This window comes from Qipengyuania sp. MTN3-11 (genome assembly GCF_042851825.1).
Taxonomy (GTDB): Bacteria; Pseudomonadota; Alphaproteobacteria; order Sphingomonadales; family Sphingomonadaceae; genus Qipengyuania.
The window spans coordinates 653,477-710,665 of record NZ_BTGM01000002.1 but is presented as its reverse complement, the minus strand read 5'-3'; the positions used below and the strand labels follow the sequence as shown (position 1 = coordinate 710,665).

52 protein-coding genes (2 of these 52 only partly in view) are annotated in these 57,189 nt (G+C 62.3%); 26 read left to right on the top strand and 26 right to left on the bottom strand.

The window, feature by feature from the left end; genetic code table 11:
• The 3 genes in view from ACGHN1_RS10745 to ACGHN1_RS10735 are tightly spaced (at most 59 nt apart) and all read left to right on the top strand, a layout consistent with a single transcriptional unit that may run on beyond the window.
• A protein-coding gene (locus ACGHN1_RS10745) for a cob(I)yrinic acid a,c-diamide adenosyltransferase (RefSeq protein WP_390550866.1) crosses the window boundary here: on the top strand, positions 1-186 show its final stretch. Its footprint begins 393 nt before the window's first position; only the last 186 of its 579 coding nucleotides appear in the window; its start codon lies beyond the left edge, outside the window; it ends in the stop codon at positions 184-186.
• A 59-nt stretch (positions 187-245) separates the two neighbouring features.
• Complete coding sequence (locus tag ACGHN1_RS10740) at positions 246-1,118, top strand: 3-hydroxyacyl-CoA dehydrogenase NAD-binding domain-containing protein (RefSeq protein WP_390550865.1); 873 nt, start codon at positions 246-248, stop codon at positions 1,116-1,118.
• Between the two features lie 46 nt (positions 1,119-1,164).
• On the top strand, positions 1,165-1,518 hold the full coding sequence (locus ACGHN1_RS10735) for a hypothetical protein (RefSeq protein WP_390550864.1): 354 nt from the start codon (positions 1,165-1,167) through the stop codon (positions 1,516-1,518).
• On the opposite strand, the gene ACGHN1_RS10730 is transcribed toward ACGHN1_RS10735, so the two are convergent.
• Positions 1,519-1,929, bottom strand: a complete 411-nt coding sequence (locus ACGHN1_RS10730) for a YidH family protein (RefSeq protein WP_390550863.1) — start codon at positions 1,927-1,929, stop codon at positions 1,519-1,521.
• Between the two features lie 47 nt (positions 1,930-1,976).
• Positions 1,977-4,583: a DNA mismatch repair protein MutS gene (mutS, locus tag ACGHN1_RS10725; protein ID WP_390550925.1), complete on the bottom strand. Its 2,607-nt coding sequence runs from the start codon at positions 4,581-4,583 to the stop codon at positions 1,977-1,979.
• Positions 4,584-4,787: 204 nt separating this feature from the next.
• On the opposite strand from mutS, the gene ACGHN1_RS10720 reads away from it, so the two are divergent.
• Positions 4,788-7,049, top strand: coding sequence for an NADP-dependent malic enzyme (locus ACGHN1_RS10720; protein WP_390550862.1), 2,262 nt, complete (start codon positions 4,788-4,790; stop codon positions 7,047-7,049).
• Between the two features lie 9 nt (positions 7,050-7,058).
• Here the strand turns inward: ACGHN1_RS10720 and ACGHN1_RS10715 are convergent, their stop codons facing one another.
• The 5 genes from ACGHN1_RS10715 to ACGHN1_RS10695 form a co-directional block, all read right to left on the bottom strand.
• Positions 7,059-7,535, bottom strand: coding sequence for a hypothetical protein (locus ACGHN1_RS10715; protein WP_390550861.1), 477 nt, complete (start codon positions 7,533-7,535; stop codon positions 7,059-7,061).
• Positions 7,536-7,540: 5 nt separating this feature from the next.
• Positions 7,541-7,927, bottom strand: a complete 387-nt coding sequence (locus ACGHN1_RS10710) for a DUF6152 family protein (RefSeq protein WP_390550860.1) — start codon at positions 7,925-7,927, stop codon at positions 7,541-7,543.
• 61 nt (positions 7,928-7,988) lie between these two features.
• On the bottom strand, positions 7,989-8,663 hold the full coding sequence (locus ACGHN1_RS10705; RefSeq protein ID WP_390550859.1) for an SDR family NAD(P)-dependent oxidoreductase: 675 nt from the start codon (positions 8,661-8,663) through the stop codon (positions 7,989-7,991).
• A 227-nt stretch (positions 8,664-8,890) separates the two neighbouring features.
• A complete protein-coding gene (locus ACGHN1_RS10700; protein WP_390550858.1) occupies positions 8,891-10,072 on the bottom strand; it encodes a type II toxin-antitoxin system HipA family toxin in 1,182 nt (393 codons plus the stop codon).
• A gap of 75 nt (positions 10,073-10,147) precedes the next feature.
• Positions 10,148-10,372, bottom strand: a complete 225-nt coding sequence (locus tag ACGHN1_RS10695; RefSeq protein ID WP_008601437.1) for an XRE family transcriptional regulator — start codon at positions 10,370-10,372, stop codon at positions 10,148-10,150.
• A gap of 936 nt (positions 10,373-11,308) precedes the next feature.
• Here ACGHN1_RS10695 and ACGHN1_RS10690 point away from each other — a divergent pair.
• The 4 genes from ACGHN1_RS10690 to ACGHN1_RS10675 all read left to right on the top strand — a co-directional run bounded on the left by ACGHN1_RS10690 (position 11,309) and on the right by ACGHN1_RS10675 (position 16,440).
• Complete coding sequence (locus ACGHN1_RS10690; protein WP_390550857.1) at positions 11,309-12,244, top strand: toprim domain-containing protein; 936 nt, start codon at positions 11,309-11,311, stop codon at positions 12,242-12,244.
• Positions 12,245-12,319: 75 nt separating this feature from the next.
• Entirely contained in the window at positions 12,320-15,793 is a 3,474-nt protein-coding gene (locus ACGHN1_RS10685; RefSeq protein WP_390550856.1) for a strawberry notch-like NTP hydrolase domain-containing protein, read from the top strand.
• Positions 15,794-15,852: 59 nt separating this feature from the next.
• Positions 15,853-16,122, top strand: coding sequence for a type II toxin-antitoxin system Phd/YefM family antitoxin (locus tag ACGHN1_RS10680; protein WP_010240558.1), 270 nt, complete (start codon positions 15,853-15,855; stop codon positions 16,120-16,122).
• On the top strand, positions 16,123-16,440 hold the full coding sequence (locus tag ACGHN1_RS10675; protein ID WP_390550855.1) for a type II toxin-antitoxin system RelE/ParE family toxin: 318 nt from the start codon (positions 16,123-16,125) through the stop codon (positions 16,438-16,440).
• Here ACGHN1_RS10675 and ACGHN1_RS10670 read toward each other — a convergent pair.
• From ACGHN1_RS10670 to ACGHN1_RS10645, 6 genes are all read right to left on the bottom strand, one after another.
• On the bottom strand, positions 16,437-17,039 hold the full coding sequence (locus ACGHN1_RS10670) for a transmembrane anchor protein (protein WP_119511789.1): 603 nt from the start codon (positions 17,037-17,039) through the stop codon (positions 16,437-16,439). The genes ACGHN1_RS10675 and ACGHN1_RS10670 overlap by 4 nt on opposite strands.
• A 25-nt stretch (positions 17,040-17,064) precedes the next feature.
• Positions 17,065-17,778: a HupE/UreJ family protein gene (locus ACGHN1_RS10665; RefSeq protein ID WP_228766213.1), complete on the bottom strand. Its 714-nt coding sequence runs from the start codon at positions 17,776-17,778 to the stop codon at positions 17,065-17,067.
• Between the two features lie 74 nt (positions 17,779-17,852).
• A complete protein-coding gene (locus ACGHN1_RS10660) occupies positions 17,853-21,014 on the bottom strand; it encodes an efflux RND transporter permease subunit (protein WP_119511787.1) in 3,162 nt (1,053 codons plus the stop codon).
• A gap of 13 nt (positions 21,015-21,027) precedes the next feature.
• Positions 21,028-22,269 (bottom strand): efflux RND transporter periplasmic adaptor subunit, encoded by a 1,242-nt coding sequence (locus tag ACGHN1_RS10655; RefSeq protein ID WP_251104438.1) that lies wholly within the window; start codon positions 22,267-22,269, stop codon positions 21,028-21,030.
• A gap of 2 nt (positions 22,270-22,271) precedes the next feature.
• On the bottom strand, positions 22,272-23,495 hold the full coding sequence (locus ACGHN1_RS10650; protein WP_119511785.1) for a TolC family protein: 1,224 nt from the start codon (positions 23,493-23,495) through the stop codon (positions 22,272-22,274).
• Between the two features lie 62 nt (positions 23,496-23,557).
• The gene (locus ACGHN1_RS10645) at positions 23,558-23,911 is read right to left on the bottom strand and encodes a hypothetical protein (protein ID WP_119511784.1); all 354 of its coding nucleotides are present in this window, start codon (positions 23,909-23,911) and stop codon (positions 23,558-23,560) included.
• 194 nt (positions 23,912-24,105) lie between these two features.
• On the opposite strand from ACGHN1_RS10645, the gene ACGHN1_RS10640 reads away from it, so the two are divergent.
• The 13 genes from ACGHN1_RS10640 (at position 24,106) to ACGHN1_RS10580 (ending at position 38,654) form a co-directional block, all read left to right on the top strand.
• A complete protein-coding gene (locus ACGHN1_RS10640) occupies positions 24,106-25,035 on the top strand; it encodes an ArdC family protein (RefSeq protein WP_390550854.1) in 930 nt (309 codons plus the stop codon).
• An 11-nt stretch (positions 25,036-25,046) separates the two neighbouring features.
• Positions 25,047-25,487: a hypothetical protein gene (locus tag ACGHN1_RS10635; RefSeq protein WP_230782974.1), complete on the top strand. Its 441-nt coding sequence runs from the start codon at positions 25,047-25,049 to the stop codon at positions 25,485-25,487.
• A 220-nt stretch (positions 25,488-25,707) separates the two neighbouring features.
• Positions 25,708-26,646 (top strand): DUF2493 domain-containing protein, encoded by a 939-nt coding sequence (locus ACGHN1_RS10630; RefSeq protein ID WP_221597118.1) that lies wholly within the window; start codon positions 25,708-25,710, stop codon positions 26,644-26,646.
• 131 nt (positions 26,647-26,777) lie between these two features.
• Positions 26,778-27,731, top strand: a complete 954-nt coding sequence (dmeF, locus tag ACGHN1_RS10625; RefSeq protein WP_066558657.1) for a CDF family Co(II)/Ni(II) efflux transporter DmeF — start codon at positions 26,778-26,780, stop codon at positions 27,729-27,731.
• Between the two features lie 123 nt (positions 27,732-27,854).
• Positions 27,855-28,229, top strand: coding sequence for a hypothetical protein (locus ACGHN1_RS10620; RefSeq protein WP_123880465.1), 375 nt, complete (start codon positions 27,855-27,857; stop codon positions 28,227-28,229).
• Positions 28,230-28,292: 63 nt separating this feature from the next.
• Entirely contained in the window at positions 28,293-29,546 is a 1,254-nt protein-coding gene (locus ACGHN1_RS10615; RefSeq protein ID WP_251104437.1) for a TolC family protein, read from the top strand.
• A gap of 11 nt (positions 29,547-29,557) precedes the next feature.
• Complete coding sequence (locus ACGHN1_RS10610; protein WP_251104436.1) at positions 29,558-30,706, top strand: efflux RND transporter periplasmic adaptor subunit; 1,149 nt, start codon at positions 29,558-29,560, stop codon at positions 30,704-30,706.
• Between the two features lie 37 nt (positions 30,707-30,743).
• Positions 30,744-34,007, top strand: a complete 3,264-nt coding sequence (locus ACGHN1_RS10605; protein ID WP_147367507.1) for an efflux RND transporter permease subunit — start codon at positions 30,744-30,746, stop codon at positions 34,005-34,007.
• A 22-nt stretch (positions 34,008-34,029) separates the two neighbouring features.
• Positions 34,030-34,401 (top strand): STAS/SEC14 domain-containing protein, encoded by a 372-nt coding sequence (locus ACGHN1_RS10600; RefSeq protein ID WP_046904065.1) that lies wholly within the window; start codon positions 34,030-34,032, stop codon positions 34,399-34,401.
• A complete protein-coding gene (locus ACGHN1_RS10595; RefSeq protein ID WP_008603820.1) occupies positions 34,398-35,027 on the top strand; it encodes a cation diffusion facilitator family transporter in 630 nt (209 codons plus the stop codon). The genes ACGHN1_RS10600 and ACGHN1_RS10595 overlap by 4 nt, the downstream gene beginning before the upstream one ends.
• Before the next feature lie 24 nt (positions 35,028-35,051).
• Positions 35,052-35,531 carry a hypothetical protein gene (locus ACGHN1_RS10590; RefSeq protein WP_243444630.1) on the top strand — a complete coding sequence of 160 codons (480 nt, stop codon included), beginning with the start codon at positions 35,052-35,054 and terminating at the stop codon, positions 35,529-35,531.
• A gap of 91 nt (positions 35,532-35,622) precedes the next feature.
• On the top strand, positions 35,623-37,263 hold the full coding sequence (locus tag ACGHN1_RS10585; protein WP_251104435.1) for an acetolactate synthase large subunit: 1,641 nt from the start codon (positions 35,623-35,625) through the stop codon (positions 37,261-37,263).
• Positions 37,260-38,654 (top strand): aldehyde dehydrogenase family protein, encoded by a 1,395-nt coding sequence (locus ACGHN1_RS10580; RefSeq protein ID WP_390550853.1) that lies wholly within the window; start codon positions 37,260-37,262, stop codon positions 38,652-38,654. Before ACGHN1_RS10585 ends, ACGHN1_RS10580 begins: the two co-directional genes overlap by 4 nt.
• 139 nt (positions 38,655-38,793) lie before the next feature.
• Here ACGHN1_RS10580 and ACGHN1_RS10575 read toward each other — a convergent pair whose 3' ends face one another.
• Positions 38,794-39,192 carry a helix-turn-helix domain-containing protein gene (locus ACGHN1_RS10575; protein ID WP_251104433.1) on the bottom strand — a complete coding sequence of 133 codons (399 nt, stop codon included), beginning with the start codon at positions 39,190-39,192 and terminating at the stop codon, positions 38,794-38,796.
• A gap of 75 nt (positions 39,193-39,267) precedes the next feature.
• Here ACGHN1_RS10575 and ACGHN1_RS10570 point away from each other — a divergent pair, with 75 nt between their 5' ends.
• Together ACGHN1_RS10570 and ACGHN1_RS10565 are read left to right on the top strand one after the other, a co-directional pair.
• Positions 39,268-39,885 carry a cation transporter gene (locus tag ACGHN1_RS10570; protein ID WP_251104432.1) on the top strand — a complete coding sequence of 206 codons (618 nt, stop codon included), beginning with the start codon at positions 39,268-39,270 and terminating at the stop codon, positions 39,883-39,885.
• Positions 39,886-39,976: 91 nt separating this feature from the next.
• Positions 39,977-41,908, top strand: a complete 1,932-nt coding sequence (locus tag ACGHN1_RS10565; RefSeq protein ID WP_202389008.1) for a cytochrome c/FTR1 family iron permease — start codon at positions 39,977-39,979, stop codon at positions 41,906-41,908.
• 20 nt (positions 41,909-41,928) lie between these two features.
• Here the strand turns inward: ACGHN1_RS10565 and ACGHN1_RS10560 are convergent, their stop codons facing one another.
• The 9 genes from ACGHN1_RS10560 to ACGHN1_RS10520 all read right to left on the bottom strand — a co-directional run bounded on the left by ACGHN1_RS10560 (position 41,929) and on the right by ACGHN1_RS10520 (position 52,715).
• Positions 41,929-42,366, bottom strand: coding sequence for a hypothetical protein (locus tag ACGHN1_RS10560; RefSeq protein ID WP_390550852.1), 438 nt, complete (start codon positions 42,364-42,366; stop codon positions 41,929-41,931).
• Between the two features lie 98 nt (positions 42,367-42,464).
• Positions 42,465-44,822 (bottom strand): heavy metal translocating P-type ATPase, encoded by a 2,358-nt coding sequence (locus ACGHN1_RS10555; protein WP_390550851.1) that lies wholly within the window; start codon positions 44,820-44,822, stop codon positions 42,465-42,467.
• Positions 44,823-45,141: 319 nt separating this feature from the next.
• Positions 45,142-45,540, bottom strand: a complete 399-nt coding sequence (locus tag ACGHN1_RS10550) for a copper-binding protein (protein WP_229735557.1) — start codon at positions 45,538-45,540, stop codon at positions 45,142-45,144.
• Entirely contained in the window at positions 45,519-48,686 is a 3,168-nt protein-coding gene (locus ACGHN1_RS10545; RefSeq protein WP_390550850.1) for an efflux RND transporter permease subunit, read from the bottom strand. The genes ACGHN1_RS10550 and ACGHN1_RS10545 overlap by 22 nt, the downstream gene beginning before the upstream one ends.
• Positions 48,683-50,179 (bottom strand): efflux RND transporter periplasmic adaptor subunit, encoded by a 1,497-nt coding sequence (locus ACGHN1_RS10540; RefSeq protein WP_390550924.1) that lies wholly within the window; start codon positions 50,177-50,179, stop codon positions 48,683-48,685. Before ACGHN1_RS10540 ends, ACGHN1_RS10545 begins: the two co-directional genes overlap by 4 nt.
• A gap of 8 nt (positions 50,180-50,187) precedes the next feature.
• Positions 50,188-51,417 (bottom strand): TolC family protein, encoded by a 1,230-nt coding sequence (locus tag ACGHN1_RS10535; protein ID WP_390550849.1) that lies wholly within the window; start codon positions 51,415-51,417, stop codon positions 50,188-50,190.
• Between the two features lie 110 nt (positions 51,418-51,527).
• On the bottom strand, positions 51,528-51,773 hold the full coding sequence (locus tag ACGHN1_RS10530; protein ID WP_390550848.1) for a hypothetical protein: 246 nt from the start codon (positions 51,771-51,773) through the stop codon (positions 51,528-51,530).
• 293 nt (positions 51,774-52,066) lie between these two features.
• Positions 52,067-52,363: a hypothetical protein gene (locus ACGHN1_RS10525; protein ID WP_317152385.1), complete on the bottom strand. Its 297-nt coding sequence runs from the start codon at positions 52,361-52,363 to the stop codon at positions 52,067-52,069.
• Between the two features lie 85 nt (positions 52,364-52,448).
• The gene (locus ACGHN1_RS10520; protein WP_317152384.1) at positions 52,449-52,715 is read right to left on the bottom strand and encodes a hypothetical protein; all 267 of its coding nucleotides are present in this window, start codon (positions 52,713-52,715) and stop codon (positions 52,449-52,451) included.
• A 138-nt stretch (positions 52,716-52,853) separates the two neighbouring features.
• Between ACGHN1_RS10520 and ACGHN1_RS10515 the strand changes: the two genes are divergently transcribed.
• Complete coding sequence (locus tag ACGHN1_RS10515; RefSeq protein WP_317152383.1) at positions 52,854-53,312, top strand: Cu(I)-responsive transcriptional regulator; 459 nt, start codon at positions 52,854-52,856, stop codon at positions 53,310-53,312.
• 14 nt (positions 53,313-53,326) lie between these two features.
• Here the strand turns inward: ACGHN1_RS10515 and ACGHN1_RS10510 are convergent, their stop codons facing one another.
• The 3 genes from ACGHN1_RS10510 to ACGHN1_RS10500 all read right to left on the bottom strand — a co-directional run bounded on the left by ACGHN1_RS10510 (position 53,327) and on the right by ACGHN1_RS10500 (position 56,167).
• A complete protein-coding gene (locus ACGHN1_RS10510) occupies positions 53,327-53,773 on the bottom strand; it encodes a DUF411 domain-containing protein (protein WP_054527531.1) in 447 nt (148 codons plus the stop codon).
• A 15-nt stretch (positions 53,774-53,788) separates the two neighbouring features.
• Positions 53,789-55,258: a multicopper oxidase family protein gene (locus tag ACGHN1_RS10505; protein ID WP_390550847.1), complete on the bottom strand. Its 1,470-nt coding sequence runs from the start codon at positions 55,256-55,258 to the stop codon at positions 53,789-53,791.
• 276 nt (positions 55,259-55,534) lie between these two features.
• Complete coding sequence (locus tag ACGHN1_RS10500) at positions 55,535-56,167, bottom strand: methyltransferase family protein (protein WP_390550846.1); 633 nt, start codon at positions 56,165-56,167, stop codon at positions 55,535-55,537.
• Positions 56,168-56,306: 139 nt separating this feature from the next.
• On the opposite strand from ACGHN1_RS10500, the gene ACGHN1_RS10495 reads away from it, so the two are divergent.
• Positions 56,307-56,996, top strand: coding sequence for a CBS domain-containing protein (locus ACGHN1_RS10495; protein ID WP_390550845.1), 690 nt, complete (start codon positions 56,307-56,309; stop codon positions 56,994-56,996).
• A gap of 98 nt (positions 56,997-57,094) precedes the next feature.
• A protein-coding gene (locus ACGHN1_RS10490) for an NAD-dependent epimerase/dehydratase family protein (RefSeq protein WP_390550844.1) crosses the window boundary here: on the top strand, positions 57,095-57,189 show its beginning. It continues 2,470 nt past the right edge of the window; the window shows 95 of its 2,565 coding nt (coding positions 1-95); it begins with the start codon at positions 57,095-57,097; the stop codon falls past the right edge of the window.

The following is a 57,189-nucleotide window of genomic DNA, read 5'->3' as shown; positions in this document are numbered from 1 at the left end:
CATGTCGCGCGCGCTTCCGTCCGCCGAGCCGAGCGCAGCGTCACTGCGCTGGCCGAAACCGCTCCGACCAACCCGCAGGCGCTCGCCTACGTCAACCGCTTGTCCGACTATCTCTTCGTGCTCGCCCGGATCGCCAACGACGATGGTTCGCGCGATGTGACATGGATTCCGGGCAAGAACCGCTAGCCACTCCCCGTGTTGCCCGTTAGGGCCGCGTCTTTGCTGCAAGTGCGAAGGAAGCGAGCATGATCGAGACGGTGGCGGTGATCGGGGCGGGGCAGATGGGCTCCGGCATTGCGCAGACCGTGGCGGCACACGGCAAGGCGGTGATACTCGCCGATGTCGACCTCGCCACCGCCGAGAAAGCCCACGCCGGGATCGACAAGGCGCTCGGCAAGCTGGTCGGACGCGGCAAGATAGAGATCGCCGATGCCGAGGCCACGCTTTCGCGGATCACTCCGGTCGCCGACTATGCGCCGATGAAGGATGCCGACCTCATCATCGAGGCGGCGACCGAGAAGGAGCCGATCAAGCAGGCGATCTTCGAAAAGGCCGGCAAGGTGCTGGCGCCGGATGCCATCATGGCGTCGAACACCAGTTCGATCCCGATCACCCGGATGGCGAATTACGCGCCCGATCCCGCGCGCTTCATCGGGTTGCACTTCTTCAATCCGGTGCCGGTGATGGGGCTGATCGAGGTGATCCCCGGCCTCGCCACCGCGCAGGCGACCACCGACCGCATCACCGCCTTCGCCGAAGGTCTCGGCAAGCAGGTCGTGCTCTCGCAGGACGAGCCCGGCTTCGTGGTCAACCGCATCCTGCTGCCGATGATCAACGAGGCGGTGTTCGTGCTCGGCCAGTCGACCGCGGGGATCGAGGATATCGACAAGGGCTGCCGGCTCGGCCTCAACCATCCGATGGGGCCGTTGCAGCTCGCCGATTTCGTCGGGCTCGACACCTGCCTCGACATCATCATGGTGCTCTACAAGACCACCCGCGACGCGAAGTACCGGCCGGCGCCGCTGCTGGTGAAATATGTCGAGGCCGGCTGGCTCGGCCGCAAGTCCGGGCGCGGCTTCTACGACTATTCCGGCGAGGAACCGGTCCCTACCCGCTAGGAACGGCGCGGGGGCCGGGCCGTTGATCGGCCAAAGGAGAATACCAATGTCCGACGACAAGAATTCCAAGCCCGAGAGCCAGGAAATGCGCCAGTCCGGTCTCGCGCCGGAAACGCACAACGACGAGCAGGACGACCATCGCTCGCAGGCGCAGGAAGTGGCCGAGCAGGCGCGCGGCACCACCGAAACCAACACTTCGCCCACCGAAAGCACCAAGGGCGAAAACGAGAGCGGTTTGATGGGCGATTCGACGCAGGACACGGTCGATCACATGCGCGACATGGAAAGTTCGGGCCGGGTCGACATGGACGCCTATCGCGGCGAGCCCAATCATGACGACAATGTCGACAAATACGGCAAGGGCCACAAGCCCGACGGACTGCGGGGCGACGGCAGCTGATCAGCCGGCAAGACTGCCGTCGTTGAGCACCCAGAGGCCGGCGGTAAGAAGCAGCGAACCCGCCGCCACGGCATAGGCGAGCACGCGAAAGTTCGGGGAAGGTATGGCCTCGAACTTGTGTGCGCTCAGCTTGTCGAGCGTATGGCAGGCGCGCCGCTGCGCGGTGATCGCCAGCCAACCGCCGGCAAGGATGAAGAGCGTGGCGATCGCCTTCGCCAGCCACGGCGGATCGAAGGCACCGAACACCGCCTTGAAACCCAGACCGATCCCGATTGCCGCGAAGGCGGTGCGCATCCATCCGGCGAAGGTCCGTTCCATCGCCATGATGTTGCGATCCTCGGCGAGGTCGGTCCGCAGCTCGGCCCAATGGGTCGAATTGTCGACATCTTCGGGAGGATCGTCCTGCGCCATCCCCCAACAGCGGAGACGGCGCCGCGCGGTTCCGTAACCCACCGATGTCAGTCGGATCGCGGTTCGGTCGCTTCGCGTTTCAGTTCGTAGAGAAGCGCGAGCGCTTCGCGCGGCGTCAAAGCGTCCAGATCGATCGTGCGCAGCCTTTCGCCCAGAACATCGACTGGTTTCTCCTCGATCCTCGTGCTGGCGGCGAAGAGGGGAAGGTCTCCCAGCCCGGCGGCGAGCCCGCCGGTTTCCGATCGGCCCTTCTCGAGCTTGTCGAGCACCGCTCTGGCGCGCTTCACCACCGGTTCCGGAACGCCCGCCAGCTTCGCCACCGAAAGTCCGTAGCTGCGGTCGGCGGCCCCCCGGGCAAGCTCGTGCAGCAGCACCAGCGCTCCCTTCCATTCGCGCGCGCGGACATGGTGCAGGCTCAGCGCCTCGCAGCTGTCGGCGAGGCGGGAGAGCTCGTGGTAATGCGTCGCGAACAGGCAGCGGCAGCCGAGCGTCGTATGCACCGCCTCGACCACCGCCCAGGCGAGCGCCATTCCGTCGTAGGTCGAGGTTCCCCGCCCGACCTCGTCGAGAATCACGAAGCTGCGATCCGTCGCCTGGCGCAGGATGGCGGCGGTTTCGACCATCTCGACCATGAAGGTCGAACGGCCGCGCGCCAGATTATCGCTCGCGCCGACGCGGCTGAACAACCGGTCGACCATGCCGATCCGCGCGGCCTGGGCGGGGACGAAACTGCCGGCCTGGGCGAGGAGCACGATGAGCGCGTTCTGGCGCAGGAAGGTCGATTTGCCGCCCATGTTGGGCCCGCCGATCAGCCACAGCCGGTCTTCGGGTCCCAGCCGGCAGTCGTTGGCGACGAAGCGTTCGCCCGATTTCGCCAGCGCCGCCTCGACCACCGGATGGCGGCCGCCGGTCACCTCGAGACAGGCTTCCTCGAGCATTTCGGGGCGGCACCAGTCGCCCTCGGCAGCGCGCTCGGCGAGGGCGGCGCAGACGTCGATCCGCGCCAGCGCCGCGGCTGTGGCGGCGATCGCCTCGCGGCGGGACACCACTTCGCCGGTCAACTCCTCGAAATGCGAATCCTCCGCCGCCAGTGCATGCGCGCCAGCCTCGGCGATGCGGGTCGCTTCCTCGTGCAGGCCCAGCGAATTGAACCGCACCGCGCCGGCCATGGTCTGGCGGTGGGTGAAGCCGCTGTCGGCCGCCATCAGCCGGTCGCCGTGTTTGGCCGGCACTTCGATGAAATAGCCGAGCACCTTGTTGTGCTTGATCTTGAGCGATGGCGTCTCGGTATCGGCGCGGTATCTCGCTTCGAGCGCGGCGATGGCCTTGCGGGCGTTGCCGCTGGTCTCGCGCAGGTCGTCCAGCGCGTGGTCGTAGCCGGGCGCGATGAAGCCGCCCTGCTGCCGCTCGGTCGGCGGCGAGGGGACCAGCGCGCGGTCGAGCAGGTCCGTCAGCGCGCCGTGCCCGCCCAACGCCTCGCCCATCCGCGCGAGCAGATCGGGCAGGTCCCCCGCTCTGCGCAACGAGTCGCGCAGCCGGCGCGCCTGGTTCAGCCCGTCGCGAACCTGGCCGAGATCGCGTGGGCTACCGCGCCCGGCGACGATCCGGCCCAACGCGCGACCGATGTCGGGCACGCCGCGCAGGGCGGAACGCAGGTCGGCGCGCAGCAGCGGGTCGCGATGGAACCGCTGCACCGCGGCATGGCGTGCCCCGATCGCTTCCCGATCGCCGAGCGGGGCGCAGAGGTCTTCCGCCAATTGCCGCGATCCGGCACCGGTCGAACAGCGGTCGACGCAGGCGAGCAGGCTGCCCTGGCGGGCGCCGCTCTGTGTTTCGCAGATTTCCAGGCTGGCGCGGGTCGCGGCATCCATCGCCAGATGCGCCGCCCCGCTGCGGGCCACGGGCGGCAGCAGGAAGGGCAGGGTGCCGCGCCCGGCGTGGTCGAGATAGGCGATCAGCCCGCCCGCCGCCGCCAGCATCGGCCGCGAGAAATTGCCCAGCCCGTCGAGCGTCGCCAGTCCGTGGATCGTCTTGAGCCGCGCTTCCCCGTCCTCGCTGCGGAAATCGGAGCGGGCGCGCATCGTCGCACCTTCGGGCCGATCCTCCCAATCCTCGGGCACGACGATCTCGCGCGCGCCGATCCGCGCCAGCGCGGCGTCGAGGGCTTCCGGCGCGCATTCCTCGAGCTCCATGCGCCCGGTCGAGATTTCGCAGGTGGCGATCCCCACGCTGTCACGAAGGGGAACGACCGCCGCCAGGAGATTGGCGCTGCGCGGATCGAGCAGCGCCTCTTCGGTCAGCGTCCCGGCGGTGACGAAGCGGACGATGTCGCGCGCGACCAGCGCCTTGGAACTCGGGGTACCCTCGCGCTTCGCCCGTGCCTTCGCTTCCTCGGGTGTCTCGGTCTGTTCGGCGATGGCGACGCGGCAGCCGCCCTTGATCAGCCGCGCCAGGTAGCCCTCCGCCGAATGCACCGGTACCCCGCACATCGGCACCGGCGCGCCGTCGTGTTCGCCCCGGCTGGTCAGCGCGATGTCGAGCACGCCCGCCGCAACCTTCGCATCTTCGAAAAACAGCTCGAAGAAATCGCCCATGCGGTAGAACAGCAGCGCATCGCCCGCCTCGCGCTTGAGCGCGAGGTATTGCTCCATCATCGGAGTTGGCTTGGACGGCGTCGCGGTGGACATGGCGTCCGGTTAGCCGAGCCAGGGCGCCGGGTCACCGGTTCCGAACCGTTCGCCCGTGGAAACAGCGCGACCCTGCACGGACCGGGCTCGTCCCCCCCCCACGACCATAGCAGCGCTTTCCCGGATCGCTGCACCGCGCTAGGACGCGAATCGTCGCGCAGGGGGATGATCATGGCCGAGCAGAAACGTTCCGGATTCAGCGACCGCGAGGCGCTTTTCTATCACGAGACCGGGCGCCCCGGTAAGATCGAGATCGTCGCGTCCAAACCGATGGCGACGCAGCGCGACCTCAGCCTGGCCTATTCGCCGGGCGTCGCCGTTCCGGTCCAGGCGATCGCCGACAACCCCGACGATGCTGCCAAATACACCGCCAAGGCCAATCTCGTCGCGGTGATTTCCAACGGCACCGCGATCCTCGGCATGGGCAATCTCGGCGCGCTCGCCTCCAAGCCGGTGATGGAAGGCAAGGCGGTGCTGTTCAAGCGCTTCGCCGACGTCGATGCGATCGATCTGGAACTCGACACCGAAGATCCGGACAAGTTCATCGAGGCGGTGGCGCTGATGGAGCCGAGCTTCGGCGGCATCAACCTGGAAGACATCGGCGCGCCCGAATGCTTCATCATCGAGCAGGCGCTGCGCGAACGCATGAACATCCCGATCATGCACGACGATCAGCACGGCACCGCGATCATCACCGCCGCCGGCCTGCTCAACGCCTGTCATCTGACCGGCCGCGACATCAAGGACGTCAAGGTGGTGGTCAACGGCGCCGGCGCGGCGGCGATCGCCTGCACCGCGCTGATCAAGGCGATGGGCGCGCGGCCCGACAACGTCATCATGTGCGACCGTTCGGGCCCGATAACGCCCGAGCGCGAGGGCATCGACCAGTGGAAGAGCGCGCATGCGACACCCACCGATGCCAGGAACCTGGAAGAGGCTCTGGTCGGGGCCGACATTTTCCTCGGCCTCAGCGCCGCTGGCGCGCTAAAGCCCGAATGGGTGAAGCGGATGGCGGACCGGCCGATCATCTTCGCCATGGCCAATCCCACGCCCGAGATCATGCCCGACGCGGCCAAGGCCGTGCGTCCCGACGCGATCGTCGCCACCGGCCGCAGCGACTTTCCCAACCAGGTCAACAACGTCCTCGGCTTTCCCTTCATCTTCCGCGGGGCGCTCGACGTGCAGGCGACCGCGATCAACGAGGAGATGAAGATTGCCGCCGCCGAGGCCATCGCCAAGCTGGCGCGCGATCGCGTGCCCGAAGAGGTCGCGGCCGCCTACGGCACCAACCCGCAATTCGGGACCGATTACATCATCCCCGCGCCCTTCGATCCGCGGCTGATCGAGGTGGTGTCCTCCGCCGTCGCCAAGGCGGCGATGGATTCGGGCGTCGCCAAGGCGCGGATCGAGGATTTCGACGAATATGCCCACCGCCTGAAGTCTCGGCTCAACCCGACGACTTCGGCGCTCACCAACATCTACGCGCTCGCTCGCGCCAATCCCAAGCGGATGGTCTTCGCCGAGGGCGAGGAGGACGTCGCCTTGCGCGCCGCGATCCAGTTCCGCGATTTCGGCTACGGCACCCCGATCCTGGTCGGGCGCACCGAAAAGGTGCTGGAGAAGCTGGAAGAGCTCGCGGTCGACGACCCCTCGAGCTTCATCATCGAGAATTCGGCGGTGTCGGACAAGGTCCCGGCGATGAACGATTTCCTCTACAAGCGCCTCCAGCGGCGCGGCTATACCGAGCGCGACGTCGCGCGGATGGTCAATCAGGAACGCAACGTCTTCGCCGCGCTGCTCGTGGCGCTGGGCCATGGCGACGGGATGGTCTCGGGGCTCACCCGGACCTTCGCCCAGACCGCGCGCGAGATCGGCAGGGTCATCGACGCGAAGCCGGGCGCGCTCTCCTTCGGCATCCACATGATCATCGGCAAGAACCACACCACCTTCCTCGCCGACACCACGATCAACGAGCGTCCCAGCGCCGAGGAACTCGCGCATATCGCGGTCGAAACCGCTGCCGTGGCGCGGCGGATGGGGCACGATCCGCGCGTCGCCTTCCTCTCCTATTCGACCTTCGGCAATCCCCCGGGCCAGTGGCTGGGCAACATCCGCGACGCGGTGGCGCTGCTCGATGCGCAGGATCCCGGCTTCGAATACGAGGGCGAGATGGCGCCCGATGCCGCGCTCAATCCCAAGGTGATGAAGCTCTACCCCTTCAGTCGGCTTTCGGGCCCGGCCAACGTGCTGATCATGCCGGGGCTGCAGTCGGCGAACCTTTCGGCCAAGCTGCTGCGCGAACTGAGCGGCGATGCGACGATCGGACCGATGATGATCGGGTCGGAAAAGCCGGTGCAGATCGCACCGATGACCGCCACCGCGCCGGATCTGCTGACCCTGGCGGTGCTGGCGAGCGCGGGCGTGGTGGGGTAGCTCCGCCGGCTAGAAAGCCAGAAACCGCCCGCACAGGATCACCGCGGTCCAGCACGCCAGCGAGATCGCTGCGGACAGACGCAGGCGGCCCGGAACGCTTGTTTCGCCAGCGACGAGACCGCGCCATGCCGGTGAGCGATGGACCGCGAGCGCGTGCACGGCCCCGAGAGCGACCAGCACCAGCTTCACCGGCATTGCCGGATGCGCGAGGTAGTCGAGGGGCTGGACGCTGAACAGCGCCGTCCCGGTGAGCACCGCGAAGGCAAGCCCGGTCCCGGCGACCCGGGGCAGCACCTGAGCAAGCGGCAGGAGCGGCACCGTGCGAAAGGCCCCGAGCAGCCTGAGGTCGAGCGCGAGGATCGAACCGAACAGCGTCGCCAGCGCGAGGATGTGCGCCGCGTTGACCAGCGGGTAGAGATATTGCGAGGAGCGCAGGAGCTCGGCCAGCGCACTGTTCTCCAGCGCGGCGAGCCCCGCCTCGATCATCGTGGTCAGCTGCCCGGCGTAAGGGTCTTGGGCCGCCGAGGATAGACGTCGTAGGTCTTGCCGTTGACGGTGATCGTCTCGGCCTTGAAGGCCAGCTGGTCGGGATCGCGCGAGCGGTGCCCGGTCAGCAGGGCGATGTCGCCCGCCTTGGCCACGCCTTCGACGAAACCGGCGCGGGTGGCGGCCGACGGCGGCGCGAGATCGACGGCCCAGACGCCCTTGCTGGCGCGCAGCTCCAGGCTGGCGTGGGGATTGCCGTAGTTGATCGAGATGATCGTGCCGCGCAGCCAAGTCTCCTCGTCCGCGGTCCAGCTCCAGCCGTGGTGTGCGGCCGCCGCGACCGGCAAGGTCAGCGCTGCGCCAAGGATTGCGAACTTGCGGGTGATCTTCATCGAACTCTCCTTCGTGCGCGTGACATAGCGGATATTCCGCCCGCTGTCTGCCCGCGGCCGGTCAGAACGGAAGGTCCGCATTCTTGTAGTCGACAAAGCGATAGCCACCGCCCCCCGCACTGGCGATGACATCGGCAAGGCCCGTCACGCTTTCCTCGATGGTCAGCGTGGCGTCGGGGCCGCCCATGTCGGTCTGAACCCAGCCGGGATGGAGCGAGAGGACCTGGATGTCGCGCCCGCGCGCATCCTGCTCGGCGGTTCCCTTGGCAAGCATGTTCTGCGCCGCCTTGCTGGTGCGGTAGAGGTCGTAGCCACCCGAGCTATCGGCGATCGAGCCCATCAGCGAGGTGGTGAAGCCCAGCGTTCCGCCATCCTTGATCAGCGGGAGCAGTTCCTTGCCGGCGCGGGCGGGGCCGAAGGCATTGGTCATCATGACATGTGCGACCTCTTCGGCGGTCGCCTTCGCCGCATCCTGATGGTCGGCTCCGGTGATCCCGGCATTGATCAGGATCACATCGAGACTGCCCTCGTCGAGGCCGAGGCCGGCGTAGCTCTTGGGATCAGTGACGTCGGCGGTGTGGACCGTCATGACATTGTTCTCGGCCGCCGCATGGAGGTCGTCGCTGCGATCGCGCTCGGTCGCATGGACGTGCCATCCGCGTGCGGCGAACGCCTTCGCCAGGCCGAGGCCGATCCCGCGCGAGGCGCCGATGATGAGAATGCTCTTGTCCGCCATAGATACTCCTTCGTCTGAAGGACGTCAGGACCGGTCCTCGGTTCCGGCCTCACCGCCGCCGAAAGCGGAAATACCAGACCTTAGTGGTCATACTATTATAATAGACTGATATACAATCACAAATCGGCATTTTTTGATCCCCATTTTCTCGGCTAGCAATCACCGGGTAATCACCATGCCAAATTTGGTAAGCACGCGCCGCCATGAACGGATTTCTGCGATTGCGATCATGATGCAGGCGCTGCCAATCGGAAGCAGGTTGCGAAACGCTTGCGGTCAGCCGCGCTTATCCCAGCCTCCGTGAACAGCTGTTCCCACCGTGTCGCTACGGTTCTGCTCATGTTTTCGGCGATTGCTTTCGCGTCATCATGGCTGAGGTCGAAGACCGCGGCACCGGCGAGAGCATTCTCGATCGTTGCATTGCGGCCTTCCGGCCCCACGCCGAGGACGAGCCGTCGCTCCAGTCCCAGCTGCGGTTTCGGCACTACATCGTAAAGCGGCGATAGCCGCCAACCCTCACCATCGAACAGGAAGCCATGATTACGTAGGTGATCATCATCATTCGTGACGAGGATATTGAGCAGCATTCGACGAAATAGCTCATGTAGATCCTGGCGCACTTCGGTTCCGAATTGCCGGATCGCTCCTGCGAGATCCGCATAGCTGAAGCTGCTGACCTCGCTCTCATGCGCCCCGAGCATTGTGAGCCCCGAAGCAAAGGGCCTGCGTTCCAGCCAGTTGCCGTGAGGAATCCGATCGAACCGCTCGATCAGATAGATGTCGCGATCAAGGACACAGCGGAAGTCGAGTGGCGGAACGTCGAGACCACACTCGCTGGCAAGCCGCATTGTCGCTAGTTCGACCCTGCATTCGGGAAAGCTGTCTCCCCGCTTCTGGAATTTCGCGATCCAGGGTTGGTCGCCGATTTTTGCAGCAGCCTTCGGCCGGGCGCCGCCCAGAGATGATCCGGCTGCCAGCAAGGCTCTTAAGTTCTCGTCGAGTTCGTCGACATGCTGCGCGCGTTCGGCGGCTTCCGCTAGCTCTGCGAGCGTGAACTCTTCGCCCGGAGCAGGGCCACCCCCCCATGGCGTAATTCTCTCCGGCTGGGCGGATGTCGGCCCAAAGGCGAGCGCCCCTACACGATGTTCGCCCGAGGCCAGAATGAGATCGATTTCGCTCGGCAAGCGATCGCCCATCGCCTTGTACATCAGGTATTGGCCCCAGCCATCGGGAGCAGCATCCCGAATGCCACCGAACACGGCAAAGCCTTCTTCCGTCCTGAACGTTCGAGAAGTTCCAGCTTCGTGCAACGGTAGAGCTACAGGATCGACCGGAATACGGTCAGTGCGTTCCAGATAACGCCGCCCGTAAGCGAAGGTAGCAAACTGGTTGCGCGGTTCGTCGGTCATCGTGAGAAGGCCTGCCGGAACAGGCCCCTCCTCTAGATGCACGAAGACATAGGTGCGGATGGTCGTCACGGCTTGCTAGAAATCCAGATCATCGTCGCTGACAGCGTGGGTCTTTTGGGGCAGGCGGGACAAATCCTCGCTGATGCCAGCCCGGTCACTGTCTGGGGTTACCAGCTCGGCAAGGCGCTGTGTCATCCCAAGGACATGCAGGGCGCTCGCCAGAACCGCGAGGCCCACGGTAGGATCCCCCGCTTCGAGGCGTTGCAGCGTTTGAACCGAGACGATCATGCGCTCGGCCATTAAACGCTGAGGAAGTTTTCTCCGGCGGCGAGCAAGGGCGATATCCTTGCCTAGCCGTGTAATCGCACGTTGGCTCTGGGGCGGTAGTCCGCTAGCAGCTCGAGACGAACGGGGCATGGCCCGATATATGACATATCATGCGAAATTCCGCAAATAGAAATGATATGTCATGTTTTTTTGCTCTTTCGCTTGAAGCAGATTTACCGAAGGAAGATGCTTCAACGCCTCCTGCACGAGGCTTACAATGGCCATGGCTGAGTGGAGAGGCGCTGGTGAGCGGTCGCTAGGCCGTGGCTTGACCATTGTACTTCAAAAGTCGCTGTGCAGTTGCACGAATTGTCTCGGCGACTATATCGCAAACGTCACGCATGTCGGCACAAGCCGACAGCCTCGGAAGAATTCCGAGGTCCCGTCCTCCAGTTGGAGGTTAACCGGCGGACCCTGCAAAGGGTTCGCCGAATTTCGTTCGAACGCTCTCGCAGGTCCAACCCGATGGAGCATCGAATGCATTATTCAGACGAGGAAATCGAACGCGCGAAGACATTATTCGCTTGTGAGGCAGGTAAGGCCGGCCATGACAGAATGGCGATTGCAGCGATGGCCGGAATGAGCAAGCCCAGAAAAATCAGCCATATCACTCATCTGCGGACTTGGCGTGACTACCTTCCGAAGGCGCGACGCGCTTTACAGAAGGAAAGATCGGATCGAAATTCTCGATAGGGGGCGCAAGTTATCACATGATCTGAACTGACCCAGACATGGGGCAGCAATAAGAATCAATGGCGCAAGTGAGAAGCCGCCGCGGCAGATAGGTATACCTCGCGGCTGAGCGGCAATGGCGATGCGACGCTCAAACCGACGGGGTCGAAGCGCAGAAGTGACTCCTTTCCAACCTGCTCTCACAATACAGACGGGCTGGAGGGGAGGAGGGCCTTTATGAGCGAACCGAAAGGATCGCGATGTGCCATGTCCCACCGATATTTCACCGAGATAAGCTCTTTGGAAGCAACCGCCCGCCGCATCTGCGAAAGCCGTGGCGGCAAATGGTCCGGCACCAAGGGCATGGCTCGTTGCCCCGCACATGACGACCGCACACCCTCGCTCGGCATATCGCTCGGGCGACAAGCCATCCTCTTCCACTGTTTTGCGGGATGCGACCAGCAGAGCGTGCTGGCTGCTCTGGCGCGTGAAGGTTTCGAGGCACCGGCGCTTTTTTCAGGTTCTGCGACCACCAACGAACCCGAATCGACCAGCACCCGCAAACCCTCGGCGGCAGCGCTGAGGATCTGGCGCGATGCACAGCCACTGCGTGCCAGTCCGGCAAAGGCATATCTTGAGAGCCGCGGCATCCTCGCCGCATCGCCGGCGCTGCGCTTCCACCCACGAACGCCGCTTGGTCCGAAGGGACGAACACGCTTTCTGCCCGCCATGATCGCGGCAGTCAGCCTCGACGAGGGGCCGATCGCCATCCATCGCACGTTCCTTTCGGGCAATGCCAAGGCCGATTTCGACAAACCGAAGCGCGCGCTCGGCGCGTTCGGGGAAGCTGCTGTCCGCCTTTTCGCTCCTACCTCCGGCAAGCTCGGCCTCGCGGAGGGCATCGAAAGCGCGATGTCGGCCTATGCTCTCACCGGCATTCCCGTCTGGGCAACCCTGGGCAATGAGCGCTTCGGTCTCGTCAGCGTGCCTGAGAGCGTGACCGAGCTTCACCTCTTCGTCGATCACGATGCTGGCGGCGAGCTGGCCGCGTCGCGTGCCCTGGCCGCTTATGCCCGCGATTGGCGGACGATCCACGTTCGCAAACCATCCTCACGCGACACCGACTGGAACGATGAACTTACAGAATGGCTGCGCCGCAAGGCGACGCGGTAGAGGAGAGAGGGCTTCTCGAATTCCTGATCCGGCGGAGGGCGTGTCCCGATGCCTTCATCAGGAGGACGAATTGCCATGTTTCAATCAGACCTGTTTCCCGCCGGCGAGCAGTTGCCGTCCATGCCCTTGGCCTATGCCATTGGCACCCGAGTTGCCGCGCTTCTTGCTTCGGGACGTCATCTTACCCGTACCGACATTTCCGGGCTGTTCGCCGAAGAGACCGGTGTTCTGGATTGGGGAAGCGCCTGGACCATCGACGACTACAACAGCGCGGTCGAGATCGGCGCACTACTCTGGCTTCGAGAGTCCTCACGGATCGATCTGGCGACGAATGTACACGAAGCCGAAGCGCGGTTCGACTGGCTCGAAGCAGCCTTGCCGCCACGGCACGTTCGCAGCGAAGCACAGGTCGAGCTCCAGCAGTTCTCGACCCCGCCAATGCTGGCCTGTCTGATGGCGAAGGCCGCAGCTGTCTGCGCGCAAGACACGCTGCTCGAACCGTCCGCAGGCAATGGTGCCCTTGCTCTCTGGGGTTGCCTCCAGAACGCTTCGCTGCTCCTCAACGAGATCGATCCGGCAAGACGAGACGGTCTGGCCCACGTCTTCCCCACGGCCACCATCACTGCGCATGACGGAGAACTGATCGCCGACTTGCTTCGCGGCCCTGTTCCGTCTGCCGTGCTGATGAACCCGCCGTTCGCTCACAGCCTGGAACGCGGCAAGGACGGTGAGACCGCTATGCGTCACCTACGCGGTGCATTCCGGGCCGCTGCTAATCGGGCGAGGATCGTCGCCATTATGCCTGAAGGCTTCGACGCCTCCGCCTTCGCCAAGGAACAGGACGAAGCATCGCTGCTCCTCGATGTTCGCCTGCAGCAGATGTTCCGCCGGACAGGGACGGGGATCGCTGTTCGCCTGGTTGTGTTCGACAAGACGCCGACTGCGTCCTCGCCTGCGATCACTGGAGATAATGCCGACCTTATCTCGCTCCACGAGCTTATCACTGCGCTTCCGCCACGCGTACAGACCTCCGCCAACATCCATCGCCTGCCGCTCGGCAAGCCAGTGCGCCTCGTTGGCAAGACTTCGGCCCAAAGCGCGCCGGTTCGGCCGGTGGCGCCGTTCGCCGCGACACCAGCAGCCACGGCGAATGCGATCGACCTTGCCTATTCGGTCCTCGCCGACCCCGCGCCTGTGCCCGAACAGACAGGCATCTACCTGCCTTACCGGCCCAGCCGCATCGCCTTCGAAGATGCTCCGGTCCATCCCACCCCGCTCGTGGAATCGGTCGCCATGGGTTCGGTCGCGGCACCGCAGCCCGATGTTTGCCCGCGCATTCCCGCATATTGGCAGGCCGATGGCCTGCTGTCCGAAGCGCAATGCGAGACACTGGTCTACGCTGCCCAGGCATTTGCGCGCGATCTTCCGGGTCAGTTCAAGGTGAGCCAGGAAGGCACCTCGCTGGAACTCTCCGAGGACGGACACTCCTACCGCCAAGGCTTCTTCCTCGGCGACGGAACCGGAGCGGGCAAAGGACGGCAGATCGCCGCGGTCATCATGGATCGCTGGCTCGCAGGCGAGCGCCGACATGTCTGGATCACCAAGAACGAGGCGCTGCTCGAAGATGCACGCCGCGACTGGGAAGCGCTTGGCGGGCTGCCGCTCGATCTCCAGCCGCTCTCGCGCTGGAAACTCGGCCAGCCCGTAACGATGTCCGAAGGCATTCTCTTCGTCACCTATCCGACGCTGCGCTCGGGCCGCGCCGAGGATACGCGGCTCGACCAGATCCTTGCCTGGGCGGGCGAGGATTTCGACGGCGTGATCGCTTTCGACGAAGCCCATGCGATGGCTAATGCGCTCGGGGGCTCTTCAATCCGCGGCAAGGTCAAGGGCTCCGAACAAGGGATGGCGGGCCTCAGGCTGCAGAACCATCTCCCGCGCGCCCGCGTGCTCTACGCGTCTGCCACTGGCGCTTCGGATATCGCCAACCTCGGTTACACTTCCCGCCTCGGCCTTTGGGGACCCGAGACCGCTTTTCCGACCCACGAGGCATTCATGACCGAGATCCGCGCTGGCGGCGTCGCGGCGATGGAGCTCGTCGCCCGTGATCTCAAGGCCCAGGGTCTCTATCTTGCCCGTGCGCTGTCCTTCGCCGGGGTCGAGTACGAGATCCTCGAACACAGCCTGACCGAAGCGCAGATAAAAATCTATGATGCCTATGCTGATGCCTGGGCGATCATTCACCGCAACCTCGAAGCTGCGCTCGAAGCAACCCGCGTGGTCGACGAGGACAGCGGCGACACGCTCAACCGCAATGCCAAGGCTGCGGCGCTATCGATCTTCGAAGGCACCAAGCAGCGCTTCTTTGCTCAGCTCCTGCTTTCGATGAAATTGCCGAGCCTGATCCCCGCGATGGAAGTAGCGCTTGGCGAAGAGCATTCGGTTGTCGTGCAGCTGGTCTCGACCGCCGAGGCCATGCTCGACCGGCGCCTTGCCGACCTTACCGTCGAAGAACGCGAAGCTCTCGATATCGATCTGTCCCCGCGTGAATACGTCATCGACTACCTTACGAAGAGCTTCCCGATACGATTGATGCAGGTCTTCGCCGACGAGGACGGCAATCTTCGCTCCGAGGCGATGAGTGACGAGGAGGGCAATCCCGTTTTCTGCCCGCGCGCCATCGCCGCGCGCGACGCGCTGATCGAGCAGCTCTGTGCGCTGCCGCCCATCGATCGCTTCACGGTGCTCGCCGATGAACTCCTGCGCACAGACCCTGTGATCGGTGCCGAGACCCGTCTCGTCTCGCTCGAAGTGACGAGGCACCTTCGGCCTCTGCGATTGAAGCGCCTAGTGCGGATGCACGAGATTGGCAGTTCGCACGCGATCCCGATGCGCAATGCGCGCTCGGGCAAGGTCGCGCTGTCGGTTCCGACCCGCCGTCTCATCACCGACGACGGGGCCGTGATCGAACGCCGACGCCTTCTGCGCCCGCTCAACTCCGCGAACTGGACAATCGAGGCACTCGCTGAAAGCCACTGGGAAGAAATTGGCGTCACCGCATTCACGAGGGCCTGGCGTGCCGAGGAAGAGCGAGCGGCCAAGTCACCGGTGACCGAGCGCGTGCATCTCGCCACCGGGCTGCTGCTCCCGGTGTGGAAACGTCTGCCGGGCGATCATGTCCGCGTCACCCGGCTCGTTGCCGAGGACGGTCAGTCGATCATCGGCCGCGAAGTGCTCGATATCGATCTCGCTGCGATCGCTGAGACCTTTGGCCTCTCCGGAGTTACCGGTCCGGCGCCGGACCAGATCGGCGATCTCGTCCTCGCCAGCGGCAAACCGTTGGGCCTCGCAAGCCACGATCCACTCACAGTGAAGCGTTCGCTGGTTGGCGGCGAACAGCGCCTTGAACTGACCGGATTCTCGCCGGATCGCCTCGACTGGTACAAGAACAAGGGCTGCTTCACCGAGATCATTCGCTACCGCACGCGGCTGTTTGTCCCGACGCCGAGAGCAAGCGAGACCCTCCAAAGCATCGCAATCAAGTCTTGAACTTCTCATTTGCCCAAATCGGGTCTATATGGAGACCAAATTCAGTCCTAAGGTGTTCTATGAAACTGGACCAGCGCATCAAACCGATCAGCTATCTGAAGGCCCACAGTGCAGAAATTATCCGGGAGATTGGAGATGGCGCCGGGCCAATGGTCATCACGCAGAATGGCGAAGCCAAGGCAGTTCTGCAGGATGTCGCCAGCTACGAGCGCGCACAAGAAACGCTCGCTCTGCTTAAACTTCTGGCGCTCGGACAGGCCGATGTTGCCGCCGGTCGGACCCGCCCGGTGGCAGGCCTCGCGGATCGCGTACGAGGTAAGTCAAACTGAATGATGGCGGCCGCTGTAGCGATCGAGATCACCTCCGGTGCGGAGCGCGATCTGGTGGGTATCTGGCAGCGCCGCCTGACGCAGCGCGGGCCGGATGGCGACGATGGTGCGGACGCACTGCTCGATGACCTTGTCGCGTCTATCGGCTCCCTTGTGAACAATCCTGAGAAAGGACCGGTTCCACCGGAACTTGAGGCTCTCGGGATCACCGACTTTCGGCAATTGTCGCGCTTTCCGTTCCGCATCATCTACGGGTATGTGCGATTGGTCAGAACTGAGAGCATAGCGATGTCTTCCTTCAGCCAGCGCGTGATCTAAACTACGCGCTTGATTTCGGAGTAGCTGCCGTCGGTCGTGAGGGTCACGGTGACGGTTGCGCTTGAACGATTGCGCCAGAACCACCCATGGCTGCCATCGAAGGCGGCGACGAGCGTGCCCGCTTCTCCCGTTGATGCGCGGCCCTTGCCGTACCCGTGATAAGAGATGCCCGGCGCATCGGCATGCGTATCGAAGTTGACGTGGCCGTCCTGCACCGACCATTCGTATTGGAGGCTGGCGCCTTCGACCATGACCGCCTTGACTTCCGCACCCTCGCCAGGCGCGAGCGTCAATTCGGTCACATCGGTGCGCGTTGCCGCTTCGGAACCGCTGCCGCTGTTATCGGCGAGCGAGCGAACCTCCTCGACGTCCGCATTCTGTTCGTCGGCGGCTGCTTCCGCGGCAAGCTGCTCCTTGATCTCGCCCATCTCGGAATATCCCAGAAGACGGCCCGCTCCGGTCGGATCGATCGCATATTCTGCGGGTAGAACCACGGTGACCAGAAGGACAGTCGCGGTCACCAAGGCGAACGCGGTCGCCTTGACGAGCTGGCGGTTGGTAGGAAGGTCGCTGATGGACGGGCGCTGTGAATTGAACATGTCTATTGCTCCTGGAAAAATGTGCTCAGGCTACGGCGAAGCCGACGAGTTGGTAGCCAACGAGCATGAAGCCCGCGGTCATGAGAAGAGTGTTGGCGGCGAAGGCGTGACGCATGAAGCTCTCGGTTCTGCGCCAGAAGCCCATGACGATCAGAATTGCGCCAAGCGCGAGCAATTGTCCGATTTCCACCCCAACATTGAAGGCGAGAAGGTTCGGCACGAGGCCATCGTCGGCGATCTCGAATTCAATGATCTTCGTGGCAAGGCCGAAGCCGTGAAAGAAGCCGAAAATGAGGGTTGCTGCCTTGGTGCTGGGCTGGAATCCGAACCACCGCTGGAAGGCACCGAGATTGTCCAAGGCCTTGTAAACCACCGACAGACCGATGATCGCATCGATGAGATAGGCGTTGGCGGTGATACCGGTCAGGACTCCGAAAAGCAGCGTGGTCGAATGGCCGATCGCGAACAGCGTCACGTAGATTCCGACGTCCTTCAACCGGTAGAGGAAGAAGATGACGCCGAAGAGGAAGAGCAGGTGATCGTATCCCGTCACCATGTGTTTCGCGCCGAGATAGATGAAGGGCAGGATCAGCATTCCGCTGCTCTCCTGGATGTAGCCCTTGTCCCCCTCGGCGACGTTGTGCGCCCAGGCTTCCGCACCCGAGGCGAGGAAGATCAGCAAAACTGCAATGAGCGCGAAGATGCGCACGAATGCTGTTTTGGATCGAGATTGCGTCATGGATATCATTTCGTTCTCCGGTCCCGGATGTCGACCACCTGCGGGATTACATCCTGCGGACGGCCGCTCCGGCTTCAGCTTGCGAGTTGAGGGTTGGGATTTTCGTCGGATGCCCCTGTCTGTCGAACTTCCGTGCGTTCGCCGCGAACCACCCGGTAGAGCGCTGGCAACACCAGCAGCGTCAGCGCAGTAGCCGAGACGATCCCGCCGATGACGACCGTTGCGAGCGGGCGCTGCACCTCGGAACCGAGCCCGACGTTCAGAGCCATCGGGACGAAGCCGAGGCTTGCAACGAGTGCGGTCATGAGGACGGGCCGCAGACGAGCCATGGCTCCTTCCTTGATGGCGTCCTCAAGTGGTTTGCCTTCATCCATCAGCTGCCGGATGAACGTCAGCATGACGACGCCGTTCAGCACTGCGATGCCCGACAGGGCGATGAAGCCAACCCCCGCCGAGATCGAGAAGGGAATGCCGCGCAGCATGAGCGCCGCCACGCCTCCGGTAAGCGCCAAAGGCACACCGGAAAACACGACCAGCGCATCCTTCACCGAGCGAAACAGCGCCACCAGCAGGCCGAAGATCAGCAGCAAGGCAAGGGGAACGACGATCTGAAGCCGCGCACTCGCGGATTCGAGCTGCTCGAATGTGCCGCCATAGTCGACCCAGTAACCCTCGGGCAGTTCGACCTCTGTGGCGATCCTCTCTTGCGCCTCGGAGATGAAGGAACCCAGGTCCCGTCCGCGCACATTGCTGGTGACCACTGCACGCCGCTTGCCGTCCTCGCGGCTGATCTGGTTCGGCCCCTGAACGTTCTCGATCGTCGCGACCTCCGACAGCGGGACAGACCCTCCACCTGGCAGCGCGATAGGAAGACGCTCAAGTACCTGGCGATCCTCGCGCATCTCTTCGGGCAGCCGAACAACGATATCGAAGCGGCGATCACCTTCGAAGATCTGGCCGGCCTCGGTCCCGCCGATTGCCGTCGACACCACCGTCTGAACATCGTCCACGTTCAACCCGAGCTGGGTCAGGCGGATGCGATCAGGGATGACCTGAATGAACGGCAAGCCGGTCACCTGTTCGGTCTGCGCGTCCTGCGATCCCTCGATTGAAGAGACGACGCCCTCGACCTCGGCTGCAACGGCAGCGAGCTGGTCGAGATCGTCCCCGAAGATCTTGATTGCGACGTCGGAGCGCACACCCGCGATGAGCTCGTTGAAGCGCATCTGGATCGGCTGGAGAAACTCGTAGCGCGAACCCGGCACCTGCTGGACTGCCTCGTTCATCTCGGCGACGAGTTGCTCCTTTGGTTTGCGGGGGTCCGGCCAATCCTCTCTCGGCTTCATGATCACGAAGGTGTCGGCGACCGAAGGCGGCACTGGGTCAGTGGCTACATCGGCGGTACCGATCTTCGCGAACACCTGGTCAACTTCGGGAAAGGTCCGGATCCGGTCTTCCAGGGCAGTCTGCATGGCGACCGCCTGGCTAAGGCTGGTACCCGGAATGCGCAGTGCGTGGAGCGCGATATCGCCTTCATCGAGATTGGGAATGAATTCCGATCCCATCCGGCTTGCGCCTAATCCGCTCAGGACCACCAGAGCGACAGCGCCGGCCAGCACCGCCTTTCGCGAACGCAAGGCGAAGTCGAGCATCGGACGATAACCCGATTTGGCTGCGCGCATGACGCGCGTCTCCTTCTCCTCGACCTTGCCCGTCACGAATGTCGCGACCGCTGCCGGAACGAACGTGAGGGCGAGCACCATGGCGGCGGTTAGCGCCATGACGACCGTGATCGCCATGGGATGGAACGTCTTGCCCTCCACGCCTTCGAGAGCGAAGATCGGCACGTAGACGATGGTGATGATCAGAATGCCGAAGAGGCTCGGCTTGATTACCTCGGCAGATGCGCGGGCCGCCAGCTTGAAGCGTTCCTCGCGATCAAGCAGTCTTCCGAGCGAATGCTGCGCCTCGCCGAACCGACGTAGGCAGTTTTCGACGATGATGACCGCACCGTCGACGATCAGGCCGAAGTCCAATGCCCCTAGGCTCATCAGGTTGCCGGACACGTTGTTCTCGACCATCCCCGTGATCATCAGGAGGAAAGAAAGCGGGATCACGGCAGCGGTAATGAGTGCAGCCCTGAAGTTGCCGAGCAGGACGAACAGGACAACGATCACCAGCAGCGCCCCTTCGGCGAGGTTTTTCTCGACTGTGGAGACCGTTGCCTCGACCAATTCGGAGCGATCGTAGACCGTATTGGCGACAACGCCGCCGGGCAGCGAGCGGTTCACCTCCTCCAGCCTTTCGGCCACCGCGACACTGACATCGCGGGCATTCTCGCCAACGAGCATGTAGATCGTGCCGAGCACAACTTCGCGGCCATCCTTGGTCGCCGCGCCATTGCGGATCTCCGATCCGATCTCGACATCCGCCACATCGGCGATGCGAATGGGAACCCCATCGCGGTAATCGACGATAATCCCGGACAGATCGCGTTCGTCCTCGGCCTGTCCGGGTACGCGGATAAGATATTGCGAACCCGACCTCTCGACGTAGCCGGCACCGACATTGGCATTGTTGTTTTCAAGCGCCTCGATCACGTCCTCGACCGTCAGACCGAAACCGGCAAGACGTTCGGGAAGCGGCGCTACGACATACTCCTTACGGTAGCCGCCGATTGAGTTGACCTCGGTGACCCCTGGAACCGTGCGAAGCTGTGGTCGAACGACCCAGTCATGCAACGTCCGCAGATCCTGCGCGGTATAGCGCGACCCATCGGGTTTGATCGCTCCCTGCTCGGCCTCGACCGTGTACATGAAGATCTCGCCAAGGCCCGTGGCGATAGGCCCAAGCTCGGGTTCGACCGTCTCCGGCAGGTTCGAACGTACCGCCTGCAGGCGCTCGTTGACGAGTTGCCTGGCGAAGTAGATGTCGGTGCCGTCCTCGAAAACGACGGTGACCTGGCTCAGACCGTAGCGCGATACCGAGCGCGTATAGGACAGCCCCGGCAACCCCGCGATGGCGGTTTCGACCGGATAGGTAATGCGCTGCTCCGCCTCGAGAGGAGAAAAGCCCGGCGCCGAAGTGTTGATCTGCACCTGCACATTGGTGATGTCCGGCACGGCATCGATCTTGAGCCGGCCGAAACTGTAAATGCCCACGGCGGCGAAAATGAACACCGCTGCCAGCACTGCGAAACGCTGCCTGATCGACAGCTCGACTATTTTCGTTAACATGGAATCGCGCTCCTCAGTGATCGTGGCTCGCGCCCGACTTCTCGATGTCGGCCTTGATCACGTAGCTGTTCTCGGATGCGTAGACGGTGCCTGCATCGATCCCGCTCAGCACCTCGGTCCACTCGGGACCTTCCTGACCAAGCTCGAGCATCCGCACCTCGTAGGTCTCGCCGATCTTGGCGAAGACGACGCGAAAATCGCGGAATTGCTGGATGGCGTCCGTTCTGACGGCGAGAGGCACCCGTCGCTGGTCGACCGAGACCAGACCCCGGACCGCCATTCCCGGTCGCCAGAAGCCATCGCGATTGGGGAGCGGCGCACGCGCGGTCACCGCCTGGCTGCTGACTTCCGCCAGAGGCAGGAAGTCCCGGATGCGGGAGCCCTGCGCACGCTGGCCTTCGAGGCCCCGGATGAGCACCGATTGTCCCGGGCGAACCCGCTCGATGTCGCGCGGGAAGATCGGGAAGGTCGCAACCGTGCGCGACGGATCGGAGATGACGAACATCGGGCCGCTGTCCGCGATGTCACCGATGTTCGTATTGCGCTGGGTGATCACTCCGGAAATCGGCGCGTAGATCGGATAGGTCTGCAACGATGAGCTGCTTTCCACCCGCGCCAGCAACGCCCCCCGGGCTACACGATCGCCAAGATTGGCATGCAGCGACATGACGGTGCCCGGGAATTTGGCTCCCACCTCGGCGCTGCCGGAGGGATCGAGCTCCACCCGTCCGATGATTTCCACGGTTTCACCGACCTGCTGCGGTCCGACCGTTTCGGTCCGAATGCCGGCCGCACGTGCCGCCTCGTCCGATATGGTAACCCGACCCTCGTAGGATTCGAACGCCCATCGATGGGTGTTGTCGCCTTCGCTTGCCACCACCACCACGTCGAAACTGTGCGGTTCGACGAGAACCCCCTGGCCCCGGAGGTAATCCTGTTCCGGTTCGAATTCGAAGGTGGTCTTTTCACCGTCCAGACGCGTGATCATGACCCGGGCACGGATTGTATCGGGATCGACGGGCTCGTTGTCACGGTAGGCGTAGAGACGGTATTCGGGCGGAACACCGTCTTCGAAGACGGTAACCTCGACAGCGAAGTCGCCGTCACGAAGCATGCGACCGTTGTGTGGACCGCGCTCGTACTCGCCCTCTGCGACTGCCTGTTCTTCGGAAGTTTCCGGCGTATCCGCCGACTGGCCGCAGGCGGTAAGTGTCGCTGCAAAGCACGCAGCAAGGAATAAATGCGTCTTGCGCATGATCAATAACCCCCAACAAGTTCGATGAAGCGGCCAGTCAGTCGGTCGTAGTCGACCTTGGCCTGATGATATTCGGCGAGCGCATCGACGAAGCGGACTCTGGCTTCGTGCAATGCGGTCTGGGCAATGGAGACATCGAGAAAGGTGAACCCTCCGCGATTGTAGCCGGCACGGACCTCCCGAAGGGTCTGTTCGGCACCAGGCACCACCTGCTCCTGGATCGCCTCGGCCTCGTGGCGCGCCTCTTCGACGCGTTCGGCAGCCAGAGCGATCTGCCGGCGACGCTGGAACCGTTCGACCGCGAGGTCCGCCTCGACCTGCCGCTGCTCGGCCGCGGCGCGGTCGATGTTGGCCCGATTGAGCGCGCGGTTGGGCAAAGGCAGCGAGAAGCCCGTAATGACGGCGACGTCGCCATTGCCGAACAACCTGGGCCCCGCGAAGACAGTTGGATCGGTCCGCGAATTGGCTTCCTGGAGCCGATAGTTCGCGTCCGCCCTCTCGCGCCGGGCTTGGAAGACGGCAAGATCGACTGGTGTAAGGTCGGTACTGGTGGTGGCAATCTCTTCGGCTTCAAGAAAGCCCGAGGTCACGACCCCGATGCTGCCTGGATCCCCGCCGGTAAGAAGCGCCAGGCGCGCCAGAGCGGCTTCGAAGGCGTGTTCCGCCAGCCCAAGATCCACTCGGGCTTCGGCCAGTTGCGTGCGGGCCCGAGTACCGGCGAAGAGAGGGTCGCGCGCCTCATCGACCCTGCGCTGCACCTCATTGGCGAGGGTCTCGGCGATCTCGACCCTGCTCCTGGCAAGTTCGAGCGACAGGGCCGCAGCCTGCGCTTCCACGTACAACGCCTGGACTTCGCTTGCGAGATCGAGACGCCGAACGAGTGCCTCGGCCTCGGCAACGGCGATATCGCCTTGCGCGAGGCCCACACGCGCCGCGCGCTTGCCGCCTCGCTCCAGTCGCTGGTTGTAGGTCCCGTCGATCTGCCATTGCGAAAAGCCCGGGGTGCCGATGTTCTCGACGGTCCCATCGATCGTGGGTGCAGGGTTGGTATCGGCAGCGCTTCGCACTGCGGTGAGGCCGTCGAGGCGCGCGGCGGTCGCCTCGCCCTGCGGTGAACTGGCGACCGCAGTTCGAACGGCCTCCTCGAGTGTGTACGTCTGGGCGGATGCCGAGGTCGCCCACACCAACGTGGCCGCCAGAAGGGCGGCACGCGTGGACACGTGCATGATAGATTGCTCCTGATTGTCTGAACGGAAAGTGGCCCGGAATGCGGGCCGGATTCAGAAAATCAGGCTGATGGGGGCTGGGTTAACGGAGCTGGCGAAAAGCCGATGAGAGGCGATGTCTCGCCCGGCCGCAGAAGTGTTCGAGGCGCTGGGGCGTTGCCCGCGAACTCGGTCTGGTCCGGCATCGCAATCGAACTGTGCGAATGCGAAGCGGGGTGCGGCACGATATCTTCGGACGCGACCGAATCGGCGTCTGTCTCGACCTCGATGACATCGGCGGAATTGTGCTCATGCGCATGATGCGCGCTTGCCGCCTCGTGTGCATGCGCCGCTTCCAGATGCGGAATCGATCCCGGAAGCCCGCCATGCGAGACCAGGAGCAATGCCAACAAAAACAGGAAATGGAGCTGGCGCATTGGCGGGCGGTTAGCCGATCGCAAGCGAATGGGCAAGCCGCGGGGATCGGTCTTTGTGCGATTGCTTGCCGTGCAACCCCGTGTCCGACGGAAGATCCGGCGCGTGCAACGTGAAACGCAGCAAGGAGAGAGGAGAGGGAGCTTTGCTCTTCCTGAACCGGGACATGCCCGTCCCGGCGATCAGGAGAACTCCCATGACCAAGTCCCGCAGCACCGCTTCAGCTTCGCCGGCCCAGCGCATCACCGCCGCCATCATCGAAAAGCTTGAGCAAGGCACCAAGCCATGGGTCAAACCGTGGCGCGGTGTGCCGGTTTCGCGGCCCTTGCGCGCCTGCGGAACGCCCTATCGCGGCATGAACACCTTCTGGCTGTGGATGGTGGCCGATGGCTGCGGCTACGCCTCGCCTTACTGGATGACCTACCGCCAGTGCCAGAAACTCGGCGGACAGGTCCGCAAGGGCGAGAAATCGACCATCGCGATCTTCTACAAGAGCTATACCAAGGAGGTCGAGAACGCCGAAGGCGAGGCCGACAGCGAAAACCGGCGCGTGCTCAAGGCCTATGCCGTGTTCAACGCTGACCAATGCGACGGTCTCCCCGAGTTCTATCACCCCAAGCCACTCGTTGCCGCGCTTGAGCCCGAAGGACGCGAAGACCGCCTTGATGCCTTCTTTGCCCATATCGGCGCCGACTTGCGGCATCATGGTGCGCAGGCCTATTACGAGCCGCTGCGCGACCGCGTCACAATGCCGCCAGCCGAACTCTTCGAAGCCTATGACCACTACTACGCAACGCTCGCACACGAGCTGTCGCACTGGACGGGGCATTCTTCGCGGCTCGACCGCGATCTCAAGAATCGCTTTGGCAGCGATGCCTATGCTGCCGAGGAATTGATCGCCGAGCTGTCCTCGGCCATCCTCGGGGCCGAACTGGGTCTTCCGGTCACCCACCTCGACCATCACGCCAGCTACATCGCGTCCTGGCTCAAGACCCTCAAATCGGACGAGCGCGCGATCCTCACCGCCGCGGCCAAGGCCGAGGAAGCGGCCAGCCTGTTGCTTGACCTTGGGGGTCACCAATCCTGCGAAAGCGAGACCGATGTCGATCTCGCTGATGCAGCCTGAGGAGCGGTGAGATGGGACGTTCCGTCAGCTATCCAACTGGCTCCGTGGTTGCCTTTCGCCTGCTTGATGAAGGCGAAGACCAAGATGTCGACTGGGCCTATGAGTGCCTAGTCGACGAGATCATCGATACCGCGAAGGCGGCCTTTCCTTCCTTTAAGCGCTTCGATGGATGGCGCGGCCGCGAGGACCGTATCCTCCTGCGAAACGCCTTCGCCGATTGCGGCATATCGACCTATTGTGGGCTCGCCGCGATCTGGCTCGCCGTACGCGATGATTCCCATTACTGGGAGGCGGACTTCTACGTCCCACGAACTGCAAGGGCACGGCATTGGCTCGCCCAAGTGTCGGGAAGGTTCATCGACCTGTTCGGTGAGTTGCGCCTGGTCGGGCGGTTCTCGAATGGCGAAGCGATCTTCGAGCGCTCCCGATCCACCTGCGACACCGGGTCCTGATCCTGCCTCATCCCTCTCCGCCGGGAGAGGCCCTTGGGCCGGTCGGGGCGCGCCGCAACCTGCGGCCCGTCGGCCCGTGTTACCCGCGCCAGCCTAGGGCCGCAGGTTTCCCGCTGCGCGGTGCGTCACGCCCCCTTTTCCCGGCCCTGATCGGGCTCCGGCGGACAGGGCCGAGGCAATGGTGCCTCCTCTCCTTGTCCCCGCGATCAGGAGACACCCCATGTACGACAGCTTCATCGACCAGTTGAGCGGCCTCGATCTCTCAGGCCTGAGCATCAGGCCGGCCCCCTTCAACGAGACCGACTTTCCCTGCGAGGACGCGATCGAGCAGACGCTTGGCGCCGTATGGTCCGACCTCTTCGCGATGTTTTCCGACACAGCCCTGGAAGCCGATGCCGAGGATATTGCCTGGGGCATGGTCAATCTGTTCCACCGCGCAGCCAGCCGCAAGTCGGCTCAACTTGATCGGGCCAGCGACGAGATCCGGGTCCTCCTCGCATCAGCCGACGGGTCCGAAGTGCATTCGAGCAATCTTGAAGAGCAGGTTGAGCGCGCGCAGGCTGCCGAAGCCAGCATGCTTGCCTTTGAGCAGATGCGCGAGGCGGCGGCAGCACTTTACCGCGACGAGACCGGCTCCTCTTGGAAGCCCGTTTCGGGCTCGCGCACGAGCCATTCGCGCCACTTCACATCGGCCGTGATCGATGCCCGCGATTTTCTACGCGCACGCGCTGAGAACCGTCGTCACGCCTTGATCCCTGAAGGAACTCCAGTCGTCTTTGCGGGTGGTCGCCAGAGCTTTGAAAGCGCCGAGGACGCGCGCGCCTACGCCGAGAACATCTGGGCGACGCTGGACAAGGTTCGCGATGCGGTTCCCGATCTCTTCCTGGTCCATGGCGGCGACGGCAAGGGTGCCGATCGTCTGGCAGCGAGTTGGGCCGAGCGCCGCGAAGTCCAGCAGCTGACTTATTCGCTCGATCGTCGTCTCGGTGCCCGCGCCGGGTTCAAGCGCAACGAGCAGATGCTCTCGCTCAATCCGCGTTACGTCGTCGCCTTTCCGGGCAATGGCGTAACCGAACGGCTGGTGATCGATGCCAAGACGCGCCGGATCACCGTGGTCGATCGCAGGACCGTCACGTTCCGATCCAAGATTAAGGGATAATAGTCTGTTGGTCGCCGCAGCATTTCTATGATCGGTTGGCTGCGGCGATCATCACAGACAATCGTCGTCGATTGCCTTTTCGGTTGGAGAGGGGATTTCTTGGAAAGGGCATCTCGGGGTATCAGCCTCGCATGCATCACGCCGACTCCAATCCGCTCGCCCATGATCACAACTTCCTGAGCGCCTCGCACGACGCCCATGAGCGGCGCACGCGTTATGTCGTTGCCTTGACCGCCGCGATGATGGTGGTCGAAATCGTCGCTGGCCTGTGGACCGGATCGATGGCGCTTCTCGCCGATGGTATCCACATGGCGACCCATGCAGGTGCCTTGGGCGTCGCGGCCTTCGCCTACTGGTTTGCCAGGCGCCATGCGAACAACCCGCGTTTCACATTCGGTACCGGCAAGGTGGGCGACCTCGCCGGCTTCGCGAGCGCGCTTGTCCTCGCCATCTTCGCAATCGGGATCGCGGTTGAATCGGCTCAAAGGTTCGTCAGTCCGCTCACGATTGCCTATACCGAGGCTATCTGGATCGCCGTGCTCGGCCTCGTGGTGAACCTCGCGAGTGCCTGGCTGCTTGGTGCCGATCATCACCATGGGCATGATCACGACCATCATCATCACCACGACCATGCGCATGCCGATAACAATCTGCGCTCCGCCTATTTCCACGTGCTTGCCGATGCCCTGACCTCCGTCCTGGCTATCGTGGCCCTTCTCGCCGGCATGTACCTCGGCTGGGCATGGATGGACGCGGCAATGGGGCTGGTGGGTGCATTCGTGATCGGGCGCTGGTCATGGTCACTGCTGCGCGATACCGCTGCCGTGCTTGTCGACGCCGAAGCGGCCTCTGAACGGTACACAGAGGTGCGCGAGGCGCTCGAGGACCGGGACGCCGCGATCGGCGATCTGCACATCTGGCGGATCGGTCCCGGCAAGTATGCAGTCATCGCCTCGCTCATCGCCGATGATCCGCTCGCGCCCGACAATTATGCCAGCCGACTTTCAGAGCATGCAGAATATGTGCACGTCACGATCGAAGTTCATCGCTGCGAGCATCCGCATCCCGAGCTTCGCGCGGCCTGATCGCGCCGTTCTAACAGACCGAAACAGTATTCGAGGACTGTTATACTGTAACAAAAGACTTATACTTCATCGTGTTATGGAACTTGCAATCTTGATGCGGTTTGCTAGGAGCCGTTGGAATCCATGACTACAAGCTATCGTCGCCTTGTCCTGCACCCTTTCGTCGTCCTGCTCATGCTGGTCGCGATGGTGTTCGTGACGGCGGCGGATGCTGCTGCTTGCGGTGCCGAAGTGGCGCCCGGAAGCACGCCCGTTCTGGCTTCGCTCGATAGCGCGTCTGCGTCATCCGCAGCCGCCGATGAAGTGCCGGGCGATCCGGATGCGCCGGCCGAGCAACACGGCGTGTGTGGACACGGCCATTGCCATCACGGGGCGAGCTTTGCCGGCACCGTGCAGAAGAATTCGGTCCCTCACTTGGTCGTGGTTCCCGATGCGCCTCCCGCCGAAGCGCTCGCTTCCGAAATTGCCGACCGACTGAAGCGCCCCCCTCGCGCCTGACGACCGTCACCGCGCTGCATGCCGCAGCGCAGTTCGGATCGTCAGCAGAGGAATTTTCGAAAAATGTCAGCCATTCATTGGCGAGGGGTCCTCCTTGGAGGGCTGTTCCTCGCCGCTCAAGCCACGACCGTGGCGGCGCAGGAGCGTGAGCTTCTGACGCTCGAAGCTGCGCTCGCTCGTGCGGGCATCGTCGACAGCGCAGATGAGCCCCCAGAAAATCCGCGCCTGATCGGACCGCGGGCCGAAGCCGACGCGGCGCGGGCCCTGGTCGACCAGGCGCGGCTGCGGCCCAACCCCGAAATTGCTTTCGAAGCCGAAAACATTGCCGGAAGCGGCGCATTTTCGGGATTGCAGGCCACCGAGTACACTTTGTCCCTGAGCCAGCGGCTCGAATTGGGCGGCAAACGAGGAGCGCGCGTCCGCGCCGCCCAGGCGGAGGCGCGCGTCGCGACCCTTTCAGGAGCGCTCTCGGTTGCTCAGCTCGGGCGATCGGTGCGCGAGCGCTATGTGGAAGCCGTCGCTGCGGCAGCCCGATTGGAACTCGCGCGGGACATAGTCGAGCGCAACCGCGAGCTTGCCAGGATCGCAGGGGTACTGGTCGATGTCGGGCGGGAGCCTCCCTTGCGTTCGCTTCGTGCCGAAGCGGCACTTGCGGAGGCGCTCGCGGAGCTTGAAGCGGCCCTGGCTGCCGACAGTGCGGCGAGGAATGCGCTGGCCGCGCTTTGGGGCGAGGCAGCACCTGCTGCGGACGTGCCTTCGGTGTTCCCCGAGATCGAACCTCCGGCAACGCTGCTCGCCTCGCCTTCGGCCTTACGTCTCCAGATCGCCCGTGCCGAACGCGAGGCTGCAGATGCCGCGATCGCCCGGGAACGCTCTTTAGGCATTCCGGATCCGGCGATATCCGCCGGTGTCCGACGGTTCGAGGAAAGCAGAGACCAGGCGTTCCTCGTAGGCGTTTCGATCCCGCTTCCATTCCGTAATCGCAACCAAGGAAACATCGCTGCTGCCGAGGCGCGGCTTCGCGCCGCGACGGCACGGGAGGCGATTGCCCGCACCGATTTCGAACTCGAAGTCACGCAGGCTCGCGGACAATTTCTGGCAGCCGAAGCGCGGGTCGAGACCCTCGCGGAGACCTCCTTGCCCCAAGCCGAAGAAGCCTTGCGCCTCGTTCGGATTGGCTACCGCAACGGCAGATTTCCGCTGATCGAAGTTCTGGCTGCGGCCGAAGCGCGCGACACCATCCGTGAAGCATTGATTCAAGCCCAGGAAGATCGTGGCCGCCTGGCGGCGACGCTGATCTGGCTCGGCGCACAATGAGGTATTTCCAAATGAACCGTAGACGTCTGGCCGTTTTTATCGGCGTGATCGTTTCAATCGCCGCTGCAGTGTTTATGCTGTGGCCAAGTGGCAGTGCCGACCAGCACATTGAGGAAACGCGCGAGGAGGCCGAGCTTCCCGAAGGGCTTGTCCTGCTTGGCGCCGAACAAATCGAAGCGTCCCAGATAGAGGTCGAAACCGTCGGTCAGGGATCGGCGGTCGAGCTGGTCTTTCCGGCCACCGTCGCGGCAAGCCCGACGGCAAGTGCCCGCATCGATGCCCGCGCAGCGGGCGTAGTCCGCAGTGTCGGCAAAACGCTGGGTGATTACGTGAGGCAGGGAGAGACGATTGCCCGCATCGAGAGCGCCGACGCCGCTGCTCTTGCGGCGCAACTCAGCGCAGCGGGCGCGCGGGTCAACGAATTGTCTGCTGCCTACGATCGAGAGCGCCGCCTTTTCGAAGCCAATGTCACCGCGCGGCAGGATCTCGAGGCCGCCCGAGCCAATCTGCAGGTTGCTCAATCGGAACTTGCGCGTGCCCAAGCGGCAGTCTCGGCGGCGGGTGTTAGCGGCGACGGGCGCTCCCTCGCGGTTACGAGCCCGCTCGCGGGCCGAGTGACCTCGGCGCCTATCGTTCTCGGGTCCTTCGTCGAGGCCGGAGAAGAACTCTACCAGGTCGTGAACCCGAGCGGCATGCAGGTCGAGGTTGCCCTCCCGTCGGCTGAAGCAAGCCGCATCCAGCCTGGCGACGAGGCCACGCTGGAAATCGCGGACAACCGGGAAGTGGGTGCGCGCGTGCGATCCGTCACTCCCTCGCTCGATCCCGAAAGCCGCAGCGCTACGGCGGTCCTGTCGCTGGCAAGGCCGATCCCCGGCCTGCAACCCGGTGCGTTCTTGCAGGCACGTATCCGCCCCTCGGGTGAGGTCGATACCGGCCGCATGTCGGTGCCGGAAAGTGCCGTCCAGACAATCGATGGCGCAGAGGTGGTCTTCGTTCGCACGCGCCGCGGGTTTCAAACCCGTCGAGTGGTCACCGGTGCGCGTTCGGGAGGACGGGTGGTCATCGAGTCCGGTCTCGAAGCAAATTGGCGGATAGCCACCGCCAACGCCTTCTTGCTGAAGGCTGAACTCGAGAAGGAGGAGGCCGAGCATGGACACTGATCACATGCAGGACGCGGATCGCCCCCACCGCCATGGCCTGATCGGCATGATCCTCGACGTCGCCGTGCGCTTTCGCTGGGCGATGGTCGTGCTGACCCTCGGTGTGGCAATCTTTGGCGTGGTGAATTTGCTCCGCCTGCCCATCGATGCTGTGCCCGATATCACCAACGTACAGGTGCAGATCAACACCGAGGCACCAGCCCTTTCGCCCTCGCAAGTCGAGACGCAGGTCACCTATCCTGTCGAAACCGGGCTTGCTGGCATCGAGGGTCTGGAAATGACACGCTCGATATCGCGCAACGGGTTCAGCCAGGTGACCGCGATTTTCGAGGAAGGGACCGACATCTATTTCGCGCGTCAGCAGGTCAACGAACGGCTGACGCCCATAAGCGCTTCGCTGCCCGAGGGTGCCGAACCGGTGATGGGACCCATCTCGACCGGCTTGGGCGAAGTGCTCATGTATACCATCGAGTACGAATATCCTGACGGCAAGGAAGCGCCGCGGGGCGGAGCGGTCGGATGGCAGTCCGACGGGAGCTTCGTGACCGAACGTGGCGACCGGCTCGACAGCGATGTTGCCAAGGCTGCCTATCTGCGAACCATTCAGGACTGGGTGGTTGCACCGCTCATGCGGTCGGTCGACGGTGTGGCAGGTGTCGACTCCATCGGCGGCTTCGAAAAGCAATATCTCGTCCAACCCGATCCCGCACGATTGACCGGTTACGGTTTGTCGTTCGACGAGGTGATCGACGCGCTGGAAGCGGCCAATCTCGCCGAAGGGGCCAATTTCGTCGAACGGGCCGGTGAAGCCCTCCTCGCCCGGGTCGATGCGCGCCTCGGCAGCGTCGAGGATATCGAGCAGGCGGTCGTTTCCACCCGCGAGGGAGTGCCTATTCGCGTAGGGGACATCGCCACGGTCAGCATCGGCGGTGACCTTCGAACTGGCGCGGCGTCGCTGAATGGCGATGAAGCGGTCGTGGGCACCGTGCTCATGCGCGCGGGCGAGAATAGCCGCACCGTTTCGGCCCAGGCGGCCGAACGGCTTGAGGAAGTCCGCAGCTCCCTGCCGGAAGGAATTGTCGCGGAGATCGTCTACAACCGGTCTTCCCTGGTCGATGCGACGATCGCGACCGTCGAGAAGAACCTTGTCGAGGGCGCGCTTCTGGTCATTGCGATCCTGTTCTTGCTGCTGGGCAACATCCGGGCAGCGATCATCGCGGCGCTGGTCATCCCCTTTTCCATGCTGATGGCATCGATCGGAATGAACCGGCTCGGCGTTTCGGGCAATCTCATGAGCCTGGGTGCGCTGGACTTCGGCCTGATCGTCGATGGTGCCGTCATCATCGTCGAGAACAGCGTCGCGAGGCTCGCGGCTCGACAGGAACACGAGGGCCGACTTCTTACACTTGGTGAGAGGTTGACGGAAACGCGGCTTGCCGCGCAGGAAATGATCAAGCCAACCGTGTACGGCCAGGCGATCATTCTTCTCGTCTTCGCACCGCTTCTCACCTTTACCGGCGTCGAAGGCAAAACCTTTTCACCCATGGCGATCACGGTCATGCTCGCGCTCGCCTCGGCGTTCGTGTTGTCGCTGACCTTCGTCCCGGCAATGATCGCCATCCTGCTCAACAAGAAGCTGACGGAAAAGGAGGTCAAGCCGATCCGGATCGCCAAGGAGCGATACGGACCGCTGGTCCGCAAGGCGATCACCCGCCCCTGGCCGGTCATCGGCATGGGCGTCGGCATCTTCGCCTTTGCGGCCTTCGTGTTCAGCTTCCTCGGGAGCGAGTTCACACCGCAATTGGACGAGCGCGACATCGCCGTGCAATCGCTGCGTATTCCTTCGACATCGCTCGAACGTTCGCTCGCGATGCAAAGGCGGGTAGAGGACCGGCTCGAGCAATTTCCGCAAGTCGAGCTTGTCTTTTCGCGGACGGGCACGGCGGAAGTGGCCAGTGACCCGATGCCGCCGAACGCTTCCGATGCGTACGTGATCCTCAAACCCCGTGAGGAATGGCCCGATCCCGACCTCGCCAAGGACGAGTTGGTCGCGCAAATGGAGAGCGCCCTCAGCAGTCTCGTCGGCAACCTTTACGAGTTCAGCCAACCGATCGAATTGCGGTTCAACGAATTGATCGCAGGCGTTCGCGGAGATGTTGCCGTCAAGATCTACGGAGACGATCTCAGCGCCATGACCTCGGCGGCGAACGAGGTTGCGGGCGTGCTGCGCAATGTCGACGGCGCCGCGGACGTCAAGGTCCAGCAAGTGACCGGGTTCCCCACCCTCGATATTGCCTTCGATCGGCCAGCGATTGCCCGTTACGGGCTGAAGGTCGAAGACGTTGCGCAATCGGTGGCGATCGCACTGGGCGGTCGGCCTGCGGGCCTCGTTTTCGAAGGCGATCGCCGCTTCGATGTGGTTGTGCGGTTGTCGGACGCGACCCGCGACGATTTCGACCAGTTGGGTGCTTTGCCGGTGCTGCTCCCGAACGGGGCAACCATACCGCTACGCTCGGTTGCCGAGTTCCGTGTGGTGGATGGTCTCGCGGAGGTTCGCCGGGAACAGGGACGCAGACTGGTGATCGTTTCGTCCAACGTGCGAGAACGCGACCTCGGGTCTTTTGTAGAAGAGGCCCAGGAAAGGGTTGCGGCGCAGGTCGAACTGCCCGCTGCCGCGTTTATCGAGTGGGGCGGTCAATACCAGAACCTCCAGGCTGCTCAGGAAAGACTTCAGATAGTCATTCCTATCGCTTTCGCGGTCATTCTCTTGCTGCTTTACATGGCGGTTGGGGGCTGGGTGCCGGCGCTCGCCGTATTCAGCGCGATCCCGTTGGCCCTGGCAGGCGGGATTTTCTCCTTGGCTCTACGCGGGATGCCATTCTCGGTATCTGCGGCGGTAGGCTTTATCGCCCTGTCGGGTGTGGCGACCTTGAATGGCCTCGTGATGGTGACTGCGATCCGTCAGCGGCTCGACAGGGGCATGGCGCTCGATGACGCCATCGTCGATGGTGGATTGGCGCGCCTAAGGCCGGTTCTCATGACCGCGCTCGTTGCATCGCTCGGCTTCGTGCCGATGGCCATTGCGACCGGGACCGGCGCGGAAGTGCAACGTCCCTTGGCGACAGTCGTCATTGGAGGGTTGATCACCGCCACCGCGCTGACCCTTTTCGTCTTGCCCGCAATCTTGAAGCTGGTTTTCGGGACCAGAGAAGATGACCGGACCTGGCGACAGCGTTGGTGGGACAGGCTGCGGCGCAATGTGACAAGCGATGAGCAGCGCGAGCTGAAGGACATCACATGACCGATCGGGAAAGGAGAATACGGTGCTGGCACTGAAGGAAAAGAACGGACTGCTCTGGATACGTGCCGGAGGCAGGCAGGGGGATGAAGCCTATGACCGCTTTGTTCCCCAATTCGAACATATCGCAGAGCGCGAGGCCGGTACCGTCCCGATGGTGATCGAGCTCGCGCCTGACTTTTCGGGTTGGAACTTCGGAGGTCTCTGGCGCGATCTCAAGTTCGACATCCGGCATAAGGATTGTTTCGGCCGGATCGCCATAATCGGCGACAGCGAATGGGAAGAGTGGGGCACGAAATTGTCATCCTCACTCTTCCGCACCGAAATGAAGTTCTTCCGGCCAACACAGCGTAGTCATGCGGAAAGCTGGGTACAAACCGAGGAGGACGCAGCATGAGTGGCGGACATGAGGTCGATGTCGGGTCGCCTGAAAAGCGCAAGACCCTGTGGGTTGTCCTGTGGCTTAACGTGGCCATCGCGATCGGCTTTTTCGCGGTCGGGTATTTTGCCGATTCTAATGCGCTGTTGGCGAACGGCCTCGATAATTCATCCGATGCCATCGTTTATGCGCTCAGCCTGCTCGCGCTGACCCGCTCACGGACCTGGAAACGCGGGGCCGCACGTTTCTCCGGCATCATGCTGCTGATCTTCTCTGCTGGGGTTATCTTCGATGCTTACCGACGGTTTGTGGAAGGGTCCGATCCGGGCGGGATATTGATGATGGCGATGGCGTTCATCGCGGGGATGGTCAATCTCTATTGCCTGCGCCTGCTGCAGAAGATGGAGAACAAGGACGTCAATATGCGGGCGGCGACCACCTTCAGCTTCAACGACTTTATCTCTAATGGCGGGATCATTATCGCCGGCATCATTGTGATGCTGACCGGAACCAACTGGCCCGACCTCGTTGTGGGCATCGCGGTAGCTTGCATCGCTCTCTATGGCGGCATCGAGATTCTGCGCGACGCTCACATGGATAGCCACGACGATGCGGGAACCAAACACGGCGAGAAGAGGAATTGACCCTATTCGATCTTCCTGCACAATGTGTCCGATGCGCTGGCTTCGGCCGGTGTGATCGTGGCTGGCGTGCTCATTCTGCGATACGAACTTTATATCGCCGATCTGACCATCACGGTGGTCATTGGTGACTTTGTGATCTGGCAGGGCGTTACTTTGTTGCCTCGCACGGTGCGTCTCTTGATGGGCGCGGTGCCGGACGAAAGCGAGTTCGATCGCATTGTGAGCGACCTGCGTGACGCAGAAGGCGTGGCCGACGTCCATCACGTCCAAGTCTGGAGCATCAGCGAGCATTATCGCGCGCTTGAGGCGCATGTCGTTCCTGCCGAATCTTCGTTGCAGGCTTTCGAGGATGTGAAGGCGCGGGCTCGCGGTATGCTCGAGACGCGGCACGCCATCACCCATGCAACGTTCGAAGCCTGCCTCGCTGCCAACTGTGATCCGGTTATGGTCCCGGGCCATCAGGTCGAAAAGAACCAATGCCAAGACCATGATCACGACCATTGACAAGCGCGGCGATCAGGTCGGCCGCTGCAAGCAAGCAGTTTGGTAGCGCACGGCATGAACCGCCCTGCAACTCGTAAATGAGGACCGACGAATGAAAGCTTCCGATCTTATGGTCGCCGCGCTCGAGGCAGAGGGTGTCGAGTATGTTTTCGCCGTTCCAGGCGAAGAGAACCTGGATCTTCTGGAATCGCTGCGAACTTCCACCATCACGCTGGTTCTGGCCCGTCACGAACAGGGCGCTGGCTTCATGGCGGCAACTTATGGCCGCCTGACCGGCAAGGCAGGTGTGTGCCTGGCAACACTCGGGCCAGGTGCCACGAACCTGACCACACCGGCGGCCTATGCCGCGCTCGGAGCCTTCCCGCTCGTGATCATTACCGGGCAGAAACCGATCAAGACCTCGAAACAGGCCCAGTTCCAGATTGTCGACGTCGTTTCCCTGTTCACCCCGCTGTGCAAGGCATCGACCCAGATTGTGAACGGCAACCGCATCCCGTCGCTCGTTCGCGAGGGATTTCGCCTGGCGCAGGAAGAAAGGCCGGGCGCTGTGCTGCTCGAGCTGCCCGAAGACATTGCTGAAGAGCAAACGGTCGAACCTGTCATACCGCCGCATGACAGGCGCTATGCCGTAGCGGGTGACGCCGCTCTAGATGAGGCAGCGAGACGTATCCTCGCTGCACAGAGACCTCTGCTACTGATCGGAGCCGGAGCGAACCGCCGCCGCGCTTCGAAGGCGTTGCGCAAATTCGTATCCGATACGGGCTTTCCCTTCTTTGACACCCAGATGGGCAAAGGCGTGGTCGATGAAGATAGCGAGCTCTATCTGGGCACCGCAGCACTATCGTCGGGAGATTATGTTCACTGCGCGATCGAAAAGGCCGATCTGATCGTCAATATCGGTCACGATGTGGTTGAAAAGCCGCCCTTCTTCATGGAGCCGGGCGGGCAGACCGTCATCCACATCAATTACAAGGCGGCCGAAGTCGATCAGGTCTACTTCCCGCAGCTCGAGGTCATCGGCGACATCGCCGGATCGGTCGAGCGCCTCGGAAGCCGTTTGGATGGCAAGCTCCAATGCGACCGCGGCTATTATACCGCGCTGCATCGCGAGATTGCTTCGCACATCTCCGAAACCAGCGACGACGAACGTTTTCCGATGGTCCCCCAGCGCGTGGTTGCCGACGTACGCAGCGTAATGGCGCGCGATGATATCGTTGCGCTCGACAACGGCATCTACAAGATCTGGTTCGCCAGAAACTACATTGCGAATGAACCGGGCACCATCCTTCTCGACAATGCATTGGCGACGATGGGCGCGGGCCTTCCGTCGGCCATGGTGGCGGCGATGCTGTCTCCCGGGCAAAGAGTTCTCGCGGTATGCGGTGATGGCGGGTTCATGATGAACTCGCAGGAGCTGGAAACGGCCGTCAGGCTGGGCCTGAACCTCGTCGTACTCGTCTTGAACGATGCGGCATACGGCATGATCCGCTGGAAGCAGGACCAGCTCGGTTTTCCGGACTACGGCCTGACCTTTTCCAATCCCGACTTTGTCACCTATGCACAAAGCTATGGAGCGACCGGCCACCGTATCGAGCGAAGCGCGGATCTGGTTTCGCTCCTGAACGCCGCATTCGAGGCTGGCGGCGTGCACCTTGTCGATCTGCCTGTCGACTATTCCGAAAACAAGAAGGTGCTAATCGACGAACTCGGCGCGAAGGTGTGCGAGCTATGAAAACGATCGTTCGCAATCCCTTCGACCGCTCGCAGGTTGCAGAAGTGCCGCTTGTCGACTGGGCCCAAATCGATGAATGGCTGAATGAGGCGCAGTTGCTCCACCGCGACCGCAATTGCTGGCTTGCCGTGCACGAGCGTATCGCCATCCTCCGGCGGGCGGCGGATATCATGCGTGAACGAGCCGAGGAATTGGCTCTCCAGATCGTCAGGGAGGGCGGCAAGCCCCTGGTCGATGCGCGGGTGGAAGCCAGACGCGCGATCAACAGCGTCGACTTGTGCGTTCAGGCGCTGAGTGAGGGCGGCGGCCATGAAATTCCGATGGACCTGACAGAAGCGGGTGCGGGAAGGACGGCCTATACCTTCCGCGAACCGATCGGTCCTGTCGTGGCAATCTCTGCATTCAATCACCCCCTCAATTTGATCGTCCATCAGGTCGGCCCGGCAGTGGCAACCGGGTGCCCCGTACTCATCAAGCCTGCACTGGAAACGCCTCTGTCATGCCTCAGCTTCGTGAGCATTCTTAGCGAAGCCGGCCTGCCTGAGGCCTGGTGCCGGTTCACACCTTGCAGCAACGATATCGCCGAAAGAATGGTAACCGATCCGCGGACGGCATTCTTCTCATTCATCGGTTCTGCGAAAATTGGCTGGATGCTCCGCTCGAAGCTGGCGCCGGGAACCCGCATTGCTCTCGAGCACGGCGGGGCGGCGCCGGTAATCGTGGACAGCGGCGTGGAACGCGAAGCGGTGATCGCCTCGTTGCTTAAAGGCGGATTCTACCATTCGGGTCAGGTCTGCGTTTCCGTACAGCGCGTATTCGTCCCTGCTGCAGAATTGAAAGACTTCGCCAATGACCTAGGGCGAGCTGTCGAAAAGCTGGTCGTGGGCGATCCCGCCGATGCTCAGACCCAATGCGGCCCCTTGATCCGGACGGAGGAAGTTGACCGCGTCGAACGTTGGGTCGATGAGGCCATCGCAGCAGGCGGCACCTTGGTGTGCGGGGGAAGCCGTCTGAGTGACACTTTTTTCTCCCCGACCGTCATTCTCGAACCTCCGGAAAGTGCCAAGGTGTCCCAGGAAGAAATCTTCGGCCCCGTGATCTGCGTGTATGGCTATGACGATATCGATCTGGCTATCGAGCAGGCCAATGCCCTGCCTTACGCCTTTCAGGCCGCTGTATTTACCGATCGGCTGTCAATCGCAAATCATTGCGTCGCGTCTCTGACTGGATCGGCGGTGATGGTGAACGACCATACTGCGTTCCGCGTCGACTGGATGCCTTTTGCAGGGCTGCGCCGTTCCGGGCTGGGCGTCGGCGGGATCGCCTACACGATGGCGGATATGAGCTTTGAAAAAATGGCCGTTTGGAACTGGCCGGCGGCGCTATCTTAACCCGTTCGTCGGACCTCCCGGGACGGCGACACGGGCAGCCTCGCACGCGTTGGCCTCACCCGGAGTTGAGACCGGCATGGACGGCGGACAAAGCCCTGCGTTGGCGAGCCTGAGCAAACTGGCGCACAAGGCGCGAACATCAAGGCTCGGCGGTACCAGCGAGCGCATCGATTATGCGGCATTCGCCTACAGTGTCTTGCTCGCAGGCAGCGATCATACGCCCAAGTTCCGTCCGCAACGTCTTCAGGCTTGCGATCTTGCGCTCGACTTCGTGGAGATGGCTTCTGGCCAGAGCGTCGATGCCCGCGCAGGACCGGTCGACATCATCGGAAAGATCGAGCAACTCCCTGATCCGTGCCATCGAGAAGCCGAGATCACGCGCGCGCCGTATGAAATTGAGGCGCGCTTCCTCTGCTGGTCCATAGTCGCGATAATTGGCCTGCGTGCGCGGAGGGGCCGCAAGAATACCCTCGCGCTCGTAGTAGCGGATTGTTTCCGATTTGACGCCTGTTATCCGGGCGACTTGACCAATTCTCATATCGTCAGTTCCAGTCGCTTGACCTTGTAGTAGCTACAAGGTGCATAGGCTGTCTCGAAACTAGGAGTCGAGTGGATGGCGAAGAATTGTTGCGATGCTGCCGATGTCGGCGATGCCCATAACGATCCGAGATGGCGCCGGGTCCTGTGGGTGGCCCTCGCTCTCAACGCCATTATGTTCGCTATCGAAATCGTGGCCGGGATAGCCGCAGATTCGCGCGCGCTGCAGGCCGATGCACTCGATTTTCTCGGTGATTCAGCCAATTACGCCATCAGCCTCGGAGTTGCCGGAATGGCAATTGTATGGCGCGCACGCGCGGCGCTCGCGAAAGCGGCGACCATGCTGGGATTTGGTCTTTGGGTCCTTGGCTCGGCACTTTGGGGGTTTTTTGTGGGTGCCTCACCAGATGCCGGCACGATGGGCATCGTCGGTTTCCTGGCGCTCGCAGTAAATCTCGCGGTCGCGGCGATGCTCTTTCGGTATCGAACCGGGGACGCGAATATGCGCTCGGTGTGGATCTGTTCGCGCAACGACGCGATCGGAAACGTCGCGGTGCTCGCGGCCGCGGTCGGTGTCTTCGGGACGGGGGCGGCATGGCCCGATCTTGCTGTTGCGGGAATCCTGGCAAGCCTGGCGATCTGGGGGAGTGCCGACGTGTTCGCCCAGGCGAGGCGCGAGCTCAGGACAGCATGAAAGGTCCGAAGTACAGCCGCCGGTTGCGTCCGACATGAGAAGTAGCCTATTCGCTATTGCGAGTTAGTTGCATATCCTTAAGGGGGCTCGGATGCCTGTTTCCATTCCATCGCCGCACAAGGTGCTCAAGGTCTTCATACTGGCCCTCCTTCTGAGCCTGTCGGGCATGGCGCGCGCGGAGGGCTCAGAGGTGCGCACGACGTGGCGCCTTCTCGACTACATCGCTGTCGATTACTCCGCAGCGGTGTCGAACGGGCAGGTCATTGACAATTTCGAATATGACGAAATGGTCGAATTTTCTTCGACCGTCGGCGAACAAGTAGCCGCGCTTCCCGATGCTTCGGCCAAACCCGGTCTAATCGCGATGTCTGTGGACCTGCGTCAGGCGATTGAGAAGAAAGCTTCGGTCGAGCGCGTTTCCCGGCTGGCCCGTGCCTTGGGTGGATCGCTGTTGGAGGCGTACCCGGTTCCGCTGGCTCCCCGAAGCCCGCCCGATTTGTCTCGCGCATCGACACTCTTTTCCCAGAACTGCGCCTCGTGTCACGGTGCATCGGGCCGTTCCCCTCCGGCAGCCAGCATGACGCTCGAGCCTCCTCCGATCGATTTCACCGATGCCGACCGAGCGCGCCAGCGCAGCATTTTCGGTCTCTATCAGGTCATAACACAGGGCCTTGAGGGCACGTCGATGCCCAGCTTTGCTGGACTTTCGGAAGCCGATCGCTGGGCCCTCGCATTCTATGCAGGCGGCATTGCATTCGAGGATCTCGAACGGGGGGAGAAAATCTGGCGCGAAGATGACCGGGTGCGGCGTCTGATACCCGATCTCGAGACACTTGCGGCCATCACGCCCGCAGAGCTCGCCGACGCGATCGGAGAGAACCGGGCATTGGCCGTCATGGCATACCTGCGATCAAATCCCGGAGTTGTCAGCCAGAGAAGCGAGAACGGCTCGCTCGATCTTGCGCGGCAGACCCTGCAGCAAAGTCTCGCCGCCTACGAGCGGGGCGAACGCGCAGAGGCGCGCCGACTAGCTCTGTCGGCCTATCTTGACGGCTTCGAACCGGTCGAGGGTATTCTCGCGACGCGCGATGGTGATCTCATGCGGCAGATCGAGCAAGCGCTCAGCCAATATCGTTCAGATATCGAGCGCAACGTGCCTGTCTCGCGATTGCGCGAACGACACGCTTTCGCCGCGAGCCTGCTTGAGCAAGCGGATGTCGCTCTCGCGCCCGAAGCAGCCAGCGACATCTCCACTTTTCTGGGTGCCTTCACGATCCTGCTGCGCGAGGGGATAGAGGCACTTCTCGTGGTGATTGCCATGATCGCCTTCGTTCGCAAATCGGATCGCGGCGAAGTAATCGCCTACGTTCATGGCGGCTGGATCGCCGCGCTGCTGGCAGGCGTCGCCACCTGGGTGGCCGCGACCTACTTCGTCGCTATTAGCGGAGCGAGCCGCGAGCTCACCGAAGGATTCGGTGCGCTGTTGGCGGCGGTCATCCTCATTTCCGTCGGGATCTGGATGCACGGCAAGAGCCAGGCAGATGAATGGCGACGCTATATTCAGCAAAGGATGGGGAAGGCTCTTTCCAGGCGATCAGCATGGTTTCTCTTCGGGCTCGCTTTTGTCGTAGTCTATCGCGAAGCCTTCGAGACGATCCTGTTCTATGCCGCCCTCTGGACCCCTGATAGCAGTTCGGTGATACTTGCAGGGGCGGTGTCGGCTCTCGCCGTCCTGTCGGCTCTTGCATGGTTCATGCTCCGCTACAGCCGCAAGCTGCCGATCACGCAATTCTTCAAGTACAGCGCGATACTGATCGCAGTCCTCGCGATCATCCTGGCCGGCAAGGGTGTGGGCGCGTTCCAGGAAGCGGGCACGATCTCCATGACCGCGGTGTCGGGACTTCCCCGCCTGCCCGATCTCGGGTTCTTTCCCACCGTGGAAACGCTCGCCGCTCAGCTGGTAGCCTTCCTCGCTTTGGTGCTTGGATTTCGCTACGGTAATCGTCACCACCGCTCACAGTAGCGGGGCATCTCGAACTTGCTCTAATTGTTCGGGAGACGCTCCTTCGGTCCGACGCCTATTCTGCGGACCAGCCACAGGGTCGCAGTAGGGACAATGACCCACATGAGCATAGGAACAAGTCCAATATGCGTTCCTGGCAGCAGGGGCATGAGATCGCTGTAGGTCCAGCCCCAGTCGGCCCCGACCGCGAGAACCTCGACGCTCGCAGTGATGACAAGACCTGTCGCGAGGTATGCACTAAACCGTCCCGCGGGCCAGCGCACCAGCCATGGGGAATACGAGTTGCCGATGGAGCCCGCGAGATAGGCCGCGACCATGATACCGGCATCGCCGAGCGATGCGAGGCCGCAGCGGTATGCGGCCTGCGCGGGCGTCAGGCCGCCCGCCTCGTAGAACGGCAATTGTAGCATCTCCCAGACGAACGCGATCAGAAACCCGATCACCGAAATCCAAACCAATGGATGTGCGCCGCGCCATGGTTCACCGCTCGGATTAGCGCTCGTTCCATGCGATCGCGTGGCGACATCCGTGCGTTCGTCTTTTCGGTCAGTACACCTCACGCGTCGAACCTTGGGAGCGATAGGCCTCTAAGCCTCAGCGCATTGCCGATAACGGAGACCGACGACAAACTCATTGCCGCGGCTGCGATCATCGGGCTGAGGAGCATGCCAGTCCAAGGATAAAGGACGCCGGCGGCCACGGGAATCCCGAGCGTGTTGTAAGCGAAGGCGAAGAACAGGTTCTGGCGGATATTGCGCATCGTGGCCCGGGACAGGACCAGCGCTTGAACAACGCCAAGCAGATCACCGCGGACCAGTGTCACGCCCGCGCTTTCGATGGCGACATCGGTCCCGGATCCCATTGCAATTCCGACGTGCGAAGCGGCGAGCGCAGGGGCGTCGTTGATCCCATCGCCGGCCATGGCGACACGGCTGCCGCCGCTCTTCAACTCCTCAATCTTGCGATGCTTGTCTTCTGGCGAGACGTTCGCCTCGACCTCATCGATGCCGACCTGTTCGGCAACCGCGAGGGCGGTAGCCTCGCTGTCGCCGGTCAGCATCACGACCTTGATGCCTCGCTCGTGCAACGCGGTAATGGCAGTGCGGCTCGTTTCCTTGATCGGGTCGGCGACCGCGATGAGGCCCGCCGGCGCTCCGTCCACTGCCACGAACATCACCGTTTGGCCCAGCTGTCGACCTTCTTCCGCAGACTGCCGCCAGGTTTCCTCTAGGGCGCCGATGCGCTTCATCATTTTTTCGTTGCCGATCGCGATATTGCGACCCTCGACGCTTGCTTGGATGCCTTCGCCGGTGACGGATTCGATATTCGCGGCATCCAGAATGGCTGCTCCGCGGTTTTCAGCACCCTCGACTATCGCATGCGCGAGCGGGTGCTCGCTTCCGCGTTCGACCGCCGCCACCAGGCTGAGCAATTCGCCGTCGGTGAAGCCGGAGCGGGGTTGCACATCGACCAGATCCGGTTTCCCGAGCGTCAGCGTGCCGGTCTTGTCGACCACCAGTGTATCGATCTTTTCGAGGGTTTCGAGTGCCTCGGCATTCTTGATAAGGATCCCGTGCTGGGCACCTTTGCCCGTGCCGGTCATTATCGACATCGGCGTCGCCAGTCCGAGGGCGCAGGGACAGGCGATGATCAGAACGGCGATCGCGTTTATCAATGCGTATGCCAGAGCCGGCGCAGGCCCCCACACCGCCCAGACACCGAAACTGACGATGGCCACCAGAACAACGATGGGTACGAACCAGGCAGTAACCTGATCGGCGAGACGCTGGATCGGCGCCCGGCTGCGCTGCGCCTCCGCCACCATCTGGACAATTTTGGATAGCATCGTATCCGCGCCAACCTTCGTGGCGCGCATGGTGAAACTGCCGGTCTGGTTCACCGTACCGCCGATTACCGTATCGCCGGCATTTTTCTTGACCGGGATGGGCTCGCCACTGATCATCGATTCGTCGACGGTGCTGCTGCCTTCCTCGACGCTGCCATCAACCGGAACCTTGTCACCTGGGCGGACGCGCAGGAGATCGCCCGAACTCAATTCGTCGAGCGGCACTTCTCGCTCGTCGCCGCGGGCGAAAATCTTCATCGCTGTTGGAGGTGCTAGCTCCAGCAGGGCGCGTAGCGCGCTCGAAGTAGACCCCCTCGCCTTGAGCTCCAGCACCTGGCCCAACAGTACCAGTGTGGTAATGACCGCGGCGGCTTCGAAATAGACGCCGACGCGGCCCGCATCATCGCGAAACGCATCGGGAAAGATGTCCGGCACGAGCGTCGCCACCACGCTGAAAAAATAGGCGATCGCTACGCCAAACCCGATCAGGGTGAACATGTTGAGATTCATCGTGCGGACCGACTGCACCGCACGCGTGAAAAAAGGCCAGCCGCCCCACAGAACGACCGGAGAGGCAAGCACCAGCTGCAGCCACTGTGCCCAGGCCGGGTCGATGACCCCGTGGAATGGTCTCGAGGGCAAAAGGTCGCCCATGGCATACGCAAACAGCGGAAGCGTGAAGAGCGCGCTCCACCAGAACCTGCGACTCATGTCGACGAGTTCGGGATCCGGCCCGTCGTCAAGGCTGACTGTCTCCGGTTCGAGCGCCATCCCGCAAATGGGACAGGACCCCGGTCCGGGCTGTCTGATTTCGGGATGCATGGGGCAGGTATAGATCGTGCCTTCAGGTACATCTTCTACGGCGTCGAGGTGAGCCTTCGAGAGATAGAGTTCGGGATCGGCGCGGAATTTGTCGAGACAGCGCGAGGAGCAGAAGTAATGTTCGGCTCCCTCATGCTCATGCGTATATTTCGCCGTCTTCATAGCGACGTTCATTCCGCATACGGGATCGACCGCCGTTTCGTTCGGGACAGCGGTCTGCGTGCCTGTGACAGATTTATCAGTCATGTATTCTTCCCGTTTCGAAAGCGCCTATTGAAATACTATGCTCTGGCTGCACTTGTTCCGAACCGTCCAAGGCCTCGACCACGACCACTTCGCGCCGCCGTATGGTCTTCTACGTTCTGAGGTATTTGAGCAGTGCCAGGATCCCAAGGATCATAAGTGTCAGGAGCAGGACCCAGAAGAGGCCCATCGCCCACATCATCATGGGGGCATCCATCATGCTGTTTCCGGTCATCATCTCGCGCTCCTTTCTGACGGATATTGATTTAAACAATCCGGGTTGAAGTGCGCCGCACCGTCCTTCGGTGCGGCGCTTCTCGATTCACTGCTTGGCGATTGCGGTGAGCTCTCCGCCCCCGCCTTCTGTAGTCCGGAACTCGAAAGTCACGCGGTCGCCGACCGACACCTTGCCGAGGCTTTCCTCATCGGCGGCGAAAGCCATGGTCATGGCCGGCCATCCCACCGCGGGGATAGGGCCGTGATCGATCGTGATCTTTCCTTCGGCCTCATCGATCTCGGTCACCGAGCCTTCGCCGCTGCCAGACTGGCCTACCTCCCCATTGTCCATCATCGGCATATCGTCTGACATCGGCATGCTGTCCGCGTTGGACATCTCGTCGGCCATCATCGTTTCTGCCGGTTGGCTTGCGTCCTCGGCGCTATCGCAGGCTGCCAACGCCAGCGGAGCTGCGAGCAGGATCATGTAGGTTGGGGTACGCATTCTTCGTCTCCTTCGGTTTGTGCCGGTTTTTCCGGACGGGGCCGCCGCAACAGCAAATATGCGGCGGGAAGCAAAAACATCGACAGAAGCGGGGCAGTTATCATACCCCCGATCATCGGTGCGGCGATCCGGCTCATCACCTCAGAACCTGCACCGGTGCCGATCAGGATGGGGAAAAGGCCAGCAAGAATGACCGCCACCGTCATCGCCTTGGGTCGCACGCGCAGGAGCGCGCCTTCCCGGATGGCTTCGTCCACTTCTTCAGCGCTGAGGGTACCTTGCCGCCGCTCGAGGGCGGCTTTCAGGTAGATCAGCATCACTACGCCGAACTCGGCCGAGACACCGGCGAGCGCGATGAAGCCAACCGCTGTCGCCACGGACTGGTTGTAGCCCATCAGATAAAGCAGCCAGTAACCGCCACTGAGCGCGAAAGGCAGGGTGCCCATGATGAGTGCCGCCTCATCCACTCTCCTGAATATGAGATAGAGCAGCAGGAATATGATCACCAGTGTCGCGGGCACCACGATCTGCAACCGCTCATAAGCGCGTGTCAGATATTCGAACTGGCCCGCATATGAGAGGCTGACACCGGCGGGCAGATCGACACCCGCAGCAACCGCCTCCTGGAGATCGGCCACCACCGAGGTGAGATCCCGGCCCCGGACATCGACATAGATGTAGCTGGTCAGCCGGCCCTGTTCGCTCTTGAGCATGGGCGGACCGTCGCTGACCCCCACCCGGGCTACGGTTCCAAGCGTGATCTGCTGGCCAGACGGCGTGAGGACCGGCAAGGCTCTAAGCTCATCGACGCTATCGCGGATTTCGCGCGGATACCTCACATTGATGGGATAGCGCGCGAGGCCCTCGACCGTCCGGGCGACATTGGCACCGCCGACCGCGCCGGAGACTATCTGCTGCACGTCGGTTATGTTGAGCCCATATCGCGCAGCGGCCATCCGATCGATATCGACATCGACATAGCGGCCACCCGACAGGCGTTCCGCCAATGCCGAGCTGACCCCGGGGACCGTCTTGGCCACACCTTCCACCTCGAGCGCCACGCGTTCGATCTGCTCAAGGTCGTCGCCTGAAACCTTCACCCCGATCGGACTCTTGATGCCGGTCGCGAGCATGTCGATCCGGTTGCGGATCGGGGGCACCCAGACATTGGCGAGGCCCGGCACCCGCACGACCCGGTCGAGTTCCTCGACGAGCAGATCGGGCGTCATTCCCTCGCGCCACTCCTCGCGCGGCTTGAAACGGATCGTCGTTTCGAACATCGTCAGGGGGGCCGGATCCGTCGCCGTATCCGCACGGCCCGCCTTGCCGAACACGGTTTCCACTTCCGGGACCGACTTGATCAGGCGATCGGTGCGCTGCAGCAGCGCCGAAGCCTCGCCGGGCGAAAGCCCGGGCAATGCGCTCGGCATGTAAAGCAAATCGCCCTCATCGAGCGGGGGGAGAAACTCGCCGCCAAGCCTGGTGAAGGGAATCGCGGTGGTCAGGAAGATCACCGCCGCGATCGCCAGCGTTGCCTTGGGGCGCCGCATGACCCAATCGAGTCCCGGGCGGTAGATTTTCGTCAGCCAGCGGTTGAGAAAATTGGAATCCTCCGAAGGGATCTTCCCACGGATCAGCCATCCCATCATCACCGGTACCAGCGTTACCGAGAGAATGGCCGCGGCCGCCATGGCATAGGTCTTGGTAAAAGCGAGCGGCGCGAACAACCGACCTTCCTGCGCCTGCAGGGTGAAGACCGGCAGGAATGACAGCGTGATGATCAGCAGGCTGAAGAACAGCGCTGGTCCCACTTCCTTCGATGCATCGGCGATGATCCGCCAGCGTTCCTTTACCGCGAGCACGGTATCCGGGTTTTCGTGCTCCCATCGTTCGAGATGCTTGTGGGCGTTCTCGATCATCACCACCGCTGCATCGACCATCGCTCCGATCGCGATGGCGATGCCGCCCAGCGACATGATGTTGGCATTGACGCCCTGGAAGCGCATCACGATGAAAGCGGCCAGCACGCCCAGTGGCAGGGTGATGATGGCGACCAGGGCGGAGCGCGCGTGCCAGAGGAACAGCCCGCAAACGAGCGCAACCACGATGAATTCCTCGATCAGCTTGTGGGTCAGATTCTCCACTGAGGCGTCGATAAGCTGTGAACGGTCGTAGGTCGTGACGATCTCGACGCCTTCGGGCAGGCTCGCCTGCAACTCGTCGAGTTTTTGCTCCACGGCCTGGATCGCGCTTCGCGCATCCGCTCCCTGGCGCAGAACGATGATGCCGCCGGCAACCTCACCTTCACCATTGAGCTCGGCGATGCCACGCCGCAGTTCAGGGCCGACCTGGATCGTCGCGACATCGCCAAGCGTGACCCGAACGCCGCCGCTCGCGGTACGTAAAGGGATTTGCCGAAAATCATTGAGGTCGCCGAGATAGCCCGAGGCGCGAACCATATATTCGGCTTCGCCCATCTCGACGATCGAGCCGCCCGCTTCCTGGTTGGCAGACTGGATGGCGCTCACGATCTCGGCGTGGGTCACGCCGAGCGAGGCCATCCGGTAAGGTTCGAGCACCACCTGGTACTGCTTGACCATACCGCCGACGCTCGCGACTTCGGCGATGCCGGGGATCGTCTTGAGCTCGTAGCGCAGGAACCAGTCCTGCAGGCTGCGAAGCCCGGCAAGGTCATGTCCGCCCGTGCGGTCGACCAGCGCGTACTCGTAAATCCAGCCGACCCCCGTGGCATCTGGACCCAGCGTGCTCGTCACACCATCGGGCAGGCGGTTCTGCACCTGGTTGAGATACTCGAGCACGCGCGAGCGCGCCCAGTAGAGGTCGGTTCCGTCCTCGAAGATGATATAGACATAGCTGTCGCCAAACATCGAGTAACCGCGGACGGTTTTCGCCCCCGGCACCGAGAGCATGGTCGTTGCCAGCGGATAGGTAACCTGGTCCTCGACGATCCGGGGGGCTTGCCCCGGATAGTTGGACCGGACCACAACTTGGACGTCGGAAAGATCGGGCAGCGCGTCGACCGGCGTCGTGCGCACTGCCCAGAAACCGCCTAGCGTTACCGCGATGGCCGCCAGAACGATGAACAAGCGGTTGGCGATCGAGGCATCGATTATCCGAGCAATCATTGTCCGGCCCTCCCGATGGTCTCGATCCGGGGGCCCTCATCCTCCTGGATGAAGGTGAAACGGACTCTGTCTCCCTTCTCGAGCCCGCGCATCTGCGCCGCGCTCTTCGTGCGGAAGGTCATCGTCATGGCTGGCCAGTCGAGCCGCGGGACGGGCCCGTGGCGCAGCGTTACCGAGCCATCGGCGATTTTCTCGATTGTTCCAATCGCACTGAAAGTCGTTGCTTCGTCTTCATCTGCCTGCTCGCGGCTGACCTGTTCAATCGGGCGGACATCGAGCCCGGCCAGGCTTGCCTCGGAATCGAGCAGGAACTGACCCGATGTCACGACCTGTTCGCCGGCGGAAAGTCCGGCCAGCACTTCGGTCCTTCCACCCGCTTCGCGGCCGATCCGAACCTCGGCGGGCATGAAACCGCCCTCGTCCTGCCTCACCATTACGATGGTTCGACGTCCGGTCCTGATAACCGCTTCGGACGGTACCAGCAGCGCGCGGCGTGTGTCCGGGGTCAGCGAAACCTGCGCGAACATGCCCGGTTTGAGGCGTCCGGATGCGTTGGGCAGCTGCGCACGAACGGTGATCGTCCGGCTCGCATCCTGTGCACTCGGCAGGATGGCGATAATGCGCCCCGCGAACCGTTCGTCGGGAAACGCGGTCAGGTTCGCGCTGACAGGCTGGCCAACCCGTACATTCGCAGCCTGCGTTTCAGGCACCGCGGCTTCCAGCCAGATCGGCGAGAAACCGGTGATCTCAGCGAGCGTCTGTCCGGCCATGACCGTCATTCCCGGACGCACGCCGAGCGATGTGATCGCCCCGCCGATCGGCGCGGTAACAGTGATCGTCGAATGCGGTCGTCCGCTGCGTCCCACCGACGAGATCAGGCCTGGAGACATGCCCAGAAGGCGCATGCGCTCGCGCATCGCCTGCGCAAGTTCTTCATCACCGCTATTCAGGACGGCCAGATATTCCTGCTGCGCTCCGCCCCATTCGGGAACCAGGATATCCGCAAGCGGCGCGCCCCGTCCAATCACGTCATCCGGCGCACGACCGTAAGTCCTTTGAACATAGCCCCCGGCGCGGGGCTGGACGATCGCGACGTCGCGTTCATTATAAGCGAGCACGCCAGTGACGGTTATCTCGGGCTCGAGAAGACCGTACTCTGCTTCGGCGGTGCGAATGCCAAAATTCTGGACCAAGTCCGCGTCGATCTGAACGCCAGCGGTCGCCTCCTCGCCTGCACATTTGGGCACCAGTTCCATGTCCATGAACGGCGATTTGCCCGGTTCGTCGAAGTGCTGTCCGGGGACCATCGGGTCGTACCAGTAGAGGACATCCTCGCATTCTGCGCCCGACGTTCCGCTGCTCTCGGCCGTTCCTGCGCCATCTTGGCCAAGCTGCGAGAGGCCATATCCGGCGGTACCACTGATGAGGGCAACCGTGGCTGCCATCGTCCAAGACTTCTGGCGTGGTGACAATCTGTCCCACGCAGCTCCCATTGCGGCTCTCATAGATGGCGTTCCCTGTATGTCAGTCGTAGGTTGGCGGCAGCTTCGACAGTCGCTTCCTCGCGTTCGAGAATATCGATGCGAAGCAGCGCCAGCGCCTTGATGGCTTCGATCACGTCGAGCAGTTCCGCTCTGCCCGCCGCAAAGCTGGCTCGTTCGAGTTCGGCTCGGCTTTCGGCCAATGGAAGCAACTCCTCCGTCGCGCGCTGCCATTGTCGGAAGGCGCTGCGCCACGCGGCCAGATCAGCCTCGAATTGCGCCTCGAGCGCGCGCAGCTCGTCGAGCTGCGCCTCACGTGCCGCAGCCGCTTCCGACCGCGCCGCAGCAATGCGTGGCTCCTGCCTTTTCTTGCTGAACAGCGGCAAGGTGACCGTCCCCATAACCGAAAACAAATCACCATATTGGCGCTCCCTGACGCCGTAACTGACCCCGACGCTGAAATCCGGGCGCAAGTCCGACCGCGCGAGGTCGATTGCCGCGTCAGCCTGACGGACTTGAGCTGCCGCCAGAATAATCTCCGGGTTGTATTCCAGCGTAGCCCGCAGCCGCTCGGCTTGGATATCGACCGGTGGAATTTCGCCCGAAGCGACCGCATTCTCGGCGCCAATAAATCGGCCGAGACGAGCCTGCGCGGCTTCGCGCTCTGCCGCGATCCGCGTCCGCGCGTCTTCCACTTCAAGGACGGCTCGGCGGATCTCCAGACTTTCGCCAGGCCGTGCAGTACCCGCCGCAACCGAACTGCGCGCAAGGGGTACGAGGCGTTCGATCTCGTCTAGTGCTTCGCCAACGACCAGATCCGCGCGCTGGGCATAGGCAAGCGAGATCCACGCGCGTCCAGCGCCCAGTCGTGCCATGTGCCGCGCATGAGCCAGTTGGGCCGAAGCAAAATCGATATCCGCAGAAGCGATGCCCGCACGGGCACGCCGTTCGGCAAGGTTGGGAAAGTCCTGCTCGATCCCGATCTCGACCATGGTCATCATCGTGGGATCGAGAATGTCCGGCCCCGTCACCGGGAGGTTACGAATGCCGCCGCGCAATTGCGGATCGGGCAGTTCGTCAGCCGCCTCGGCGATCTCTCGCCGGGCGTCGAGCCGTAGTTCGCTGGTGCGAACCTGGGGCTGGCCGCTGACCGCAGCCTCTAGAGTTTCTTCATAGCCCACCGATTGGGCGTGACTCGCCGGCGCGATAGCCAGCAGGACCGGAAGCGCGGTCCAGCATATTCGTTTCATGACAGTAGGATTCCGCTAAAGGGCGCGGCGAGCGCGCGTTCGAGACAGTTCGCGCACGCAAAATGTCCAGCCATAGCCTGCAGAGCTATATCTGCATCAATTCCAGGTTTCTAGGCTTGCGGAGGGGGCGGTTCCGGCCCTGCGCCGGTGCCGTTCAACTCGAAGAAAGCGAGATCGGTAAACTGGCTAGCGACCGCCAGCGGTACCCTCACAACCGCGAGGTCTTGAGTCATGACAAGCGGCGGAATGCAGCCAAGGGCAACCAGGCAATCGAGCCGCAGGTCGGCGCACGGCGATCTTTCAGCCTCGTCGTCGGTGGTGTCCATGACCATGTCGTTGCAATTGCGCTCGACCATGCTCGGCTCCTGGGGAAGCGCCGACGCATGAGCTGCCGTTTGAACAAAGAGTCCAACGCCAACCAAGATAAGGCCGAGAGCGCGCAGCATCCGCATCATCCCACAATACGGAAACGAGCCGTCACCGGCAAGCGCAGGTTTGCCGCCACCGCGCGGCGCCCCATCGTTCTATCCTGGCGGACTATCGTCATAGCGTTTGCATTGGCCTTATAACAGAAGGGTCCTGCCCCGCAGGTTCATGCGGGGCAGGTGGGGGGACTGGTTGAAGCGTCAGACATACTGGAACTCAGGCTTCAGCCTGCTTCGCCTTGCGCCATCTGCTCGCGCTTCTTTTTCATCATTTCATTGCAGTTACGCATCATTTCCATCATTTCGGCGCGCATCTCCGGATCGTTCATCATGGCCATCATGCCGGACATCTCCCTCTCGCTCATATCGCCTTGCGTTCCGCCCCGCATTTCTGCGCGCTGCTGCTCCTGCGTGTTTTGGGCTCTGTCGGGACGGTGATCGACCTTGGGTTGCGCGACGGCCGTCGTTGCGAGGCCAACCGTCGCGAGCGCACCGAGTGCGGTCATCTTAAAAGTGTTCATATGATCTTTCCTTTCAAATTATTGATGCCTTGGGCTTCGCTCCGTCCTTTATTCTTCGGCGCACGAGCGAATTCGGCACGGGTTTTCAGGATCCGGTCGACGTTCCGCTCTTGCGCATGCACACGGCGACCATTGCCAGGCAGGGCAGTACATAAAGAAACGGAAGAATCGCTGCGAAGCCCAACCACATCGAGCCAAGCGCCAGCGCGGCCAATGCCAAAACGACACCAAGGGCGAGCATCCACTTGCGCTGTCGGCCTTTACCGGCAGAACAGAGGCCTTCCGCATCGGTATTGGAGCGCGCGGAAGTGGCGGTGACCGGCACCAAGGCTCGGGACGACGGAATAGTCATGTCTTATCCTTCATCGAATCAACCGATACACACAAAATAGGGCTTCCCATCATTGGAAGGTCAAGGGAATTTGACGGAATTATTCGACTCTGAGCCAGTCGGCTTGCGTTCCTATCATTGGAAGGTTAGAGCGCCCGCATGAAACATTCACACACGATTGGCGAGGCGGCCGCAGCGAGCGGGGTTTCTGCCAAGATGATCCGACATTATGAAAAGATCGGTTTGATTGAGGCGGCGGACCGGACCGATGCCGGCTACCGCCTCTACACTCCGGCGGATATTCATACGCTCCGGTTTGTGCGACGCGCCCGCAATCTAGGCTTCTCGGTCGACGATATTTCCGAGCTGCTCGATTTATGGAAAAACGACACCCGAGCGAGCAAGGACGTGCGCCGAGTGGCCGATGGCCATCTTTCGGCCTTGCGGTCGAAGGCTGCAGAAATCCATTCTATGATAGACGCGCTCGAACATCTTTTCGAGAATTGTACGAATGACGAACGTCCCGACTGTCCCATCCTCAAGGACCTCGCTGACGATGCCAATCCGGCTCGTCCCAAGGACGTTGGTCACAAGTTTGGCTTCGAGCGCGTTTGCTAGGCTTCGGACGGTGCTCAGTATCGCGCAAAGACGCTCGTGGCACCATCCGCTCTTACGCCCGTAATCGTCCACGTGCCTGTCTTGGCACCGCCCATGCCCGGCGAACCTGCAGGCATGCCGGGAAGCGTGATGCCTGAAATCCGCGGGCGTTCCTCCAGCAGGCGGTCAACGCTGTCGGCCGGCACATGTCCATCGACGAAGTAGCCGCCGATGAGCATTGTATGACACCCTTCGAGCCCGGCGGGCACACCCTGGCGTTCCTTGATTAGGGCGAGGTCGTGGGTCGCGACCATCTTCACCTCATATCCGCTGGCTTCGAGATAGTCGCCGTAGCTTTCACAGCAACTACACTGAGGGTTCTTGAAGATCGTGGCAAATGGTCTTGCTTCCTGTGCCGCCGCTGCCGAGGGCAGCAGCGCGAGGGCCGAAAACGACATCAAGACCTTGGGTAACAAACGCATCAGTTTTCCTTTCTTTCAGTTAACTCGAATGGTGGCCATCATTCCTGCGGCCTGGTGTTCGAGAATATGGCAATGGAACATCCAGTCGCCCGGGTTGTCCGCTACGAATGCGATCTCGACGCGCTCTTCGGGCGCCATGAGGACGGTGTCCTGCCACTCTTGATATCGTGTCGGCTGTCCATTGCGCGACAAGACGCGGAAACTGTGGCCATGCAGATGGATCGGGTGCCACCACGCAGTCTCATTGGTCATGTCGAGGAGAAGCGTGGTTCCTCGCGCGGCGGAAATAATCGGATCGTGAACATGGCCGCTCGCCGAAACACCGTTGACGGTCCAGCCCATCATTCCTCCGGACATCATTCCCGAACCTCCCATCCGCCCCATCATCATGCCGGAGCCGGTTCGTTGCCCGTTCCTCGCGTCAGAGCCGCTGGCTGTTCGCCCCATCATGCCCATCATCCCGCCACCGAATATGATCCGGTGACGCTCGGCCGTTGCCAGTTCGGGTTCGGCGAGAGGGTTAGGGGGCAGCGGCGCTGGATCGGGCAGACGTCTTTCCCTGACCTCTTTGCCCTGACACTCGAATGTGGTGAGTTCGTATTCCAGTCCATCATAGAACAGATCGAGCAGTGAATGCCGGGTCCCGGCGGGATAATCGAAATCGACGATCAGATCCGCCCTCATTGCCGGCCCGAGAAGCAGGGGCGCGCTTAAACGGTGGGGCTCGACGGGTTGGCCGTCGAGCGCGACGACCATCGGTTCGAGCTCACCGAAATCGAGCCCGAAGATCCGAGCATTGGCTGCGTTCACGAGTCTCAGTCTGATCCTCTCGTTGGGCCGCGCAACGAGCGGTTGCCGGGATTTTCCGCTAATCGTAATGGTGTTGCCGATCCGACCAGCCATCATCGCATCATGCCGACTGCCGAAACCACCGCTGATCTTCCCCCGATCATCGAGCCGCCAGTCGTCGAGCATCCAGACGAGGTCGCGATCGACCTGCGGCGGATCTGCCTCTTCGATAATGAGCGGTCCGTAGAGGCCGCGACCGACCTGCTCGAAGCTGCGCTGATGGGGATGGTACCAGAAAGTGCCCGCATCCTCCGGCGTAAAGGCATATCTGAACCTTTCGCCGGGCTCCACGGGGGGCTGGGTGAGGTGGGGAACGCCATCCATCGCGTTGGGAACACGAACGCCGTGCCAATGGATGGTTGTTTCCTCATCCAGAGCGTTTTCCAGCAGGACCTCGAAGGCCTCTCCCTGCCCAACCCTGAGAGCAGGACCCGGTACCGAGCCATTGTAACCCCACACCGGTATTTGAAAGGCTTTGTCGATAAGTGGCGCGCTGGTCGTTCCGGCCTTGAGGACGCGGCGACCGGCGGTTGTGCTGGCACCCACCGGAGTTCTACCTCCGGCTCCCAGAACGGCGGCCAATCCGCCGCCAATGGCCAGAGCACCGGAACCGGCGAGGACCGCGCGGCGCGTCAATCGTGATTCTTTTGATTGCATAGAGAGCATCTCCGCAGCGGCAGATTTAGGTTCGACCCACAATGTAGTCCTTCCCATCATGGGAAGGTCAAGACGGCCCATTGGACATCAGCCGTTAAAGGCACGGAAGACCCCGAAACTTCTCTGTATGAAGGACGCGCAGGCAGGTGCAGGACAATTATCCTCCACCCCGAAATTTCACGCCTAACGTTCGCCGGGTCCAGCGCCGTTTCTCTTGATATGGGTATTCAGAGTTGGCGCTCGGTCCAGGTCCTGTTAGCTTCTTGGCTGCTGCGATTTCTTGGCCAGCTCTTTCCAACGACGGGGGCGTGGCAGCAGCATTGGAACCTTGCGCATATAAGCGCGATACTCGTCGCCAAATTTACGGATCATGCCGCGTTCTTCCTTGCGCGCGAGAAGATAGTAGGCGAGCACGATGACCGGGAAGAGAACGACCGAAAAGATTGTCGGCCAATGAATGACGCCTTCTCCGAACAGGGCGAGAAACAACCCGGTATACTGCGGGTGCCGTACGAAACGATATAGTCCATCGGTGACAAGCCGTTCGTCGTGACGCGCCCTATAGACCGCGCGCCATCCGTGAATGAACATTCCCACGCCGATGAAGGCTAGCGAGTAGCCTATCAGCATCGAGACAAACATCCCGGTTTCGCCCAGACCCACGAGTGTAGACCACAGATTGGCGCTGACATATTCCCGATCGATTCCGAATGATCGAATGAGAAGATAGACGGTCAATGGGAAACCGAACATCTCGGCATAAAGAGCGATTATGAAGGCTTGGACGAGCCCTGCGCCGGTCCATTCCCGCCAGCCGCTCGGCGCGAAATACCGGTAAAAGATCCACGACACGATCACGATCATCACTGCGGCGATACCCCAGGCCATCGATCTTTCCCTGCGTTTAACTGCCTCCAACTCCCCTGCGCCCAAACGAGCAATGTGAGAAGCCGGGCTCGATTTGTTTCGGCACGAAGGTACCGTTTGCCATCGTTGGAAGGTCAAGCGTGATCGGGGATCGGTCCGAGTGAATGGCTTGATCGGCTCGAAAGCAACAAGCGCTAGCCTCAGTTTTCAGCTTCTCGGGCAGGAAACCAAGCTCGCGGGCGGGTGTTGCAAGATAAGGTTCTTGCAGCCGGGTCTTGACCTTCCAACGATGGCAGGCACCAGGTTCGTAGAACTCGCCGAATCGACGGGGCGAAGTCATTCTGCAGCGTTTGTTTCGCAGAAATGGCTTTCCATCGAACGTAACCTGGAACCTTTGGAGAGAAAGATGAAAATCAGCGAAATCATGACCAGCGATCCGGCATGCTGCAAGGAAGACCAAAGCCTGCAGGAAGCTGCCAAACTTATGGTCGACAATGACTGTGGTGAAATCCCGGTTATCGGCGATGATGGCAGTCTTGTCGGCGTCATTACCGATCGCGACGTGTGCTGCCGCGCGGTGGCCGAAGGCATGCCGGCGGAGACCCAAGTGGGAGACGTGATGACCCGGTCGGTCGTGAGTGTCACGCCCGACACTTCCCTGGAGGATTGCCTGGCGTCCATGGAAAATAGCCAGGTCCGCCGCGTACCGGTCATCGACGATGACGGGAAATGCTGCGGGATGGTGTCACAGGCAGACATAGCCCGAACCGGAAGCGATGCGAAGACGGCCGAGCTCGTGCAGGAAGTTTCCCAGTCACGCGCAGAGGGGAAATCCTCCGGCTGTTGTTAGGGCGGCGACATGCAGCAGCCGCTCCTTGAAAGGAGCGGCTGCCGTCTTCTTCGTACCGAAGTGGATCACCTTCCAGCAACGAAATCGAGGGCACTCCCATGGACAAGCGTATCGTTCTGATTACAGGCGCGAACGGATATATTGGGCGCGCGCTGACGCAGCGTCTCGGCAAGACATATCGCGTGATTGGTCT

Bases quoted from the DNA above. Each gene is read 5' to 3' on its own strand.
- ACGHN1_RS10740 (WP_390550865.1), top strand. From the start codon at position 246: ATGATCGAGACGGTGGCGGTGATCGGGGCGGGGCAGATGGGCTCCGGC.
- ACGHN1_RS10735 (WP_390550864.1), top strand. From the start codon at position 1,165: ATGTCCGACGACAAGAATTCCAAGCCCGAGAGCCAGGAAATGCGCCAG.
- ACGHN1_RS10730 (WP_390550863.1), bottom strand. From the start codon at position 1,929: ATGGCGCAGGACGATCCTCCCGAAGATGTCGACAATTCGACCCATTGG.
- mutS (WP_390550925.1), bottom strand. From the start codon at position 4,583: ATGATGGAGCAATACCTCGCGCTCAAGCGCGAGGCGGGCGATGCGCTG.
- ACGHN1_RS10720 (WP_390550862.1), top strand. From the start codon at position 4,788: ATGGCCGAGCAGAAACGTTCCGGATTCAGCGACCGCGAGGCGCTTTTC.
- ACGHN1_RS10715 (WP_390550861.1), bottom strand. From the start codon at position 7,535: ATGATCGAGGCGGGGCTCGCCGCGCTGGAGAACAGTGCGCTGGCCGAG.
- ACGHN1_RS10710 (WP_390550860.1), bottom strand. From the start codon at position 7,927: ATGAAGATCACCCGCAAGTTCGCAATCCTTGGCGCAGCGCTGACCTTG.
- ACGHN1_RS10705 (WP_390550859.1), bottom strand. From the start codon at position 8,663: ATGGCGGACAAGAGCATTCTCATCATCGGCGCCTCGCGCGGGATCGGC.
- ACGHN1_RS10700 (WP_390550858.1), bottom strand. From the start codon at position 10,072: ATGACCGACGAACCGCGCAACCAGTTTGCTACCTTCGCTTACGGGCGG.
- ACGHN1_RS10695 (WP_008601437.1), bottom strand. From the start codon at position 10,372: ATGGCCGAGCGCATGATCGTCTCGGTTCAAACGCTGCAACGCCTCGAA.
- ACGHN1_RS10690 (WP_390550857.1), top strand. From the start codon at position 11,309: ATGAGCGAACCGAAAGGATCGCGATGTGCCATGTCCCACCGATATTTC.
- ACGHN1_RS10685 (WP_390550856.1), top strand. From the start codon at position 12,320: ATGTTTCAATCAGACCTGTTTCCCGCCGGCGAGCAGTTGCCGTCCATG.
- ACGHN1_RS10680 (WP_010240558.1), top strand. From the start codon at position 15,853: ATGAAACTGGACCAGCGCATCAAACCGATCAGCTATCTGAAGGCCCAC.
- ACGHN1_RS10675 (WP_390550855.1), top strand. From the start codon at position 16,123: ATGATGGCGGCCGCTGTAGCGATCGAGATCACCTCCGGTGCGGAGCGC.
- ACGHN1_RS10670 (WP_119511789.1), bottom strand. From the start codon at position 17,039: ATGTTCAATTCACAGCGCCCGTCCATCAGCGACCTTCCTACCAACCGC.
- ACGHN1_RS10665 (WP_228766213.1), bottom strand. From the start codon at position 17,778: ATGACGCAATCTCGATCCAAAACAGCATTCGTGCGCATCTTCGCGCTC.
- ACGHN1_RS10660 (WP_119511787.1), bottom strand. From the start codon at position 21,014: ATGTTAACGAAAATAGTCGAGCTGTCGATCAGGCAGCGTTTCGCAGTG.
- ACGHN1_RS10655 (WP_251104438.1), bottom strand. From the start codon at position 22,269: ATGCGCAAGACGCATTTATTCCTTGCTGCGTGCTTTGCAGCGACACTT.
- ACGHN1_RS10650 (WP_119511785.1), bottom strand. From the start codon at position 23,495: ATGCACGTGTCCACGCGTGCCGCCCTTCTGGCGGCCACGTTGGTGTGG.
- ACGHN1_RS10645 (WP_119511784.1), bottom strand. From the start codon at position 23,911: ATGCGCCAGCTCCATTTCCTGTTTTTGTTGGCATTGCTCCTGGTCTCG.
- ACGHN1_RS10640 (WP_390550854.1), top strand. From the start codon at position 24,106: ATGACCAAGTCCCGCAGCACCGCTTCAGCTTCGCCGGCCCAGCGCATC.
- ACGHN1_RS10635 (WP_230782974.1), top strand. From the start codon at position 25,047: ATGGGACGTTCCGTCAGCTATCCAACTGGCTCCGTGGTTGCCTTTCGC.
- ACGHN1_RS10630 (WP_221597118.1), top strand. From the start codon at position 25,708: ATGTACGACAGCTTCATCGACCAGTTGAGCGGCCTCGATCTCTCAGGC.
- dmeF (WP_066558657.1), top strand. From the start codon at position 26,778: ATGCATCACGCCGACTCCAATCCGCTCGCCCATGATCACAACTTCCTG.
- ACGHN1_RS10620 (WP_123880465.1), top strand. From the start codon at position 27,855: ATGACTACAAGCTATCGTCGCCTTGTCCTGCACCCTTTCGTCGTCCTG.
- ACGHN1_RS10615 (WP_251104437.1), top strand. From the start codon at position 28,293: ATGTCAGCCATTCATTGGCGAGGGGTCCTCCTTGGAGGGCTGTTCCTC.
- ACGHN1_RS10610 (WP_251104436.1), top strand. From the start codon at position 29,558: ATGAACCGTAGACGTCTGGCCGTTTTTATCGGCGTGATCGTTTCAATC.
- ACGHN1_RS10595 (WP_008603820.1), top strand. From the start codon at position 34,398: ATGAGTGGCGGACATGAGGTCGATGTCGGGTCGCCTGAAAAGCGCAAG.
- ACGHN1_RS10585 (WP_251104435.1), top strand. From the start codon at position 35,623: ATGAAAGCTTCCGATCTTATGGTCGCCGCGCTCGAGGCAGAGGGTGTC.
- ACGHN1_RS10580 (WP_390550853.1), top strand. From the start codon at position 37,260: ATGAAAACGATCGTTCGCAATCCCTTCGACCGCTCGCAGGTTGCAGAA.
- ACGHN1_RS10575 (WP_251104433.1), bottom strand. From the start codon at position 39,192: ATGAGAATTGGTCAAGTCGCCCGGATAACAGGCGTCAAATCGGAAACA.
- ACGHN1_RS10570 (WP_251104432.1), top strand. From the start codon at position 39,268: ATGGCGAAGAATTGTTGCGATGCTGCCGATGTCGGCGATGCCCATAAC.
- ACGHN1_RS10565 (WP_202389008.1), top strand. From the start codon at position 39,977: ATGCCTGTTTCCATTCCATCGCCGCACAAGGTGCTCAAGGTCTTCATA.
- ACGHN1_RS10555 (WP_390550851.1), bottom strand. From the start codon at position 44,822: ATGACTGATAAATCTGTCACAGGCACGCAGACCGCTGTCCCGAACGAA.
- ACGHN1_RS10550 (WP_229735557.1), bottom strand. From the start codon at position 45,540: ATGCGTACCCCAACCTACATGATCCTGCTCGCAGCTCCGCTGGCGTTG.
- ACGHN1_RS10545 (WP_390550850.1), bottom strand. From the start codon at position 48,686: ATGATTGCTCGGATAATCGATGCCTCGATCGCCAACCGCTTGTTCATC.
- ACGHN1_RS10540 (WP_390550924.1), bottom strand. From the start codon at position 50,179: ATGGGAGCTGCGTGGGACAGATTGTCACCACGCCAGAAGTCTTGGACG.
- ACGHN1_RS10535 (WP_390550849.1), bottom strand. From the start codon at position 51,417: ATGAAACGAATATGCTGGACCGCGCTTCCGGTCCTGCTGGCTATCGCG.
- ACGHN1_RS10530 (WP_390550848.1), bottom strand. From the start codon at position 51,773: ATGGTCGAGCGCAATTGCAACGACATGGTCATGGACACCACCGACGAC.
- ACGHN1_RS10525 (WP_317152385.1), bottom strand. From the start codon at position 52,363: ATGAACACTTTTAAGATGACCGCACTCGGTGCGCTCGCGACGGTTGGC.
- ACGHN1_RS10520 (WP_317152384.1), bottom strand. From the start codon at position 52,715: ATGACTATTCCGTCGTCCCGAGCCTTGGTGCCGGTCACCGCCACTTCC.
- ACGHN1_RS10515 (WP_317152383.1), top strand. From the start codon at position 52,854: ATGAAACATTCACACACGATTGGCGAGGCGGCCGCAGCGAGCGGGGTT.
- ACGHN1_RS10510 (WP_054527531.1), bottom strand. From the start codon at position 53,773: ATGCGTTTGTTACCCAAGGTCTTGATGTCGTTTTCGGCCCTCGCGCTG.
- ACGHN1_RS10500 (WP_390550846.1), bottom strand. From the start codon at position 56,167: ATGGCCTGGGGTATCGCCGCAGTGATGATCGTGATCGTGTCGTGGATC.